This window comes from Bradyrhizobium sp. Rc2d, assembly GCF_900099855.1.
In the GTDB taxonomy this organism is placed as follows: domain Bacteria; phylum Pseudomonadota; class Alphaproteobacteria; order Rhizobiales; family Xanthobacteraceae; genus Bradyrhizobium.
Genome location: NZ_FNCU01000064.1, coordinates 1 through 45,823 on the forward strand (window position 1 = coordinate 1; position 45,823 = coordinate 45,823).

The 45,823-nt window shown below is 63.9% G+C and carries 41 protein-coding genes; 14 read left to right on the forward strand and 27 right to left on the reverse strand.

All coding sequences use genetic code 11. The features are described from left to right. The first annotated feature begins 505 nt into the window (after positions 1-505). Both BLV07_RS41170 and BLV07_RS41175 read left to right on the forward strand, forming a co-directional pair. Positions 506-679, forward strand: a complete 174-nt coding sequence (locus BLV07_RS41170) for a hypothetical protein (protein WP_164934497.1) — start codon at positions 506-508, stop codon at positions 677-679. Positions 680-796: 117 nt separating this feature from the next. Beyond that, the gene (locus BLV07_RS41175; protein ID WP_091897972.1) at positions 797-1,471 is read left to right on the forward strand and encodes a methyltransferase family protein; all 675 of its coding nucleotides are present in this window, start codon (positions 797-799) and stop codon (positions 1,469-1,471) included. Between the two features lie 28 nt (positions 1,472-1,499). Here BLV07_RS41175 and BLV07_RS41180 read toward each other — a convergent pair whose 3' ends face one another. The 10 genes from BLV07_RS41180 to flgB all read right to left on the reverse strand — a co-directional run bounded on the left by BLV07_RS41180 (position 1,500) and on the right by flgB (position 10,785). Continuing rightward, the gene (locus BLV07_RS41180) at positions 1,500-2,207 is read right to left on the reverse strand and encodes a glutathione S-transferase (protein WP_091897974.1); all 708 of its coding nucleotides are present in this window, start codon (positions 2,205-2,207) and stop codon (positions 1,500-1,502) included. Between the two features lie 238 nt (positions 2,208-2,445). Beyond that, a complete protein-coding gene (locus BLV07_RS41185) occupies positions 2,446-3,126 on the reverse strand; it encodes a lectin (protein ID WP_091897976.1) in 681 nt (226 codons plus the stop codon). A 152-nt stretch (positions 3,127-3,278) separates the two neighbouring features. After that, positions 3,279-4,268 (reverse strand): Tim44 domain-containing protein, encoded by a 990-nt coding sequence (locus tag BLV07_RS41190; protein ID WP_091897978.1) that lies wholly within the window; start codon positions 4,266-4,268, stop codon positions 3,279-3,281. A gap of 301 nt (positions 4,269-4,569) precedes the next feature. After that, positions 4,570-7,152, reverse strand: coding sequence for a cell cycle histidine kinase CckA (gene cckA, locus BLV07_RS41195; RefSeq protein ID WP_091897980.1), 2,583 nt, complete (start codon positions 7,150-7,152; stop codon positions 4,570-4,572). A gap of 154 nt (positions 7,153-7,306) precedes the next feature. Then, on the reverse strand, positions 7,307-8,386 hold the full coding sequence (gene flhB / locus BLV07_RS41200) for a flagellar biosynthesis protein FlhB (RefSeq protein WP_091897982.1): 1,080 nt from the start codon (positions 8,384-8,386) through the stop codon (positions 7,307-7,309). Between the two features lie 7 nt (positions 8,387-8,393). After that, the gene (gene fliR / locus BLV07_RS41205) at positions 8,394-9,164 is read right to left on the reverse strand and encodes a flagellar biosynthetic protein FliR (RefSeq protein ID WP_091897984.1); all 771 of its coding nucleotides are present in this window, start codon (positions 9,162-9,164) and stop codon (positions 8,394-8,396) included. Positions 9,165-9,181: 17 nt separating this feature from the next. Beyond that, positions 9,182-9,445: a flagellar biosynthesis protein FliQ gene (fliQ, locus tag BLV07_RS41210; protein ID WP_011088555.1), complete on the reverse strand. Its 264-nt coding sequence runs from the start codon at positions 9,443-9,445 to the stop codon at positions 9,182-9,184. A 166-nt stretch (positions 9,446-9,611) separates the two neighbouring features. Next, positions 9,612-9,920 (reverse strand): flagellar hook-basal body complex protein FliE, encoded by a 309-nt coding sequence (fliE, locus tag BLV07_RS41215; protein ID WP_091897986.1) that lies wholly within the window; start codon positions 9,918-9,920, stop codon positions 9,612-9,614. Between the two features lie 16 nt (positions 9,921-9,936). Continuing rightward, positions 9,937-10,362 carry a flagellar basal body rod protein FlgC gene (gene flgC / locus BLV07_RS41220; RefSeq protein ID WP_091897988.1) on the reverse strand — a complete coding sequence of 142 codons (426 nt, stop codon included), beginning with the start codon at positions 10,360-10,362 and terminating at the stop codon, positions 9,937-9,939. A gap of 18 nt (positions 10,363-10,380) precedes the next feature. After that, entirely contained in the window at positions 10,381-10,785 is a 405-nt protein-coding gene (gene flgB, locus BLV07_RS41225; protein ID WP_091897990.1) for a flagellar basal body rod protein FlgB, read from the reverse strand. Between the two features lie 352 nt (positions 10,786-11,137). Here flgB and BLV07_RS41230 point away from each other — a divergent pair, with 352 nt between their 5' ends. Both BLV07_RS41230 and fliP read left to right on the forward strand, forming a co-directional pair. Next, positions 11,138-12,106: a flagellar biosynthetic protein FliO gene (locus BLV07_RS41230; RefSeq protein ID WP_091897992.1), complete on the forward strand. Its 969-nt coding sequence runs from the start codon at positions 11,138-11,140 to the stop codon at positions 12,104-12,106. Continuing rightward, on the forward strand, positions 12,103-12,861 hold the full coding sequence (fliP, locus tag BLV07_RS41235) for a flagellar type III secretion system pore protein FliP (protein ID WP_091897994.1): 759 nt from the start codon (positions 12,103-12,105) through the stop codon (positions 12,859-12,861). The genes BLV07_RS41230 and fliP overlap by 4 nt, the downstream gene beginning before the upstream one ends. 253 nt (positions 12,862-13,114) lie before the next feature. Here the strand turns inward: fliP and BLV07_RS41240 are convergent, their stop codons facing one another. The 3 genes from BLV07_RS41240 to BLV07_RS41250 form a co-directional block, all read right to left on the reverse strand. Next, positions 13,115-16,849 carry a tetratricopeptide repeat protein gene (locus BLV07_RS41240; protein WP_176946102.1) on the reverse strand — a complete coding sequence of 1,245 codons (3,735 nt, stop codon included), beginning with the start codon at positions 16,847-16,849 and terminating at the stop codon, positions 13,115-13,117. A 225-nt stretch (positions 16,850-17,074) separates the two neighbouring features. Then, the gene (locus BLV07_RS41245; protein ID WP_091897998.1) at positions 17,075-17,938 is read right to left on the reverse strand and encodes a tetratricopeptide repeat protein; all 864 of its coding nucleotides are present in this window, start codon (positions 17,936-17,938) and stop codon (positions 17,075-17,077) included. A 108-nt stretch (positions 17,939-18,046) separates the two neighbouring features. Further along, positions 18,047-18,673 (reverse strand): FecR family protein, encoded by a 627-nt coding sequence (locus tag BLV07_RS41250; protein WP_349525623.1) that lies wholly within the window; start codon positions 18,671-18,673, stop codon positions 18,047-18,049. 404 nt (positions 18,674-19,077) lie between these two features. On the opposite strand from BLV07_RS41250, the gene BLV07_RS41255 reads away from it, so the two are divergent. Continuing rightward, the gene (locus tag BLV07_RS41255) at positions 19,078-23,214 is read left to right on the forward strand and encodes a VCBS domain-containing protein (protein ID WP_244551400.1); all 4,137 of its coding nucleotides are present in this window, start codon (positions 19,078-19,080) and stop codon (positions 23,212-23,214) included. A gap of 769 nt (positions 23,215-23,983) precedes the next feature. Here BLV07_RS41255 and BLV07_RS41265 read toward each other — a convergent pair. From BLV07_RS41265 to fliL, 4 genes are read right to left on the reverse strand one after another with little or no spacing between them, the layout of a single operon-like run. Beyond that, positions 23,984-24,745 (reverse strand): MotE family protein, encoded by a 762-nt coding sequence (locus BLV07_RS41265; RefSeq protein ID WP_091898004.1) that lies wholly within the window; start codon positions 24,743-24,745, stop codon positions 23,984-23,986. Positions 24,746-24,754: 9 nt separating this feature from the next. After that, entirely contained in the window at positions 24,755-25,201 is a 447-nt protein-coding gene (locus BLV07_RS41270) for a DUF6468 domain-containing protein (protein ID WP_091898006.1), read from the reverse strand. Continuing rightward, positions 25,198-26,400 (reverse strand): flagellar motor switch protein FliM, encoded by a 1,203-nt coding sequence (fliM, locus tag BLV07_RS41275; RefSeq protein WP_091898008.1) that lies wholly within the window; start codon positions 26,398-26,400, stop codon positions 25,198-25,200. The genes BLV07_RS41270 and fliM overlap by 4 nt, the downstream gene beginning before the upstream one ends. Before the next feature lie 18 nt (positions 26,401-26,418). Then, positions 26,419-26,919 (reverse strand): flagellar basal body-associated protein FliL, encoded by a 501-nt coding sequence (fliL, locus tag BLV07_RS41280; RefSeq protein ID WP_091898010.1) that lies wholly within the window; start codon positions 26,917-26,919, stop codon positions 26,419-26,421. A gap of 378 nt (positions 26,920-27,297) precedes the next feature. On the opposite strand from fliL, the gene flgF reads away from it, so the two are divergent. The 4 genes from flgF to flgH are packed head-to-tail and all read left to right on the forward strand — an operon-like array spanning position 27,298 to position 30,773. After that, positions 27,298-28,059, forward strand: a complete 762-nt coding sequence (gene flgF, locus BLV07_RS41285) for a flagellar basal-body rod protein FlgF (RefSeq protein WP_091898012.1) — start codon at positions 27,298-27,300, stop codon at positions 28,057-28,059. 16 nt (positions 28,060-28,075) lie between these two features. Next, positions 28,076-28,864: a flagellar basal-body rod protein FlgG gene (gene flgG, locus BLV07_RS41290; RefSeq protein WP_091898014.1), complete on the forward strand. Its 789-nt coding sequence runs from the start codon at positions 28,076-28,078 to the stop codon at positions 28,862-28,864. 10 nt (positions 28,865-28,874) lie between these two features. Beyond that, positions 28,875-30,005: a flagellar basal body P-ring formation chaperone FlgA gene (gene flgA, locus BLV07_RS41295; protein ID WP_176946103.1), complete on the forward strand. Its 1,131-nt coding sequence runs from the start codon at positions 28,875-28,877 to the stop codon at positions 30,003-30,005. Between the two features lie 3 nt (positions 30,006-30,008). Further along, a complete protein-coding gene (gene flgH / locus BLV07_RS41300; protein ID WP_091898018.1) occupies positions 30,009-30,773 on the forward strand; it encodes a flagellar basal body L-ring protein FlgH in 765 nt (254 codons plus the stop codon). Between the two features lie 159 nt (positions 30,774-30,932). Here flgH and BLV07_RS41305 read toward each other — a convergent pair whose 3' ends face one another. The 5 genes from BLV07_RS41305 to BLV07_RS41330 form a co-directional block, all read right to left on the reverse strand. After that, complete coding sequence (locus BLV07_RS41305) at positions 30,933-31,307, reverse strand: helix-turn-helix domain-containing protein (RefSeq protein WP_091898020.1); 375 nt, start codon at positions 31,305-31,307, stop codon at positions 30,933-30,935. Positions 31,308-31,331: 24 nt separating this feature from the next. Then, positions 31,332-31,676 (reverse strand): type II toxin-antitoxin system RelE/ParE family toxin, encoded by a 345-nt coding sequence (locus tag BLV07_RS41310; RefSeq protein WP_502690289.1) that lies wholly within the window; start codon positions 31,674-31,676, stop codon positions 31,332-31,334. Positions 31,677-32,606: 930 nt separating this feature from the next. After that, on the reverse strand, positions 32,607-33,386 hold the full coding sequence (locus BLV07_RS41320) for a 2-keto-4-pentenoate hydratase (protein ID WP_091898022.1): 780 nt from the start codon (positions 33,384-33,386) through the stop codon (positions 32,607-32,609). 464 nt (positions 33,387-33,850) lie between these two features. Beyond that, a complete protein-coding gene (gene dksA, locus BLV07_RS41325; RefSeq protein WP_085966600.1) occupies positions 33,851-34,216 on the reverse strand; it encodes an RNA polymerase-binding protein DksA in 366 nt (121 codons plus the stop codon). Positions 34,217-34,431: 215 nt separating this feature from the next. After that, positions 34,432-35,043 (reverse strand): NAD(P)-dependent oxidoreductase, encoded by a 612-nt coding sequence (locus BLV07_RS41330; RefSeq protein ID WP_091898024.1) that lies wholly within the window; start codon positions 35,041-35,043, stop codon positions 34,432-34,434. 150 nt (positions 35,044-35,193) lie between these two features. Between BLV07_RS41330 and BLV07_RS41335 the strand changes: the two genes are divergently transcribed. Then, positions 35,194-35,565 (forward strand): winged helix-turn-helix transcriptional regulator, encoded by a 372-nt coding sequence (locus BLV07_RS41335; protein ID WP_091898026.1) that lies wholly within the window; start codon positions 35,194-35,196, stop codon positions 35,563-35,565. A gap of 159 nt (positions 35,566-35,724) precedes the next feature. Here the strand turns inward: BLV07_RS41335 and BLV07_RS41340 are convergent, their stop codons facing one another. Then, positions 35,725-36,138 (reverse strand): flagellar assembly protein FliX, encoded by a 414-nt coding sequence (locus BLV07_RS41340; protein WP_091898028.1) that lies wholly within the window; start codon positions 36,136-36,138, stop codon positions 35,725-35,727. Between the two features lie 283 nt (positions 36,139-36,421). On the opposite strand from BLV07_RS41340, the gene BLV07_RS41345 reads away from it, so the two are divergent. The 4 genes from BLV07_RS41345 (at position 36,422) to BLV07_RS41360 (ending at position 38,942) form a co-directional block, all read left to right on the forward strand. Further along, positions 36,422-37,546, forward strand: a complete 1,125-nt coding sequence (locus BLV07_RS41345) for a flagellar basal body P-ring protein FlgI (protein WP_091898030.1) — start codon at positions 36,422-36,424, stop codon at positions 37,544-37,546. Beyond that, on the forward strand, positions 37,546-37,914 hold the full coding sequence (gene flgJ, locus BLV07_RS41350; RefSeq protein WP_164939106.1) for a flagellar assembly peptidoglycan hydrolase FlgJ: 369 nt from the start codon (positions 37,546-37,548) through the stop codon (positions 37,912-37,914). The genes BLV07_RS41345 and flgJ overlap by 1 nt, the downstream gene beginning before the upstream one ends. An 11-nt stretch (positions 37,915-37,925) precedes the next feature. Then, a complete protein-coding gene (locus BLV07_RS41355; RefSeq protein ID WP_091898034.1) occupies positions 37,926-38,423 on the forward strand; it encodes a hypothetical protein in 498 nt (165 codons plus the stop codon). Positions 38,424-38,582: 159 nt separating this feature from the next. Next, the gene (locus BLV07_RS41360) at positions 38,583-38,942 is read left to right on the forward strand and encodes a hypothetical protein (protein ID WP_091898036.1); all 360 of its coding nucleotides are present in this window, start codon (positions 38,583-38,585) and stop codon (positions 38,940-38,942) included. A gap of 88 nt (positions 38,943-39,030) precedes the next feature. Here BLV07_RS41360 and flaF read toward each other — a convergent pair whose 3' ends face one another. From flaF to BLV07_RS41380, 4 genes are all read right to left on the reverse strand, one after another. Continuing rightward, entirely contained in the window at positions 39,031-39,399 is a 369-nt protein-coding gene (flaF, locus tag BLV07_RS41365; RefSeq protein WP_091898038.1) for a flagellar biosynthesis regulator FlaF, read from the reverse strand. A 293-nt stretch (positions 39,400-39,692) separates the two neighbouring features. Next, positions 39,693-41,981: a DUF1522 domain-containing protein gene (locus BLV07_RS41370; protein WP_091898040.1), complete on the reverse strand. Its 2,289-nt coding sequence runs from the start codon at positions 41,979-41,981 to the stop codon at positions 39,693-39,695. Between the two features lie 229 nt (positions 41,982-42,210). Continuing rightward, positions 42,211-44,454: a DUF1522 domain-containing protein gene (locus BLV07_RS41375; RefSeq protein ID WP_091898042.1), complete on the reverse strand. Its 2,244-nt coding sequence runs from the start codon at positions 44,452-44,454 to the stop codon at positions 42,211-42,213. 326 nt (positions 44,455-44,780) lie between these two features. Beyond that, positions 44,781-45,823 (reverse strand): DUF1522 domain-containing protein (locus tag BLV07_RS41380; RefSeq protein WP_143035678.1); only part of this gene is annotated, 1,043 nt, incomplete at its 5' end.

Below are 45,823 nucleotides of genomic sequence, written 5' to 3' on the forward strand. Positions count from 1 at the left end.
ACCGCCCGGATCATCTGGGCCATGCTGGTCAAAGGAGAAACCTACCGAGACCGCGCGAGCGCGCCGGCTGCGGCCTAGTTGAGGGGCAACAGCCGCCGCGCTCGCGCTCCATGCCTATCGGAAGGGCACTAAAGGTGTGATGGCAAATGGTCTGGAAACCGGGATCGAAACACTCCGCATCGTCATCGCGCGTCACAGCGCGCCGCAATGATTGGAATTCGATCAGCGATCTCCATCAGGGCCCGCGGTCAATGGCCGCTTCTCGAGGCCGTATACATGACCGCTCCCCGATTCATTTGCTGAAGCACCAAAAGCCCTTGCCGAGAGGGGGCCGTCCATACATGACGGTGGAGAGAGCCGCGATTCTCTTAAGACTTGCACGCGCGGAAGCTAAAGGCAGCCCAATCCCGCCAAGCGAATTCCCTCGCATTTTAACGATTGCCTTGAAGGAAACTTCGCTCCTCGCGGGGCAGGCTCAGTTGTTTCCATGTGTGAGGTTTTGCGGATGAAGGTTTCCACCGTTGCGCCGCCGCCGATCGCGATCGTGGTTCCGAGCTACGACACGACCAAGCAGCAGGACGATCAGGCCAAGGTCAACGACGATGATCCGACCTACAAGCCGCAGCCGCCCGCGCCGCTGCCGCCGGGTCAGGGCACGCGGATCGATCAGCTCGCCTGATCAGGCTTGCCAAAGCTGAAGCGCCCGATCCGGTCGATCGGGCCTTTTGCGCATCCGGCCGCATCTTTGCCGGATAGCAGGACCACTATCATGCGCGCTCATCCTGGGACCCTGCGCATGATCGCACGCCTCCTGTTGCAGAACACGATCTTCGTCGTCGGCATGGGCGCGTTGCTGTTCGTATCCGCCGGAACGCTGCACTGGCCTTCGGCCTGGGTGCTCCTCGCCACCTCCGCCCTGCTCGGTCCGCTCTGCGGCTGGTGGCTCTACCGGATCGATCCGGCTCTGCTCGCCGAACGTCTGCGGCCGGTCCTGCAACGGGATCAGCCCGCCGCCGACAAAATGTTCATGACGGTCTTTGTCGTGGCGATGCTGGCCTGGCTGGTCGCGATGGGCCTCGACGGGCGCATTCAATCCTCCGAGATGCCGGTTGCGTTCCAGATCCTCGGCCTCGGGCTGTTCCTGGCCTCGACACTGTTCACGATGTGGGTCTTCCGCGAGAACTCGTTCGCCGCGCCCGTGGTGAAGCTGCAAACCGAGCGCGCGCAGCACGTGATCTCGACCGGTCCCTACGCCTATGTCCGCCATCCCATGTACAGCGGCATGGTCCTGTTCTTCACCGGCGTGCCGTTGTTGCTTGGGTCGTGGTGGGGACTTGCGATGATACCGCTCTTCATCGCCTTGTTCGCGATCCGCATCCCTATCGAGGAGCGCACCTTGCGCGAGGGCCTACCAGGCTATGCCGACTATGCGGCGCGGGTGCGCTATCGCCTGGTGCCGGGCGTTTGGTGAGGGCAGATCACTTTCCCATTCGGACCGGCTAACCATCCAGTTCGCGATAGCGGCGGAAGATGCCCTGCTCGTTGAAGGCAATGCGGCGGTCGCTGTCGAGATAGGCCTTGATGTTGGGCCGTGCGGCGATGCGGTCGCGCAGGCCGAGGAGGCGCGGGATATCTGTCTCGAACGCCTTCATGCGCTTGGGGAACGCATAGCGCAGCCCCGCGACGATTTGGAACAGCGAGAGATCGACATAAGTCAGTCTGCGTCCCGTGACATAGGTGCCGCCACTCTCAGTGAGAAGCTGCTCGAAATAACCGAGATATTTCGGCACGCGCTCGCTCCAGAAATCGGCGGTGCGCTTCTTCGCCGGCGGCTTCTGATCTTCGTAGTAGAGCGAGGGCCCGAGCGGATGATGGGTGTCGTGGATCTCGACGACGAGGTCGGTGATGGTGAGCTGAAGCTGGTGCACCCAGAGCCTGCCGCCTTCGGTCTTCGGCGCGAGGCCATGGCGGGCGCCGAGATAGAGCAGGATGTTGGCGGTCTGGCCGATGACGAGCTTGCCCACTTTCAGGAACGGTGGGGCAAAGGGCGGCGTGCCCCCATGCGCGTCCATCATCTTCATCATCGCAGCTGTCCCGCGCGGTCCGCGCGCGACATCGACGTAGGCGGCGCCCGCTTCCTCCAGCGCCAGCCGCACATATTCGCCGCGGCCCTGAATCTCGGGCCAATAATAGAGCTCGTATTTCATGGGAGGAGTCCGTGAGCGTTGCGGGCGACGGGATCAATGTAACACGTGCCCGAAAGTTCCGTCGGAGTGAGACGGAGCGGCGGTACCACACACTCCGTCATTGCGAGGAGCCCTTGCGACGAAGCAATCCAGACTGTCTCCGCGGAGGGATTCTGGATTGCTTCGTCGCTTCAGCGCAAAATTGCTTCGCAATTTTGTCGCTACGCTCCTCGCAATGACGGAAGAGACAGCTCACGCCTCAATTCGCCGCGAAACAATACAGCAGGCCGTCACCGCCGGTGCTCTTCAGATCCGCCTGCGAGCAGCCGCCGTCGGGACCGCGCGAGGGGTGAGAGCTGTTCCAAGATTTCGAGGGCTCGTCGTCGCGCAGACCACGTCGATCGAGATGGCCGACCATCGCGACGCCTTGCGTGCTCGATGTCCAGTTCTTGCAGGTGCGATCGTCCGGACCGGCAAAAGCGGTGCCGTCTGGTTGCGATCCCGTGAGCACGTCATGCCGGTTTGGCTGGTCGCCAACACCATTGATCCCCTCGCCCTTCTCGCTGAGCGCGGTCTGCTTGGTGAGGTTGTTGGCCGCGCCGTGCAGGTCGGCAACGTCCTTGGCGATCACCGCGCCCTTGGCGTTCTGCCACGGTCCCTTGCCGATGCGGTCCCGGGCGTTGACCGCCGGCTTGCCGTCGGCTGCCTGTGTCGAGAGATAGGCGCGCCAGGTCCTGGTGCCGGCGCCCGCGGCTTGTGCAAGCTTCTGACATTGCGCGTCGGCTCCCTCGAGGCCGCCGAGATCGGCACCCTTGCCGGGGCCGTTGGACGTCACGAAGAACGTCATGTCGGCCGATTGCGCCTGCGCCGATGGCGCCGCAAGCAAGGTCATTGCGAGCGCGAGGCCTGAAATCGTCACGGATCTCTCGGTGCGGATCATATTGTCCTCCGGTTGTACTTGTCGTTGGCCGCCTGATTTCAACCCGACGCACGCCCGCTTATTCCGATGCGGGGCGTCCAAAAGAAGAGGCGTCCAAAAGAAAAAGGCGCCGTGCGGGAGCACGACGCCTTGGTTCCTCGTGTCGCGAGCGATCAGTTGGTCTGCTGGATCGCCGACAATTCCCACCCGGTACTCGGCCGGCGGGCGAACGTCCAGATCTCGGTCGCCTCGCCCGGCTGCTCGCTACCGGCCACGACTGCGCCGGTATTGCGGTCGACCGTCTTGTCGATGAGCCCGAAGCGCAGCGCCACCGTGGCGTAGTCCGTCTCGCCTTCGCGCCAGGCTTCCGCGAGGTCGCCCTGCAACAGTTTGACGTTGGTCACCTTGTTGACGACGTTGCGCGCGCGGTTCTGGCCGAGATCCTGCTCGAAATAGGAGACCATCTCTGGCGTCGCGAGCGTGTGCAGCTTGGCCACGTCCTCGTTCGACCAGGCGGTCTGGATTTCGCCAAGCAGGCGCTCGAACGCCTCATAGTCGTCCGGCTTGATCTCGAGCGGCGCGCTGTTGGCGCCGAAGCCGAAGCCACCAAGACCGCTGCGATAGTTCGGCTGCGGTCCTTGGCCTGCGCCCGCATTAGCATTGGCATAGGCCGGCTGCGACGTGTGGCGGCGCTGCCACCAGGACATCGCCAGCCGCACCACGAGCACCACCAGCGCGATCTGGATGATCAGGCCCAGGATCGAGGACAGGCCGCCGAGGCCGCCAAAGAGGCCGCCGCCGAACAGCATGCCCAGCAGGCCGGCGCCGAGGAAGCCGGCCGCAAGGCCGCCCAGGAAGCCGCCGCCGCGGCCGAACAGGCCGCCGCGCGCCGGCGCGGTCGCGGCCGAATTCATGCCTGCGCCCGGCTGGGTGTAGGTGCGGTTGAACTGCGAGGTGGAGCCCGGCGCAGTCGTGGTCGACGGCGGCGCCGAATAGGTGCGCGAGCCGCGCGAACCCGACGAGAAGCCGCCGCCGACGCGGGCGTCAGCGGACGAGATCGCCAGTGCGGTCGGCAGCGCAAGCGCCAGCACGACAGCAATGGTCTTGAAGAGACTGCGGGAGCCTTGCGAGAAAGTCATGTGCGTTTCCCAAATCCCCGGCATGGGGACGTGCGCTTAAGATGGGCAGACTTCCCGAAAAGTGAAGCCGCTTTCGGAACCTATTGCTGCGGCCCTCAGTCGCGGGGATGTGGCAAAAACCCATATTTGGCGGGGGTTTGGCCGGGGCGTGGGAAGGAACTGCGGTCGCGGGTTACCGCCGCTACTGCGACGAAAGTTCCGCTTTCTCCCCCGTCATTGCGAGGAGCCCTTGCGACGAAGCAATCCAGACTGCCCACCGCGGAAAGACTCTGGATTGCTTCGCTGCGCTCGCAATGACGGAGAATGTGGAGAGGGCGTGCGCATCTCACCCAGCCTTCGTCATCGTTTCCTTCACCGCCGCCACGAGCTGGCTCAGCGTAAACGGTTTTGGCAGGAAGTCGAACTGCTGGCCCTCGGGGAGGCTCTTCTCGAACGCATCCTCGGCGTAGCCGGAAACGAAGATGAACTTGATGTCCGGGTTCTTCTCCCGCATCGCCTTCAGCAGCGTCGGGCCGTCCATCTCCGGCATCACCACGTCTGAGACGACGAGATCGATCGCGCCGCTCTCCTCCTCCAGCACCTCCATGGCCTCGACGCCGTTCTCGGCCTCGACCACGGTGTAGCCGCGCGAGCGCAGGCCCCGCGCGTTCAGGGCACGCAGGCCCTCTTCGTCTTCGACGAGAAGGATGGTGCCTTGGCCGGTGAGATCGGTGCGCGGCTTGGCCTCCGCCGCCGGTGCGGCTTCCTTCGCGGCGCCATTGGCCGCGCTGACAACTGCTGCGGGCTGCTCGACCTGCACCTCCGGCTCGGCATGATGGCGCGGCAGGAAGATATGGAACGAGGTGCCCTGCCCCGGCTCGGAATCGACGTAGATGAAACCGCCGGTCTGCTTGACGATGCCGTAGACGGTGGAAAGCCCGAGCCCGGTCCCCTTGCCGACCTCTTTCGTCGAAAAGAACGGCTCAAAAATCTTGTCGCGGATGTCGGCGGGGATGCCAGTGCCGGTGTCGGCGACCTCGATCCGGACATAGTCGGCGGCTGGCATGCCCTTGTAAGCGAGCTTGCCCGCGTCTTCGCTGCTGACGTTTGCGGTGCGGATGATCAGCTTGCCACCATCAGGCATGGCGTCGCGCGCGTTCACCGCGAGATTGACGATCACCTGCTCGAACTGGGAGACGTCGACCTTTACCGGCCAAAGATCGCGGCCGTGGACGAGGTCGAGCTTGACCTTCTCGCCGATCAGCCGGCGCAGCAGCATGGTGAGATCACTCAAGGCATCGCCGAGATCGAGCACCTGCGGCCGCAGCGTCTGCCGCCGCGAGAACGCCAGCAGCTGCCGCACCAGGGTCGCGGCGCGCGTCGCGTTCTGCTTGATCTGCATGATGTCCTGGAACGACGGATCGGTCGGCTTGTGCGCGTTCAGCAGGAAGTCGTTCGCCATCATGATGGCGGAGAGCACGTTGTTGAAGTCGTGGGCGATGCCGCCGGCGAGCTGGCCGACCGTCTCCATCTTCTGCGACTGGTTGATCTGGTTCTCGAGCGCGCGCCGCTCGGTGGTCTCGAGCATGTGCACGATGGCGGCTTCCGCCTCGTTCTCGGCCGCATCGACCGGCGTGACGAAGAACTGGCCCCAGCGTTCCTTGGTCCCTTCCAGCGCCACCTCGACCGGCGCGATGTCGGCCCGGCCTTCGGCGGCCTGGTTGATGGCCGCGATCAACAGGTGCCGGTCGCGGGAATTGACCGCGCGGAAGATCGACTTGGAGGCGCTGTCGAGCCCGAGCGCCTGTCCGAGCTTGGCATAGCGCGCATTCGCGCGCACGACGTTGCCGCCGCGATCCACGGTCGCGATCGCCATTGGCGTGTGGTCGAAGAAGCGCATGAAGCGCACCTCGGCGGCGCGGTCGGGATCGCTGCGCTCGTCGCGGGCGCGGCTGATCACGAGCGTGCGCGACGGCCCCGGCGCGCCGTCGGCACCGAAGGCGAGCTTGTGATAGAGCCGCACCGGCATGGTCTTGCCCGTGCGCATGCGCAGGTCGATGTCGAAGACCTCGGTCTTCACCTCGCCCGGCACCGCCACGATCGAGGTCAGCAGCGAGGCGCCGTCGCCGGAGACGATGTCGGTGAGCTTCAATCCACCCGAGCCGATCTCGGCGAGGTCGTAGTCCAGCCAGTTCGCCAGCGTCGCGTTGACATAGGCGAGCTCGCCGGCCGGATTGACCGAGAAGAAGCCGCAAGGCGCGTGATCGAGATATTCGATCGCGTGCTGGAGCTCCTGGAACACGTCTTCCTGGCGCTCGCGGTCGCGGGTGATGTCGGCGATCGACCACACCGCATATTTCGCCTCGCGCTTGCCGGTGCCGAGCGGGCGCACCCGCATGCGCAGCCAGCGGCCCTGATTGCCGTCCTGGCCGGAGATGCGCACCTCCTCCTGCTGCCGCTTGCCTTCGCGGGCGGCTTTGAGCAGGCGGAACACGGCTTCGGAGACGTCGGGGTTGCCGATGAAGACGCGCTCGACGGGACGCACGTCCTGGGGGCCGGTGGCGCCGGTCAGCGTCAGATAGGCCGCGTTGGAATAGACCACATGCCCGCGTGCATCGGTGACCGCGAGCCCGTCGAAGGCGTGATCGGAGATGCGGGCAATGATGGGATCGTCGAGATTACGGTCGGCGAAGCGGATGATGCCGGCGGCGAAGGCAAACAGGTTGAACAGGCCGACCATCGCCAGCACGGCGAGAATGCCGAGGATATAGGGCTGCGCCTGCGCGCGCCCGAGCGTCATCAGCCCGACGGCGACCGCGACGAGGCCGGCGGCCACCAGCAGCACCAGCGCGATGCTGCCCGAGCGCGGCGACGGCTCGTGCGCCGCAACGGGCTCGCGTGTGAGGTCGTGGTCGGTCTCAGCAGTCATCTCAAGCTGGCGCAGCCTGTCGGCAGAGAATCAACGCGCTCAGGGGCGCGCGGGGTCCTCCCTGCCTGAATCGGACCCAAAGGTGCAAGGGCAGCAGGAGCGAAAGGTACGCTGATTCCCAGATTACGGCCATTTCCGGTACTTTTCCGGCATTTTATCCCCGCCCCGCGCCGAATCCGCGCTTCAGCCGCATGACGTAGCCGATGACTTCGGCGACCGCATGGTAGTGCTCGGTCGGGATTTCCTGGTCGATGTCGACGGTGGCGTAGAGCGCACGGGCGAGCGGCACGTTCTCGACGATCGGGATGTCGTGCTCGCGCGCGATCTCCCGGATCTTGAAGGCGAGGTTGTCGACACCTTTGGCGACGCAGATCGGCGCCGACATGCCGCGCTCGTAGGACAGCGCCACCGAATAGTGGGTCGGGTTGGTGATGATCACGGAGGCCTTGGGAACCGCCGCCATCATGCGCTTCTTGGCGCGCTGCTGCCGGAGTTGCCTGATCTTGCCCTTGATGTGCGGATCGCCTTCGGACTGCTTGAACTCTTCCTTGATCTCCTGGAGTGACATCTTCTGCCGCTGGAACCAGCTGCGGTACTGGAAGAAATAGTCGGCGATGGCGACGATCGCGAGCGCCGCTACCACCGCGCCGAGCAGATGGATGGTCATGCTGGTGGTGGCGCCCAGCATCGCGGCCGGATCGAGCTTGACCATCGCCTCCATGCGATGCCGCTCCGGCCACAGGATCATAGTCATGACCACGCTGAGCGCGATCAGCTTGCCGAGGCCTTTCAGGAAGTTCGCCGCCGCCTGCTTGCCGAAGATGCGCTTGAAGCCGGCGCCGGGCGAGATCTTATTGAATTTGGGTTTTAGGGATTCGGCCGACCACACCAGACGGTGCTGGAGCATGTTGCCGGCAATTGCCGCCAGCACCAGCATCAAGAGGGGCACGCCGATTGCCGTGAGCACGGCGAACTCGATCTGCTGCATCAGCGCGAGCAGAGCCTTGCCATCGGTCTTGATCATCCAGGAATTGGCGAGCAAGTTGCGCATCGGCGTCAGCAGCCCGCTGCCGACCGAGCCCGAGAAGGTCGAGACCACGAGCGTGCCGCCCGCCATCATGAACCAGGTGTTGATCTCCTGGCTCTTGGCGACGTCGCCGCGTTCGAGCGCATCGTCGAGGCGCTTTTGCGTCGGGTCTTCTGTTTGACTCTCGGGATCGTTGTCTTCCGCCATCGATCACCTATTTGAGCGGCATCATCTGGTGCATGACACCGATGAAATAGTCGAGAAACGTACCCATCATCGCCGTGAGCACCACGGCGAGGACCAGAAAGCCCGCGAAGATCGAGAGCGGCACGCCGACGAAATAGACCTGCATCTGTGGCATCAGCCGCGCCAGCACACCTAACCCGATGTTGAAGACGAGGCCGAACACCAGAAACGGTCCGGAGAGCTGCAAGCCCAGGCGGAACGCGGCTGCAAAGGCCCGCGTTGCCAGCGAGGCGATGTCGCCGCTCGAGACGGTCTCGCCCGGCGAGAAGATCTTGTAACTGTCGTTCAGCGCCGCGATCACCAGATGGTGGCTGTCGGTGGCAAACAACAAGGTCACGCCCAGCATGGTCAGGAAATTGCCGACCAGCACGCCCTGCTGTCCCTGCGTCGGATCGACCGAGGTGACGAAGCCGAGCCCCATCTGCTGCGCGATCACGGAGCCGGCGACTTGCAGGGCCGAGAGCGTCACACGGGCGGTCGCGCCCAGCACGATTCCGATCGCGATCTCATGCAGCATCAGGACCAGGAGCGGCGCGAGCGAGCCCATGTCGACCTGATAGGCATTGCGGTGCAGGGGCAGGATGATCAGCGTGAGCAGCAGCGCGATCGACAGCTTGATCCGCGTCGGGATGTTGGTCTCACCCAGGCCCGGCAGCAGCATCACCATCGCACCGACCCGGGCGAAGGCGAGCATGAAGGAAGCGGCGAGCGCCGGCAGCAGCGAGACGTCGATGCGCATAGTTTACGCATCTTGCCTCAGCCGCCGATGATTCGCGACGAGATCCGCAGCATGTGGGCGTGGAGCGAGTCGGCCATGAACGGCAGCGCCAACAGCATCGTGGCGAAGATGGCCAGGATCTTCGGCACGTAGATCAGCGTCTGCTCCTGAATCTGAGTCAGCGCCTGGAACAGCGACACGATGACGCCGACCACGAGGCCGACCACCATCAGCGGCGACGACACGATCACGATGGTCCAGATCGCATCGCGCGCGACGTCAAGGGTTTCGGGTCCGGTCATTGCAAACTTCCTTTATTCCTTCATCCCAGCCAGCCCGGCGAGGAACAAGCGCCCACTCCCCCGTCATTGCGAGCGCAGCGAAGCAATCCAGACTGGCGCCTGCGGAAAGACTCTGGATTGCTTCGCTACGCTCGCAATGACGATTGGGGCGAGCGCCATTCCCTCATCAGATCGGCATCTTCATGATGTCTTCATAGGCCGCGATCACGCGATCGCGGACCGAGACCAGCGTGGACACCGCAACGTCGGTGTCGGCGACCGCCGTCACCACGTCCATCACGTTGGCCTTGCCGGCGGCCATCGCCACCGTCTGCGCGTCGGACTTGCGGCCGGACTCCATGACGCTGCCGACAGCGTCTTTCAGCAGCGAAGCGAAGGACTGTCCGCTGGGCTCGCCGCCCTTGCCGGCGCCGCCGTTCTCCAGCACGCGGGCGAGACTGGCATAAGCATTGGCGGCGATTGACGGTGATGCCATGGCTCAGATGTCCTGTTCAGCTCTTGAGGATGTCGAGGGTGCGCTGGATCATCCGGCGCGTCGCACTGATGATGTTGAGATTGGCCTCGTAGGACCGCTGCGCGTCGCGCATGTCGGTCATCTCGACCACCGAATTCACGTTGGGATATTTGACGTTGCCGCTCGCATCCGCGGCCGGATTGTTCGGCTCGTATTTGACGCGGAAGCTCGACTGGTCGGGCTTGATCCTGCCGAGCGTGACGACTTGCGCGTCGAGCGTGCGATCGAGCGCGGAAGAAAAGGTCGGCACCTTGCGCCGATAGGGATCGCCGCCGGATGTCTGCGAGGTCGAATCCGCGTTCGCGATGTTCTCCGAGATCACCCGCATGCGCCCGGCCTGGGCCCGCAGGCCGGAGGTCGCGATCGCCATCGAGCGGGCAAAATCGCTGCTGTCATTCGCCATGATCCGCTTCCTCTAGCTCTAGCCCTTGCCGATCGCGGTCTTGAGCAGGTGCAGGCTCTTCGAATAGAGCGAGGTCGCCGCCGCGTAGTCCATCTGGTTGCTGGCGGCCTTCATCATCTCCTCTTCGAGATTGACGGCGTTGCCCGCAGGACGGGTCTCAAAACCCGCATTCTTGTTCTGGTCGAATGCGGAGGCCGCGCCTGACGGCGTCATATGAGAGGCGCTGGTGCGGGCAAGGGCCAGAGGCCCCATCGAGCCCGTGACGGCGCCGGTCTTGTCGAGCTTCGGCTCGACCAGGTCGCGCGGCCGGAATTTGGGGGTGTCGGAGTTGGAGACGTTCTCGGACAGGACACGCTGGCGCTCCTGGTGCCACTGCATCTTGGTCCGAAGCGCCGACAGCACCGGGAGGTCGTTGATGGACATCGTTGCGGCTCCTTCCGCCCCTTCCGGACCTTGAGGTCCGTAGCTAGGCAGAATTTGCCGCCTGTATGGTTAACAGCTGGTTAAAGATGTCACGGGCATCTGTTCCCCGATGGCACACGAAATGCGCGCTTCGTGATTCGACGCTCCCAAAAGTGGCATTAACCCAACCGTTTGGCGGCGCGTATGCAGGCCAAGAAGTCGTTTTGGATCGAGCGATTCATAGGTTATTAAGAGTTGGGGACGGCAAAACTTGCCGTGGAACATTAAGAGATCGCAGTTTGGGGCATCGTAGGCCGGTGGTTGGCACGTTTGACCACGGGCACGAGAACAGCGCCATTTGTCGGGGACAAGTATGCAAGGCAGCCCTATCACCTTCATCGTCGCGTTCATCGTCGTTCTGGCGTTGATCGGCGTCGCTGCATGGCTGGTTCGCCGATTCGCCGGCAGCCGGCTGGGCGCCAACACCCAGCGCGGCAGGATGCCTCGGCTCGCCGTGATCGATGCCGCCGCCGTCGACGGCCGGCGGCGCCTGGTCCTGGTCCGGCGTGACAATGTCGAGCATCTCCTCATGATCGGCGGCCCGACGGACATCGTCGTCGAGCCCAACATCGTTCGCGCCGCGTCCGGCCGCGACCAGCTTCCGCAGCGTCCCAGCGCCACGGAACCGCCGCGCCTCGCCCCCATGCCCGATTCCGGCGGGTGGGCCGACGAAGCGCCGCGACCCGAACTGCTCGATCATCCCGAGCCGCAAATGCCCGAGCCGCCGCCGCGGCCCGCGCGCCCATCCTTCGCCGACGAAGTGCGCCGGCCCGCTCCCGTGCTGGGCGAACGCCGCAGCGAGCCGCTGGCCGGCTTCACGCCCGAGCCGGTCCCGCCGCGTCCCGAGCGCGAGCCACGGCCCGAGCCGCTGCCGCCGCGCATCGCCCGCGGCGAGCCGCCGCTGATGCCGCGTCCGCCGCGCCAGAGCGAGCCGCCGAAGATGCCGCCGGTGCGTGCCGAGCGCGCAGCAGCGCCGCCGCCTCCGCCCATTCCGCAGGCGCCGCCGGTTCCGCCACCGGCCCCCGCCGCTATCCCTTCGAGCGCCGAGCAGAATCTCGCCGAAATGGCCCAGCGGCTCGAAGCTGCGCTGCGCCGCCCGGCCGGCGAAACGGTCGCGCCTCCGGTTGCGCCGGAGCCGCCGGCCGCTCCCCCGCGCGCGGGGCGCAGCGAGCCGCCGGCACCACCATCCCCGCCCGCAAAGCCCGCCGCGGAAAAGACCAGCTTTGAAAATCTCGAAGACGAGATGGCCTCGCTGCTCGGCCGTCCGAAGCCGTCTTCGTGAGGTTGCCGGCCCTCCCGCGTAGAGTTCTTTTCCTTTCTGTCCTGGTCGGCGCGGCCTCGCTCGCGAGCCTTGCGCATGCGCAGGACATCAGCATCAACCTCGGCGGCGGCGCTGGCGGTGGCGGCGTCACCGAGCGCGCGATCCAGCTCATCGCCCTGCTCACGATCCTGTCGATCGCGCCGTCGATCCTGATCATGATGACGTCGTTCACGCGCATCGTGGTCGTGCTGTCGCTGCTGCGCACCGCGATGGGCACGGCGACCGCGCCGCCGAACTCGGTGATCATTGCGCTCGCGATGTTCCTCACCTTCTTCGTGATGGGGCCGGTCCTGCAGAAATCCTACGACGAGGGCATCCGCCCGCTCGTCGCCAACCAGGTCAGTGTCGAGGACGCACTTCAGCGCGCCTCGGTGCCCTTGCGCGGCTTCATGCAGAAGAACGTGCGCGAGAAGGATCTCAAGCTGTTCCTGGATCTCTCCGGCGAACAGCCGCCGGCCACGCCCGACGATCTCGCACTGCGCATCCTCGTCCCCGCCTTCATGATCTCCGAGCTGAAGCGCGCCTTCGAGATCGGCTTCCTGTTGTTCCTCCCCTTCCTGATCATCGACCTCGTCGTCGCTTCGGTGCTGATGTCGATGGGCATGATGATGCTGCCCCCGGCAACCATCTCGCTGCCGTTCAAGCTGATCTTCTTCGTCCTGGTCGACGGCTGGTCGCTGGTGGCGGGGAGCCTGGTGCAGAGCTACGGGGGATGAGGCCGATGCATCCGCAGTCATGCCCGCGAAGGGGCATCCTCTCCGCCCCCAGCGATAGCCTCCCGCCCCTCCCCGTCATTGCGAGGAGCCCTTGCGACGAAGCAATCCAGGCTGCCTCCGCGGAAAGATCCTGGATTGCTTCGCTGCGCTCGCAATGACGAGAATGGGGTGGCGACCTTCCGACACAACAGCGCTCGCGATGACGTAGACTGCGGCGCTGTCCCGGGCCGCACTTCGCGCGGCAGCAGGGATCCTACCGCGTCATCTTGATCTGCCGCACGACCGGGATCGTGGGCAGCGAGCCGGTGTGGTCGGACTCGTCGTTGGCCTGCGGTGCGCTAGGGGCGCGGGCGGTGGCGTCGGGGAAGCGCTGCTTCATCTCGCGCAGGAAGCCGTCGAGCGTATCGACGCTGGCAGCCAGCTTGGCGATCTCGGCGAATTCAGCGCTGGAGGCCGCCGCCGGCTTGCTTGCGATGTCGAAGGCGAGACGGTCGGCGCTCTCGCTCATCAGCGGCGCATATTTCTCGCGGAAGCGTGACAGGCCGATCGAATCGTCGGCGAGCGCGTAGCCGACTGCGGCGCGGATGATGTCGCTCTTCTCGACCGCATTGAGCGGCTTGAAGTCGCGGAAGCGCTCGCCGTAGTAGAGCTCGATCTGCTCGGCGGATTCGCGCCAGCGCCGCGCCGCCCAGAAGATGTCGGAGCGCAGGCGGAGCACTTCGCGCCCGGCGACGTTGGAAACGATATCGAGCGCGAGATCGTGACGGCCGACGTCGCTCTGCGCCCGCCCTTCCAGGAGCAGGCGCTGCTGCCTGAGCTCCCCGGAGAGGTCGCTGATGCGGCTCGCGCGCAGCGCGGTGATCGCCATATCGGGCTTGCGGTTGGCGAGATAGATCATGGCAAGGCGCGCGGCGACCTGGGCGCGGGCGGCGCCTTCGAGGCGGTGATCGACCTGGTATTGCAGGAGCTCGGCGGCCTGGTCGAGCAGATCGATCGAGGCGAGACGGTCGGCGAGACGGCGGATCAGTTCGTCGCCGCGGCGGCCGATCGGCGTGAGTTCGCGGAACTCGTAGAACATCCCGAGCGCCTCGACCGGCGGCAGCTCGTCGCCCTTGGGCCCTAAGAAGATCTGCGTGAACAGATCGGAGGCGAGATCCTGCGCCTGGCGCGAGGCTTCTGCGTTCGGCTGCAGCTTCGTCGCGGTGCGCGCCGCCGTGAGCGCGTCCCGGTAGCGCCCGTTCTCGGCATAGAGCTGCGACAGCATCTGGAGCGTCTTGACCTCGATCGCATCGCCGCGCCAGGTCATCGACAGCGTCTCGAGCTCGCGTAGCGCTTCTTCCTTGCCGATCTCGTCGCGCTTCTGACGTAGCGCGACCTCGAACTGCTTGGCCTCGGCCGCAGCCGGCCGGTCGTTCGAGGCGACCGCGAATTTGTAGTCGTCGAGCGCATCCTTGTCGTGGCCGAGCGCCTCGGCGAGCCGGCCGCGCAGCACGGCGAAGCCGGGCGCAGCCTCGGGCGAGACGCCGACGACCTCGAGCTCGCTGCGGCGCTTGGAGGCGCCGGCATAGTCCTTCACCTCGAGGGAAGCGCGCATCGCGTCCATCGTCACGATGCGCTGGATGTCGAGCGGCAGCGAGGCGATGGCGAACTCGACGTTCTTGAATTTCTCGCGCGCGTCCGCCCATTTGCCCTGGCGCGCATAGGCGAGCGCCTTCCAGAGCTGGGAATCGTGGCTGTTGCCGATCACGGGATTGGCGAGGTCCTTCAAGCCCTGCGCCGGCCGGCCGATCAGGATGTTCGCGATCGCATGCATGATCCGCGCGCCGCTCTCCTCCTTGTTGAGGGGATCGCTCAGCATCACGTCCGTCACGGCCTTGGCTTCGTGATACATGGCGCGCGACATGTAGAACTGCGCGAGGTCGAGCCGCGGCAGCGAACGCAGCGCGGGGTCGACGGCCGAGATCGCTGTCATCAGATCGCTCTGGCGCGTCCAGAAATTCTCCGACTGGCCCTTGCGCCAGCCTTCGGGGCTGAAGACCGGGCGCACCGCGGTCGGGGCGCGCTCGGCCGAGATGTCGACCGGCGACAGCGTCAGCCCGCCCTTCTTGCCGAGAATGACCTTGTCGGCGCCGACTTCGACGCCGACCTCGTCGGAGTTCGGCCGGATCGCGATGCCGTGCGCGGATTCCAGCAGCGAGAGATCGACGAGGTCCTGCCGCTTGATGAAGCCGCGCACCGGCCGCTGCGCGGTGACGACATAGAGCGTGTCGCCGGCATCGGGATCGGTGAGCTTGTGCAGAACGCCCGGATTGGCGAAGGGGATCGCGATGTTGGCGAGCGCAGGATCGGTGATGTTGCGCGACATCATCAGCGGCAGCGGCGTCGCCTGGATCTTGTCGGCGAGCGTCAGCAGCCAGTTGGTCTCCTTGCCGACCTCCTCGCTCGTCAGCGAGTAGACCAGCGGACGGGTGAGGCGGATGCGAACCGCCTGCCCCTTGTCGAGCGGCACGCGACCGACCTCGCCGATCATCGCGCCGCCCTTGGTGCGGATCGCCTCGACATCGATCGGCTTCGGTGTATCGAACACCAGCCAGACCGTGTCGCCGCGGCGGAACGCCGCCGCAGGCGTTGCGACCTGAAGCGGGAACGTCACGCGCAGGCCGTCGCTGTCGCGGCGCGCATCGACGCTGGCAATACCGGACTGCACCGCCGCCGGCGCCGACGCAGGAGCAGTCTTGGAAGCTTCCTTGGCAGCTTCCTTGACCGGCTCTTTCGCAGCTTCCTTCACGGCCTCTTGCGGTGCTTCGGCGGGCGCGGGCCTGGCAGGGGCGGCTTCGGCAACGGGCGGCGCCGGCTTGGAGGCTTCCATGGGCGCTGCTGGCGCCTGCGCAGCCTCAGTCGCGGGCGCCGGCTTCGGCGCTTCGACGGTCGGCATCGCGCCGGGCGCTTCCGGCTTCACCTCTGGCTTCACCTCTATTCTGGCTTCGCGCGCAATCGTCTCGGATGTCGGCGGCGCGATCTCGCGATGCGCGTCCTTCGGACTTTCGGCCGCCGGCTTTTCAGGCGCAGGCGCAGGCCCGTGACCTGCGGGCTTGAGCTGCGCGATCGCTGCCTCGGGCGTCGCCGCCGCCCTGCCCCTGTCCGGCTGGAAGGCGATGTCGACGACGTAGTTCTTCTCGTCGCGGAACGAATGCACGTCGGAATCGCCGATCAGCGCGATCTCGACACTGGTCTGGTCGATGTCGGCCTTCTGCTTGATCGAGGCGACGTTCGGCGGCGCGGCGACGACCGCGTCCGCCAGATCGAAATTGAGGTTGGCGTTGAACGCGAGCGTGAGCTTCTGCTCATTGAGCACGGAGGACACACCGACGCCGTCGGGCATCTCGAACACGAAGCGGACGAAGGTCGGCTGCACCGAGGCGCGCACGCGGATCTGCGGACGCTTCTTGGCCTCGGCTGCGGCGCGCTGCGCGCGCAGCGCGCGCTCGGCGACCCGGGCGCGCTCGGCCAGTTCCTTGACTACTTCCATCGGCAGGCTCGGCGGCGGCCCCTTCCACCCCTCGGGCAAGAGGTCGATGAAGGTGCGCTCGCCGGCATTCATGGTGTTGACGGTGACCCGGCGCGCCAGCGATAGGCGGATGGCGCCGCCATCGGGATCGCGCCGGGCGGAATTGACATAGTCGGGCGCGCCTTCCGGAACGCGGTCGACGGGTACGTCGACGGGCCGGTCGAAACGGATGACGAGAATGGAGCCGGCCGTGGTCACCTCGGAGGGAACGTCCTCGCCGAGCTTGATCACGAGACGGGCAAAACCGCCGCCGGCAGAAAAACTCGCCTCGCCCCTGACGGGATCGGCCGCCCGGGCAGGCCCCGCGAAGCCGATCAGCAGGCAGGCCGCGAGCACGGGCACCTTGCGGACATGACGCGACAATTGCCGCGCCAGGGCGCGGGCTCGCGTCAACAATCCAGCGGCAGCCTCTCGCGCCATTGGCGGCATTTCTTCCGGTCCGACAATCCATGCCGGCAATGGCGCCGGCCGGTGCCGTCGACTGTAGGTCTCGCCAATTAAGGACTTGTTAATGCTATATCTTGATTTGCTCTGGGGGCAGCACGCGGTGCCGGATCGAGCGTGGGCAGGTCCGCCAGCTTTGGATTTGAGAGGCAGGCGGTTAAGGAGTTGTTAACACCTGCACAACAGCGCCGCCGCGATTGGTCAATCGTTCGACGGCACTCCATAGCGGGCAAAGTCCTCGCGGATTCCAGCGTCGATCCGTCTTGCCGCCGAAATATCGCTATCGCCGCCGGCTCTGTCGCCGAGCTTGAGCCTGGCAACCCCGCGGCCGTAGAGCGCGCTCGCAAGCTTGGGCGCGAACCGCAGCGCTGAGTTGTAGTCATCGATAGCCGCGGAGAGTTGCCCCATCTTTAGATTTATCAGAGCTCGCGAATCGTATGTTGCGGCGTTGTTTGCTTCCGATCGAAGCGCCCTGTCGCAGTCGTCCAGCGCAGCCTGCAAAGCGCCGAGGACGGCTCGGGCCCAACAGCGTCCGCTCCACACCGCCTCCAGATTCGGATCGAGGCGAATTGCCTCGTCATAGTCCTGCGCTGCGCGCTCGTACGCATTCCTCTTCAGATGGGCTGCCGCACGGTTGGCAAAAGCAGCCCCATAGTTTGGGTTGAGCTTGAGCGCCTCCTGAAAAGCGCCCAGGGCCAGGTCGTGCGCGCCCTTCCTCAGATAGGCCACGCCGAGGTTGTTGAAGGCTTTCGCATAATTTGGATTGAGTCTGGTCGCTTCGACGAAGTCCTTGATCGCGCGTTCGTAGTCGGTTTTGGCGCTATAGGCATTGCCCCTGTTGTTGTGGGCGATAGCGAAGCCGTTCGCAGTCCCTTCGCCCGCATCGATAAACGCCGTGCAGCCATCGATCCGAGCTTCGGGCGACACGCGATCTGAGCCGTTACACAGTTCAACATTCTTGAGGGAGCTGCCCTTCTCCGGCTTCTGCGCCAAGGCCGACGAGCTGGACAGCACGACGATGAGAATGAGCATCACGGCCTTGATGACACTGGTTCTCGCGGTCATTTTCACAGCAGGCGTCCAACTCCGAGAGCGAACGAAGCGCTAATCCCAGTCTTCTCTGCCCGGCTGCGTTGCAGCCGGCATCACGGCGGCTTCAGGCCAACAAAGTTTTCAGCATCCCCGACAGATGTTGAGCCTGCGGTTGCTGCTTCGATCGGACTCGGGCTGCGCCGACGACGGCGACTTCTTCACGAGCTTACTTTTGCTGCCCTCTTCGATCAGGGTCGAAAACTTGACCGACCCATCATCCGAAATCTCGATATGCGGCGTCGTGCCTCGAATCCCTAGCGTGGCGACCGGAGTCTCGACCTTCATGTCGCCGGTCTTTGCGACACTGCCAGCGACAAAAGTGAACGTCCCCTTGGCGAGATTGAACAGGGTCGCATTGGACTTGCCGTCCGGCTCATACACATAGTGATCCAACACCATGCGGGCGTTGCTCGATAGATTGAACGAGGTGCCGTCGGTAAAGTTGATGCCGACTCGGCCGTCGGCTCCGGTCCGCACCACGTCACCGAGATATACGGGATCACCCGCGTTGGCCCGACCGGGCTCACCCGACACATTCGCCTGAACGATCACTGCGCCCGCATGTTCAATCGTGACCGAGCCTGTGGCCGCCACCACCTTGCCAATGGGTTTGGATGACGAGTCAGCGACGGCGGGCTTGGCGGAATCGATTTGCGCTCGAGCCGCACTCGGCAAGAAACTGGCAAGCGCCAAAACGAAGCTGGTCACCAATGCGGCTGTCGTAGGTCTGCACATGATCCCCCCTTTCTGAGAAGGATCTGTCGCTATCGTTGGCCCATTTTTGAACCGCGAAGCGCAGCTGCAATAAATATAATTGTTGTTTAATTTGCTCGACCGGCCTAATTTATCCTCAACGTTAAGTAAACGCCACATATTAAATACGCCTCGTTTGTCAATTTAATCACATTGGCGGGAGGGGACACGGCGGGAATGGCGGTACGCATCGCTGTACCCCGCGCAATGCGTCTCTCTCTAAAGCAGACTTGATTGTTTCGGCGGGCAAGCCTTCGGGCTGCCAGCGCCCAGGATATTTTGTCCATTGGCGAGGGCGCCCCGAGCAAGACCCTGGCAGCACGCCGAGCCTGAATCGATCACCCAGGCGAGGTCGAACCATGTCAGTTGCGTCCGACATCCAGGTTGGTAACGGGGCCGCCACGTCCCTGCCCGTCCAGATCATCGGCCACATTCATACGATGATCGGTTGCGGTACGCTCACGCGAGCGAGCGGCGTCGCCACACAGGCCGTAGCTGGTGCGCCTGTCTACCGGGCTGACGTGATCGAAACCGATGCCGACGGACAGATCACACTTCGCTTCATCGACGGTACTCTTTTCAACATCTCCGGCGGCACTCGCGTCGCGCTGAACGACTTCGTCTTCGAAGTCGAAGGCATGTCACATACAGCGTTGTTCGACGTGACCCGAGGGAGCTTCAGTTTCGTACTGGGCCGGCTGGCAGAAGCCGGGTCTCTCCGGCTGAATACGCCGATTGCAGGCATTCGCACCCGAGGCCATGCGGGCGGTTTCGGGATGCTGACGCTTGCAGCACTGACTTTCTCGGCTGCGCAAAATGCCGAGGCCGCGGATCCGGATGTCATAGTCCTGGATGACGACTCCATCACCTACAAGGATCTTGCGCACGGCGCATTTGAGCTCGTGACCAAGGAACCGATCCCACGACACATCATCGTCGAAGATCCTGGTGAGACGATCATCCTCAAAAAAGTAGGATCCAGCATCAGTGTCAACCAGGTCACGAACACTGCCGCTCGGATGGACGAGTTGCGTGCCGAGCAACAGGACGTGCTCGCCAATCTAGCACAAGGGCAAGGGCCGCATGGCTCGAGCACGCCCCCCTTCGTCAAATCCCAGCTGCTGCAGCCGATCAACTTCGTTCCGCCTGACGCGCCGGAGCTGCAGACGTTGCCGACTGTGTTGCCATTCGCCATTATCGAGCCTCTGGGACGTCTACCGCCGACGCTCAACACCGGAGCCGGGCCCGCTGAACTCGACACGGTGGTGTTTGACACCTTCACTGCGACGACAGGGACTTTCAGTGCCAGTAGCACCAACGGCAGCGGCCAGCTGATCTTCGGCGTTATCGGGGCGAGCGCCGGCAATACGCTCCTGAATGGAGTGACCTACGATCTGTCGAAGACAAGCCCCTACGGGACACTCTACGTCAACAGCACGAGCGGCGCCTATACGTTCGTGCCTGATGACGCCGCTATCAACGCGCTGAAGGCGCCCACGACCGACGGTTTTGTTATCACGGTCTCCGATGGAGACACCACCGTCAATCAGACCTTCACGATCACCGTCAACGGTGTCAACGACGCCGCAATCATCTCCGGCACCACGACCGGATCGACGATCGAGGCTGGCGGCATCGCCAATGGAACGCCAGGCACGCCAATTGCGACCGGCACCCTCACCGACACCGACGTCGACGATCCGCCTAATACGTTCACGACGGTGAGCTCGCCAACAACGAGCGCCGGTGGCTATGGCACCTTCACGATGACGGCGGCCGGCGTGTGGACCTACACCTTGGACAACGGCAACGCCGCTGTGCAGGCGCTCAATGCCGGCGACACACTCATCGACAGCTTTACGGTGACCACGATCGGAGGCACCGCCCAGGTGGTGACGATCACCATCCACGGAGCCAGTGATGCGGCGGTCATCTCCGGCGCGACGACCGGCGCAGTGATCGAGGCTGGCGGCATCGCCAATGCAAACCCCGGCACGCCCACCGCGACCGGCACGCTCACCGACACCGATGTCGACACGACCGCAAATGCTTTCACGGCGGTCGGCTCGCCAACGGCAAGCGCCGCCGGCTACGGCACCTTCACCATGACGGCAGCGGGCGTGTGGACCTACACGCTCGACAACGCCAACGCCGCAGTGCAGGCGCTCAATGCCGGCCAGACACTGACCGACACGTTCACAGTGACCACGCTCGACGGAACCGCCCAAGTGGTGACGGTCACCATCCATGGCAGCAACGATGCTGCCGTCATTTCCGGGACCACGGCCGGCTCGGTGACCGAGGCCGGAGGCGTTGCCAACGCGACACCAGGCGCACCGAGCGCAACGGGCACGCTGGTTGCCGCCGACGTCGACAATGCGTCCAACACCTTCACAACCGTGAGTTCACCCAAGGCAAGCACGAGTGGCTATGGCACCTTTACAATAACCGCCGCCGGCGTGTGGGCCTACACGCTCGACAACGCCAACGGCGCGGTGCAGGCGCTCAATGTCGGCGGCACGCTCACTGACAGTTTCACTGTCACAACTCTCGACGGCACGCCGCAGGTGGTGACGGTCATCATCAATGGCACCAACGACGCGGCCATCATTTCAGGCACGACAACCGGCTCAGTGATCGAGGCAGGAACTTCCTCGCCCGGCGCTCCCGTCGCGACCGGCACGCTCACCGATACAGACGTCGATAACGCGCCGAACACTTTCACCGCGGTCTCTTCGCCTGTTGCGAGCGACGACGGATACGGCACCTTCACCATGACGGCAGCCGGCGTATGGACTTACACGCTCGACAACAACAATAGCGTGGTTCAGGCGCTCGATGTCGGCGACACGTTGACCGACACTTTCACGGTAACTTCCATCGATGGCACCACCCAGGCGGTGACCATCGCCATCCATGGCGCCAGTGACGCAGACCCCAACGATTTTGATAATCTGGCGACCGGATCCGTCGTGATCTCCGATCCCCCCAACGTGTATGGAACGCCGGGGAGCGAAACCATCGCGGGCGGCGGCGACACAGGTCAGATCATCTATGCGGGAGCCAGCAGTGATACCGTCAATGGCACCGGCAAAGCGGACGTTCTCTACGGCGGCTCCGGCAATGACACGATCAAAGGCAACGACGGCGATGACGTCATCTACGGGGGCTCGGGCAACGATACGATCAACGGCAACAACGGCAGCGACACCATAATCGGTGGATTTGGTGCGGACCAACTCACCGGCAGCAATGGCAACGACCGCTTCACTTATTTGTTCGTAGCCGATTCCAACGCAAGCCAGTTCGACACGATCACCGACTTCGCCTCGGGGGCCGACAAGATCGACTTGACCGCTCTTGGCGCGCTTGGGTTCGTCATCTTGGCCTTGAGCTCAACCAACACGGCCGTGCCGGCACATACCATCGCCTGGCTCTATGACAGCGCGGCGAATGAAACCATCGTGTACGTCAATGCAACGGACCAGACCTTGCACATCGGCGATTCCGGTCTGCTCGAAGTCCATTTGCAGGGGATTGCAACCATCGACGCGTCGGACTTCATCCTGGCGCCGGCTGCGGCGCCTGTGATGGCGGCTGCCAGCGAACTGCTCGACCTCACCGCAACCGCGCAGAGTGATGCGACCGCCGTGACGACGACCGCCTCCGAGGTCTCCTCCGATTCCGGGAGCGGCGACGGCACGATCTCCGCCGATGGGAGTTCCACAATCCAGTCAAGCGAGGCGACCTCCAGCCTGAATTGGAGCTGGGACCAGACCGAAGGGACCGAATATTCCAGCCTCTCCAGTTCAGCCGACGAGCAAACATACGCGATCGAAACTGCGGTAGCTCCCTCAGCCAGCGGACCGTCTACCATCTCGCAGCACATGGCCGCACCGACGGAGGTCAGCTTTGTCTTCAGCCACTTGGCGGCACCCGACACGACGGCCGGCAAAGATGGCGCGATTTCCGGAAGCGGCCAGATGCCTGACATCGCCATCGCCGCGCTGAATTTTGCCCACAACGCCGCCGAACTGCACGCCGGGCACGGGCTTGCGCTGGGGAGCAGCGATGCTGGGAATCATGGCGTCTCGCCCCCCGGAAACGCCGCCCAGGCGGCTGGTCATCCCAGCGATGACACGGCAAAGACGACGCTCAACCCCGGGCTTCTGAAGTCATCGACGGCTGGTGCCAACCATTCGCCCTCAAGCGAGGCGGCCGAGCAGCACGACCCGCCCCATGGAGCGTCCGGGCTAAAGCCCGCCAATCCGCAGCAGCTCGGCGACTCGTTCCAGTTCAAGGATGACGCTTCGCAGGGTTCACAGCACAGCGCGGGGCTGGATCATCTCTCAGACCTCGCCGGTCATCACGACCACGCTGGGACATTCCACGGGTCCGAGCCGGCATCCGTGCCTGAAACATCCCCACCTGATGTTGATCCAGCTTACGGTGCAGGTACAGTTCAGGGCCATGTGCTACACGATCTGATCGTGTGACGCCCGCAAGCCGGTGGCGTCTTCAGTGTCGATTGCTTCAGTGTCGATTGCCGGCTCCATCCAGCGCGGAGGAGCTCTCTTGACCGAGAGAAGATTCATCATCGTTGCTGTCGTCGCCCTCGGGCGGCGCTGCATGCTGATGGCTTAGCGCGGATGTCCAGGCGGACGTCATCGCCGCTAGGAGGAGCCGGCTGACGGCCTCGATTACGCGCTCTGCTGCGGACGAGCAGTTCATGGCCTCCTCCTCCTGCGCTGCTGATTGCGAATGGCCGAAGCCTACGACGGCGCCTTGAGCGCCACTGTCCGCCACTTCACACCTGCGCGCGTCAAGTCACCGCAGTCTCAGAAGATGCCGCCTGCCGCAGCTGCACCCGCAACGGGAGCTTGATGTGCTGCCTTGATGAGTTGCTGAGCATGCGCACTCACAACCTTCGAGGCGTTGCGCTTCGCACGCGACTCTGAATCAGATGTGATCTCGGCGATACGAATCGATTGGTTAGCTTTGGGGGTAATCAATGAGCGGAGAAGCCGGTTGCATTGTGTGTAGCAGGGCAAGAGCGGTCGTAGCGATCGTTCCGATCGCCAGAGGATATGCCCTGAAAGTATATGAATGCTCCTGTTGCCATAGCACGCTGCAGCTCGTGACTCGCGTCACAAAGGCCGCGCTGATCAAGCAGCAGCTCAAAACTCTTCCTCGCGTTGAGAAGCAGTTGCGCCCGCCTGTTCGCAGGGCGCAACAGGCGTTCGCGAACTAGACACGCAAGGCGTCTCAATTCGGCTTTTGCGTCGGCTTGCCGTCGATCTTGGGCAGATCGCCGGCCAAGGCGGACTGATCCCCGCCGCCATTGGCCCGGCGGGCCATCTCGACCGTGAGCCGCTCGGCGGCCTCGGGCGACATCAGCCCGAGGATGTCCGCCATCTTCCGCGGCGCGATGGCCGAGGCGATCTCGATCAGCACGCCCATCTCGAGCCGGTCGAATACCCGTGCGGCATCCTTCGGCTTCATGCCCTCATACATGATGACGAGGCCCTTCATGCGCTGGGCTTCGGCCGCCTTCTGCTCGGCCTGGGTCGCGGAGATGCGGGTTTCCACCGCCTTCATCTCCTCGACCTTGTTCTCGATGCGCTTCTCGGCCGATTTCAGCAGGCTCTCGCGGATGTCGATCTCGCGCTGGCGGGCCTCGATCTCCTGGCGGCGTGCCTGCAACCGCTCGAGGATCGCGCGCTCGGAGGCCGAGACCTGCGGCTGGGCCTCGTCCATCTTGACCACGGTGCCTTCGGGCTTGGTCTCGGGAGCAGCCGGTTTCGGCGCCTCCTTCGGCGCGCCATGGGTCGATCCGGTGATGTCGGGGTCCTCGCGACCGGTCGGGAAGTTCAGATTCTCCTGCGCCCAGGATTTCTTGGCCTGGTTCGGCTTGTAGTCGAACACGTAGCCGCCATTGATCACGAGGCCCGCCACCTTCAGCGTGGCGAGACCTGCGACGGCAACCAGGACGACCGGGATGACGCGGATGTTACGAAAGGACTTCATACCCTGACTTCATGCGGCAAGGCCGTTGGATCGTCGGCGCTCGGAGAAAGCTTCGGCCGCCGCCGCCACCGCCTTCGCCGACGAAGGCTTGGCCGCGGGCGCAGCAACCATTTCCGGATTGGTCACGGGGCGCGCGGCGATCGCGATCTTGGACAGGCGCCGCACCACGTTGTCGGCTTCGCCGAGCTGCTTGTAGAGCTGGTCGGACATCTGGGTCGCCGCCGCAAGCTGGCTGCCGAGGTTCTCGTTGACGTCGCGCACGGCGAGCTTCAGCCCGCCGATCGCGCGCTCGGCGATCTCGGTCGCGGTGATCAGCTCGCCGATCACCGCCTTCAGCGAATGCTCGTCCGCCTTCAACCGCGTCAGGCGCTTGTTGAGCATGACGCAGTAGACGATCGTCAGCATCAGCAAGATAGCCACCAACGACTCGATCGCCATTCCCAGGGAGTGGTTCATGGGGCCTCCATCATCTTGTTCTGCTCGTCCACCTTCTCGAACATCGCAAGTGTCGTACTTGGCTTGCGCAGGGGTTTCGTCACGCGGATCGCGACGCGGTCGCCGACCCGACCCATCCGTCCTTCGGTCAGCGTGACGCTGCCGCAGCGCACCGACACGTTGGCATCCGCGCGCATCTCGAGCGGCAGCGTGTCGCCGACCTTGAGCCGCATCAGCTGCTTGAGCGGAATGTCGGCCTCGTAGAGCACGGCATCGACGGCGATCTCGGCCTGCACGATCTCGGTGGCGAAATGCCCCTCCCAGACCGGGTCGCGGCCGAACTTTTCGCCCATGAACATCTGGAGCAGGACGCCCCGGATCGGCTCGATGGTCGCATAAGGCAGCAGCAGCTCGATGTTGCCGCCGCGATCCTCCATGTCGATGCGCAGGCGCACCAGGATCGCGGCGTTGGCGGGACGACTGATCGCGGCGAAACGCGGATTGGTCTCGAGCCGGTCGATCGTGAAGGTCACCGGGGACAGCGGCCGGAACGCCTGCTCGGCGTCGGCCAGCACCACCTCGACCAGCCGCTTGACCAGTTCGGTCTCGATCGTGGTGTAGGGCCGCCCCTCGATGCGGAGCTGGCTGGTGCCGCGGCGACCGCCGAGCAGCACGTCGATCATCGAGTAGATCAGGTTGGAATCGACCGTTGCCATGCCGAAGTTTTCCCACTCCTCGGCCTTGAACACCGAGAGCACGGCCGGCAGCGGGATCGAGTTCATGTAGTCGCCGAAGCGCACCGAGGTGATGCGGTCGAGCGAGACTTCGACGTTGTCGGAGGTGAAATTGCGCAAGCTCGTCGTCAACAGCCGCACCAGGCGGTCGAAGACGATTTCGAGCATCGGCAGACGCTCGTAGGAGACCATCGCCGAATCGATGATCGCGCGAATGCCGGAATGGTCGTCGAGCGTGACGTCGCCGACGGTGAAGCCGAGGAGATTGTCGATCTCCTCCTGCGATAGCACCCGCTCGCCGGAGTTCTTGCCGGTGCCGAGGTCGCGGCTGCCGTCCTCGACCATGGCCGCCCATTGCAGGGCCATGGTCTCGGATAATTCGTTCTCGGCGGCAGCCTTCGCGGCCTCCGCAGGATCCTCGGAGTCGAGCGAGGCCTCCCATTGGGCGGCAATCGCATCCTGGTCCATCTGCTCGTTGCCGGCCATGGTGCTAGCTCATTACCCTCACTGCACCACGACTTCCTTGAACAGCACCGCGCTGACCTGGATCGGGGCAACCGCCGCGTTGACGCGCTTGGTCAGCTCCTCCTTGAGACGGAAGATGCCGGCGGAACCGTTGAGGTCAGAGGGGCGCAGTTCCCGCACATAGGTCTGGAAGATGTCGGTGACGCGCGGCATGGTCGGCTTGATCGCCTCGATCTGCTTCTCTTCCTTCAACTCCAGCACGATCTTCAGCCGCAGATATTGCACCCGCTCGCCGGGCGCGCCGGCGAGGTTGACCATCATATCGGGGACGTCGACGAAAGCCGGCGGCTTTGGCGGCGGCGCCGCCTCGGCATGGTGCTCGTCATCGCCGTGACGGACGAAGAAGAACCAGGTCGCAGCACCGCCGCCGAGGACGGCGAGCAGGCCGATGGCCATGATGATGAGCTTGAGCTTGTTCTTCGGCGGAGCGGCTTCCGCGCCCTCGGCGGCTGCACCGCCTTCCGCTTCGTTCTCTGCCATGGTCGCCGCGCCCGGATCTCTCAAAGGGGTCGATAGAGCGAAGCCTCAGACAGTGACGCGATACAAATGCCCCCGGCGCAATGCGCTCCTCTTCATGGCAAACGCTACGGTAATAATGGTTAACGGAATCTTTCGATTGGGCCTTCGCTAGGAAAAATCTGCCGGGCAAACATGGCTAACAGAACCTTTCTGCCGCCCTCCCGCGCCCCTCTAAACCAATCAACGGATTGAAATTACACAATTTTTCGAGTTGGCACGGCTTTCGCTGAGAAAGGGCCGAGACCTGACGGTTTGGGAGAACCAGACGGTCTCGTTCACGGGGTCCGCCAAGGCGCTTGGGAGAGCGAGGTGGCAGATCTCACTCAGGGGAGATTTCCGATGCAGAACGCGCTTCTGATCGGCTTGTCACGGCAGATGACGTTGGAACGGCAGATGGATGTCATCGCCAACAACGTCGCCAATGCCAATACCAACGGCTTCAAGGCCGACCATTCGTTGTTCGAGGAGTTCCTCAACTCGAACGCGCGTGAGGACAATTTCATCGGCTCCGACCGCCGGGTCTCCTATGTGCAGGACCGCGGCACCTTCCGCGACGTCGGCCAGGGGCCGATGGAGCCGACCAACAACCCACTCGACATGGCGATCGACGGCAACGCCTATTTCGCGGTGCAGGCCAATGGCGGCGAGCGTTACACCCGCGACGGCAAATTCTCGCTCAACAGCACCGGCCAGCTCGTCACCTCCGACGGCAACCTCGTGCTCGGCACCAGCGGCCCGATCACCTTCCAGCCAACCGACCACGACATCAACGTCGCACCCGACGGCACCATCACGGTGCTCGAGGGCACGGCGAAGACCGACTCGATCCGCGGCAAGATCCGCATGGCCGCGTTCGACGATCCGACCAAGCTGACCAAGCTCGGCGCCAACCTCTATGACGTGGGCTCCGCCGTCCCGCAGGCCGACACCAAGTCCAGCGTGCGCCAGGGCTACGTCGAGAAATCGAACGTCAATGCGGTCGGCGAGATGAGCCGCATGGTCGAAATCATGCGCAGCTACACCGCCATCGCCAACCTGCTCCAGCAGCAGAGCGACCTCCACAAATCGGCGATCGAGAAGCTCGCCGACGTTCCGGCCTGATTGAGGGAGAACTGACATGCAGGCGCTTCACACCGCAGCGACCGGAATGGCGGCACAGGAACTCAACGTTCAGGTGATCTCCAACAACATCGCCAACCTGCGCACCACCGGCTTCAAGAAGCAGACCGCGGCGTTCCAGGACCTGATCTACGAGCACGTCCGCCGCGTCGGCGCACAGTCGTCCGACCAGGGCACCATCCTGCCGGTGGGCGTCGACATCGGCGGCGGCGTCAAGACCGTCGGCACGCCGCGCAGCATGACGCAGGGCACGCTGTCGCAGACCGGCAACGATCTCGACCTCGCGGTCTCGGGCGAAGGCTTCTTCAAGATCCTGATGCCCGACGGCACCTACCAGTACACCCGCGACGGCACCTTCCAGATGGACAATCAGGGCCGCATCGTCACCGCGCAGGGCAATCCGGTGCAGCCGACGATCACGATCCCGAACAACGCCTCGGGCCTGACCGTCAACGTCCAGGGCCAGGTCTCGGTGACGCTGCCGGGCTCGTCGACCTCGACCATCCTCGGCCAGATCGGCCTGACCCGCTTCATCAACAAGGCGGGCCTCCAGCCCGTCGGCAGCAATCAGTTCACCGAGACGCCCTCCTCCGGCCCGCCCCAGGACGGCACCGCGACGGCCGAAGGTTACGGCAACATCACGCAAGGAAGCCTCGAGCAGGCCAATGTCGACGTCGTCTCGGAGATGAGCGACCTGATCGCGGCCCAGCGCGCCTACGAGATGAACGCCAAGGTGATCAGCGCCGCCGACCAGATGATGCAATCGACCACGGCGCTGTTCCGCTGAGGTGATGACGATGATCCGGACCACCCTCGCCACGATCTCCGCTCTTCTCGCGCTGGCGCTGCCGGCAGCGGCAGCCGACGATTTCATCGCAGCGCCGACGCTGCGCGCGAGCGTCAGCGTGACCTCGGACGTGGTGCGGGTCGGCGATCTCATCGACAACGCAGGGTCGGCCGCGCTGATCCCGGTCTACCGCTCGCCCGATCTCGGCACCACCGGCACGCTGACGGTCGCGCAAGTGCTGTCGGTGCTCCGCGCCAAACAGGTGATCGGCGTGATGACCGGCGACATCAAGGAGGTCCAGGTCACCCGCCTCGCCCGCACGCTCGCCAGCAAGGACCTCGAAGCCGCGGTCGCCTCGACGCTCGAGCGCCGCTTCGGCCTTGGCGACGCCGCCAACATCACGGTCACGTTCGACCGCGGCATCTCCGACATGCGGCTGGACGCCTCCAACACTGGTGCGCTCCAACCGGTCTCAACCCGCTACGACGCCCGCAGCGGCCGTTTCGACGTCGCCTTCGAGATCAACAACGACAACAATCCGGCGCCGACCAAGCTCCGCTTCACCGGCACCGCGATCGAGACGGTGGAAGTGGCCGTGCTGACGCGCGACATCGACCGCACCGAGCTCCTGAAATCCTCCGACGTCTCGCTGGAGCGGCGGCCGAAGGCCGAGGTCACCGGCGAGCCCGCTTTGCGCGATCGTACCGTCGGCATGCAGCTGCGCCGGCCGATGCGCGCGGGCATGCCGATCCGTGTCGCCGACATCGTCAAGCCTGACTTCGTGGTGCGCGATCAGACCGTCACCATCATCTACCAGGTGCCCGGCCTCTATCTCACCACGCGCGGCAAGGCGATCGAGAGCGGCGCCGAGGGCGACACCGTCAGCGTGCTCAATCCGCAATCCAAGCGCACGCTGACCGGCGTCGTCACCGGCCGCGGCCAGGTCACGGTCCAGGGCGCAAGCCAGTCCGCACCGATGGCGCCCGCGGTCGAGCAGACCTCGTCGATCAAGCGTGACGATGTGTCGGCGGCCGCAGCCCTCGCCCAAAGCCTGGTCCAGGCGCCCGTGTCTACGGCCCAAATCGCACAAGCCCAAATTCCGCAAGTTCGCGTCTCGCAAGCTCCAGCCAAGTCAGAGTAAGTCATGTCTCCGTTCAGTTCGGCTTCCCGTCTTCGTCGCATCGCGATCTCTGCCCTGCTGCTGGCGACTTGCGCGCTGGCAACCGGCTGCTCCTCGATCGACCGCCTGTCGCAGATCGGCGAGCAACCGAAATTGTCGGCGATCGACAATCCGACGACGCAGCCCGGCTACAAGCCGGTGCAGATGCCGATGCCGAAGCCGGAAGTCGCCTCCTACAATCCGAACTCGCTGTGGCGTAACGGCAGCCGCGCCTTCTTCAAGGACCAGCGCGCCCGCCAGGTCGGCGACCTCCTGACCGTGACCGTGAACATCACGGACAAGGCCAACCTCTCCAACGAGACCCAGCGCAGCCGGACCAGCAAGGAAGACTCAGGGATTACGGACTTCATCGGCAGCCAGACAGTCACGCAGCCGCTCAAGGTTCTCCCCGGACGTCTCCTCACTACTGACTCGACGTCCTCAGCCGACGGCAAGGGCTCGGTCAACCGCCAGGAAGCGTTACAGACCAACGTCGCCGCGGTTGTAACGCAGGTGCTGCCGAACGGCAACCTCGTGGTCGAGGGTAAGCAGGAGATCCGTGTCAACTACGAGATCCGCGAGCTCGTGGTCGCCGGCATCGTCCGCCCCGAAGACATCCAGAGCGACAACACCATCGATTCAAGCAAGATCGCGCAGGCCCGCATCGCCTATGGCGGCCGCGGCCAGATCATGGACGTGCAACAGCCGCGCTACGGCCAGCAGGTCATGGACGTGCTGCTGCCCTTCTAAGCCTCTTTAAGAGCTCCCACATCGTGTTCGCGAACCTAGGCGCGAACGACGATGTACGACGCGGCCCTCGCTAGCTCCCCTGGCGAGGGCCGCATGTATTTGCGAAAGGCGGCTGCGAGCTCATGGCTTTACGGCCAGTTGGTGCACTCAAGCTCGGCCTCAGCCTCGGTCATTGCGAAGCAATCGAGACTGTCGCCGCGGAAAGACTCTCAGTTGCTCAATAGCTTGCCGCGACGAGCCGCGCCGCGGCTTCTGACGCACGACCAAATCGACCTTGTAGTCCAGCCGATCCAGGCAGCGCACCAGACGTTCGATCGAGAACTTGCCGACACGCCCGGTGACAAGGCTGGAAACGTCGGGCTGCTTCAGACCCAACAAAGTTGCGGCCTTTGCCTGAGTGAATTTCCGACGCTTGAGGATATCGCGAATTTCACGAACGAGCTTGGCCTTGAGCAGTTCCTCCTCGGGATTGGCAAAGCCGAGATCAGCAAACACATTATCGCTGCCGACCGTGATGTTCTTGTCATCGCTCATTTGCGGACTTCCTTGACGTAATTCTCATGGTAGTGAGCCTCGGCGAGCTTCAAACGCGCCCTGATGAGGTCGATGATGCTTGGGCGTTTCGCTTCCCCTCTTCGACTTCTTCTGAAAAGCATGAAGAACATAGATCCTGCCGGCAAAGCGAACCGTGTAGACCGCCCTGAAGGTGTCGCCGTCGAAGTCATCGACCACTTCAAGCACGCTCCTCCCACCAAATCCTTTCAACGCCTTGACGCGCGGATGCTCCGAACCGTTCTGCGCATCGTCGATCGCAAATCCCATGACGCGGCGAACCTCGTCCGGAAATGCCCGCAGATCGTGCAGGGAAGAGCCAATCCAAATTGTCGGCTTACGGCCGGTCATTTCCCGCTCCGTGACTTATAGCAGTTTTGCTATCAAAGCTCAAATCGCCCCTCCGCAATTTCGGATTTTTAAAAATTCCTGTTGACTCGCTCCTGCCACTCCATTCCACAAGAGGGGCGTATCGCGATCGTCACGGAACGCGGGATGGAATGCGGTGGCCGCGACGGCGTCGGCGCGCAATGTTGGTTGCAGGGCGGGAATTCCGTGAGCAGCCGCGTGCGCGATACGACACGACGCTGACAGCGTTTTCGCGCAGGTCTCGATGGTGAGCGCAACGCCAGCCATCGAGGGTCCGGCGAGGATGTGCGCGGACGGAGAAGTCGTGTGGTCCTGACGCCCGGGGTCTGTGCGTCAAGCCGTGCGGTGATGCGAACTGCCCGACCGGGCGCGCGCATCAGCCATCCGCAAGGCGACGGGGGCAATAGTGCATCGCTCCCCGAGGAGAGCACGAAGGACACCGTTAAAACCATTCGCGCAGGGAAGGCCGGGATGTCCCGGCGTCACCTGTGATCCACCCGTGCGCGTATCCTTCGCACACGGGATTGCGGGTGCCAGCCGGCGCCCGGCCTTCCCTGCGCCTTCTTCAGGAGGGCGAGACGATTGCAAGACTCGGGCGGAAGATGCCGCGAGGATGAGAAGGCGCGTCCGTGATTGTGGTCTCAATGGAATGAACGAAGTCGTGCTCCCATACTCCGTCATTGCGAGCGAAGCGAAGCAATCCAGACTGCCTCCGCGGAAAGACTCTGGATTGCTTCGTCGCAAGAGCTCCTCGCAAGACGAGCTTGGCCGAGCGCAGTCAGCCCTCTCAACTGTCATCGCCCGCGAAGGCGGGCGATCCAGTATTCCGAGACATCAGTGATGAACCGAAAGGCCTTGGCCTACGGGATTCCCGCCTTCGCGGGGAACGACCGCGGAGGGTACCGCAACGCCTCACGTAAACTCCGCCTCCACCGTTCCGAGCCCGTCCAGCTCCATCCGCACCTTGTCGCCGGCCTTCAGCCAGAGCGTCTTCACCAGGCTGCCGGTGAGCACGAGTTGCCCCGCGTGCAGGCTCTTGCCTTCGGCGGCGAGGTGGTTGGCGAGCCAGGCGAGCGCGTTGTGGGGGTGACCGAGCACGTCGGCGCCGGTGCCTTGGCTCACCTCCTCGTCGTTGACGATGGCGCGGCCTTTCACCGCCATCAGATCCGGCACGGACGAGCGCGGAACCAGGGGTCCCAGCACGCAACCGGCGGCGAAGAAATCGTCTGCGATCAGGGTCGGCGCGCCCGTCGTCTCCCACTTCACGTAGCGATCGTCGACGATCTCGATCGCGGGATGGTAGGCTTCGACGGCCTCGCCGACCCATTCGGCCGTGAACGGCGCCTCGCCGGCGGCAAGGTCGCGCTTCAGCCGGACCGCGATCTCGCATTCGACGCCGACGCGGACATAGTTGGAAGCGGCGAGCTTCGCGCCGCTCTCGTGGACGCCGTTCTGGAACACGCCGCCGCCGCAGGGATGCGGGATTCCGATGTAGTCCTGCATCACCTGGCTGGTGCAACCGATCTTGTAGCCGACGAGCGGCCCGACATGGGGCAGCAGGAGATCGTGCAGGGCGCGCTGGACCTGATAGCCCTCGGCTTCATCGACCGGGGGACGCTTCAGCGGCGCGAGCGGCGCGTGGTTGCGGCGCGCCAGCGCGATCGCCTTTGCGGCTTCGAGAATCCTGTCCATCGGCGCCGCCTCCCACGCTACGCATTCGAGGGCGACACTTCAGCATCCCCGCTCCGGCCTGACAAGCGCGGGTGGCGGGCAGACTACGGCCCCTCGCCCGCGTTTAAAGAAATATTGAATTGGTCTTGGGCCTTATGGGGCGCGCGCCATGCGGTCCCGCGACCGGCGCTCGAAGCGTGATTACAGCGATGCTTGATGCTGCTGGATCAACGCCTCAACATCCGAGTCGATCTCGTTGATGCGACTCGCAAAACCTCCCGCACCTGAGGTGAAGGCTGTTTCTCATCCGAACTTCACGTGAGCCCGGAGGAATCGAGTCTAGAGCGTTGATCGCGATTCACTTTTCGCGATTGCGCCCGCGCATTGAAGCGCGCGGCTTTCATGCGACAGGCAAAACGCCGACCCCGACGCCCAAAGGCGCCTTGCCTCCAAAAACAAAGAGCCGCAACTCTGCGGCTCGGGCTCTATTCGTCGCGATAGACCTTCTCGCGCTTCTCGTGGCGCTCCTGCGCTTCCACCGAGAGCGTCGCGATGGGCCGGGCCTCGAGCCGCTTCAACGAGATCGGCTCGCCGGTTTCCTCGCAATAGCCATAGGTGTTGTCCTCGATTCGCTGAAGCGCGGCGTCGATCTTGGCGATCAACTTGCGCTGGCGGTCGCGGGCGCGGAGTTCGATGGCACGGTCGGTTTCGGACGAAGCCCGATCGGCGAGATCGGGGTGGTTCACGTTCTCCTCCTGCAGGGCTTGCAGGGTGAGCTTGGACTCTTTGAGGATCTCATCCTTCCAGGCAAGGAGCTTCAGACGGAAGTACTCCTTCTGCCGGTCGTTCATGAAAGGCTCTTTGTCGGTCGGTCGGTAGTTTTTCAACTTTTCCAAGGGCGGCCTATCTGTCTAAGCAACGACTCGCAAACGGAACGAGGTCCGTTGAGCGGGGCCTTATATAGCGGCCTCCTATGACAGACAATATTTCCCTGATCGCTCGGGGGCCACTCCCAAGTCCTTGCACAAGAACGTTTATCCGCAAAGACCCGGGGATGGCTGCCGGCTCAGTAACCGACCGTGAAACGCTGCCTCAGATGGGCCGGCCGCTCGATCTCGTCGGCGAGCGCAATGGCGTAGTCGGCGAAGGTGATCCAGCTCTTGCCGTTCGCATCTGCGAGAAGCTGGTCGGTCCCGATCCGGAACTTGCCCGTCCGCTCGCCCTCGACGAACAGCGCCGACGGGGAAATGAAGGTCCAGTTCAGGTCCTTTTCCTGTCGCAACAGGTCCAGGAAGGCGGAACCCTTCTCGGCCTCGGCCTTGTACTGGGCGGGAAATCCGGGAGTCGTCACCAGCTTCACGCCCGGTGCGACCTCGAGGCTGCCAGCGCCACCGACGACGAGGTAACGGCTCACCTTGGAGTCTTTCGCCGCGCCGATCAGCTTGAGCGGATCGCTGGCCAGGAAGTGCACGGAACTCACGGCGACGTCGTGCCCGGCCCACAGCTTGGCGAGGCCCGCCTGATCGAGCACGTCGCCCTTGGTGGGCGTGACGTTCGGCAGGGCCGCGATCTTTTCCGGGTTGCGGGCAATGGCGGTGACGCTATGGCCGCGACGGGATAGTTCCTTGGTGATTTCCGACCCGGCCCGGCCCGAGGCGCCGGCGACTGCAATTTTCATGGAAGGCTCCTTTGCTTCTATAGTAACTAACGGTTACTAGATATCGCAAAGAATGCTGGTGTTAAGAGAGCACTTTGTGCTTACCTGATAACGCTGGAGTAACCGACATGCCTATTCGCAAATGACCAGAACGGAATCCGAGGACCGACGATGAAACCCGACGTCTATGCAGCGAACTGTCCGACGCGCCAGATCCTCGATCGCGTCGGCGACAAATGGGCGGTGCTGATTCTCTTGCTGCTGCGCGAGGAGCCGATGCGCTTCAATCAATTGCGCCGCACGATCGAGGGCATTTCACAGAAGATGCTGAGTCAGGTTCTCAAATCGCTCGAACGCGACGGCCTGATCAGGCGCCGCGCCATCGCGACCGTGCCTGTCACGGTGGAATATTCGATCACGCAGCTCGGGCTGACTCTGGCGGCGGCGGTCGATCCCCTGCGCGATTGGGCCGAGCAGAATTTGAAGGACGTGCTCGCCGCCCAGCGCCGCTACGACGCACAGCAGAAGGAGGAAGCGGCGTAGGAGCTCTCGCAGGAGCGCATTCCGCGCCCCCAAAACTCCGCTGTCATGCCCCGCTTGACCGAGGCATCCAGTACGCCACGGCCTCTCGATTCAACAAGGACTGTCTCTGGAATACTGGATCGCCCGCCTTCGCGGGCGATGACAGCGCGCGATGCCTGACTACCCCTGCCCGGCCTTGGCGAGCTCCACCTCGACGCGCAACTCGATCTCTGAGAGCACGGAATCAAGTCCGGGATCGCCCGACGACGATTTGAGGTTCGCCGCAGCGTCGCGCAGCCGCATCACGGTCGACGCGTCGAGATTGCCGGACAGGAGCCCCATCTTGAGATCGTCGAGCACGTCGAGCGCGGTCCTGCCGCGGGCGACCGAGCGCTTGCGGCGCGCGACCGGATCCTCCTCGACGCCTTGCAGTGCAAGCAGCGCATCGATGTTGGCGGCGGCTTTCGGCGCGGCAGCACTCCGCGTCTCCTGCGCCGACGAGGTGTCGGGCAGGACGAAGGTGCCGGAGCCCGTCCGCCTGGCCTGGCTGGCCGGCGCTCCAAGCGTGGTGCCGTTCGGTCCGTAGATGCGCATCGCAGCAATCCGGGTGATCGATGCCTCACCTTCGCCGTTTTATGGTTAACGGCGCGTAAACGGCTCGGCAAAATCTGCCGACAGGCGGCAGTTTCGCTCCTCAGGGCGAACGTCGGCTGACACCGATCGAAACAGATTTATTCAACCTATTCAGCCACCTACCCTCGCTGCTCCGGGTTGGCACGGCACTCGCAAGGAAAGCGCCGGACCAGCTCGTCATGGGAGTGTCGCAGCCGGTCCTTCGATTTGAGGAGCCTTTTTTAGGAGCCTTGGGGAGCAGAGGATGCCAGGCGTTCGTTGGGTGAGGATTGTTGGGGTGGCCTGTGCCGCGCTGTCAGCGCTGGCGCTCTCGGTCACGCCTGCAAGCGCGACATCGCGCATCAAGGACCTCGCCAACATCGAGGGCGTGCGGCAGAACCAGCTCATCGGCTACGGCCTCGTCGTCGGCCTCAACGGCACCGGCGACACGCTCAACAACATCCCGTTCACCAAGCAGTCGCTGCAAGCGATGCTCGAGCGCATGGGCGTCAACATCCGCGGCGCTACCATCCGCACCGGCAACGTCGCCGCCGTGATGGTGACGGGCAATCTGCCGGCGTTTGCCACACAGGGTACGCGCATGGACGTCACCGTCTCAGCGCTCGGCGATGCCAAGAACCTGCAGGGCGGGACCCTGCTCGTGACGCCCCTGTTAGGTGCCGACGGCAACGTCTATGCAGTCGCACAAGGCTCGCTCGCGATCTCCGGCTTCCAGGCCGAGGGCGAAGCGGCAAAAATCGTGCGCGGCGTGCCGACCGTGGGGCGCATTGCCAACGGCGCCATCATCGAGCGCGAGATCGAGTTCGCGCTCAATCGCCTGCCAAACGTGCGCCTGGCGCTGCGCAATGCCGACTTCACCACCGCCAAGCGCATTGCGGCCGCCGTTAACGACTATCTCGGCGTCAAGACCGCCGAGCCGATCGACCCCTCGACGGTGCAGCTGTCGATCCCGCCGGAGTTCAAGGGCAACGTCGTCGCCTTTCTCACCGAGATCGAGCAGCTCCAGGTCGATCCCGATCTCGCCGCCAAGATCATCATCGACGAGCGGAGCGGCATCATCGTGATGGGCCGTGACGTCCGCGTCGCCACCGTCGCGGTCGCGCAAGGCAACCTCACCGTCACGATCTCCGAGAGCCCGCAGGTGAGCCAGCCCAACCCGTTGTCGCGGGGACGGACCGTGGTCGCGCCACGCAGCGCCGTCACTGTCACCGAGGACGGCAAGAAGCTGGCCGTGGTTAAGGACGGCGTGTCGCTCCAGCAGCTCGTCGACGGCCTCAACGGCCTCGGCATCGGTCCCCGCGACATGATCAGCATCCTCCAGGCGATCAAGGCCGCCGGTGCGATCGAAGCCGACATCGAGGTGATGTGATGCAGACCGGTACGATCAACACCCCGCGCGTCGCCACCTCTTCGGCCTTCTCGGTCGAGAGCCGCAACGGCCGGCCGGACTTCGAGCTCGCGAGCGCCCTGCAAAAGGTCTCGCCGCAACAGCAGGCCAAGGCGCAGAAGACCGCCACCGATTTCGAGGCGATGTTCCTCAACAGCATGTTCTCGCAGATGACCTCCGGCCTGAAGGGCGAAGGCCCGTTCGGCGACACGCCCGGCACCGGGGTGTGGCGCTCGATGCTGACGGAGCAATATTCCAAGAACTTCGCCAAGGCCGGCGGCGTCGGCATCGCCAACGAAGTCTACCGCACCCTGATCATGCAGCAGGCGAAAACGATCCGCACGGCATAAGGTCAAACGAGATGAACCATTTCAACGCCTCACGTCAGCCGATGCAAGCGCAGCGTCCGAATATTGCGCCCGGCAGCGCCGAGGCCCGCAAGCTCGCGGAGAACCTGATGGATGCGATGAGCGCCCTGCTCGGACTGATCGAGCGCGAGACCGAGCTCGTGCGCGCCGGCAAGGTCCACGAGGCGATGACGCTCGAGGGCAAGAAGCAGGAGCTGTCGCGAAACTATGTCGGCGCCGTCAGCCAGCTGAAGGCGAACCAGGTCCAGCTCGCGAAATCCGCGCCCGAGCTGCTCTCGACGCTGCATCGCCACCACGATGCGTTCCGCGCGATGCTTCAGGTCAACCTCACCGTGCTCGCCACCGCACACGCCGTGTCCGAGAGTGTCGTGCGCGGCGTCAATGCCGAGATCCAAAAGCGCAACGTGCCGAACACCTATACCGCCGCCGGTCGTCGCGCGGCCCCCGGCCCGCGCCACATCACGCCGCTCGCGGTCAGCCGCTCGCTCTGAGCGCCCGCAATAACAAGAGACAATTTTATAAAAAACCGCACGGCGATGTCGTCGCGCGGTTAGGCACGTTTCCTTACCGGGTCTTCAGGCCTGGTGTTCCATGCTTGCGCGATTAGAGGGGTTGGGATTTGACTCAAGTAAGGCAACCAGGAGGCTGCCATGAGTACAGATTTCAGCATCCGGCCGGTGGGGATCCCGGCCCCCGTGCAGATCGTAACGACGTCGAACGCGGCGGCGAACGAGGCTGTGCAAACTGATTTGCCGGTGAGCCAGACGGTCGCCGCGAGCGATACGGGCGCGCCCGTGCGCAATGATTTGCCGAACCACGAGAACGTCTCGCGTCAGGTCGTGTTCGACCAGGCAGCCGCATCCTTCGTCTTCCAGGTCGTCAACGAGAGGACCGACGCGGTGGTCAACCAGTTCCCTGATGAAGCGATGCTGCGCCGGCGGGCCTATTTCCATGCGCTGGATCTGAAGTCCGAACCCTCGCGCCCGCTCAGCACCGACCGCAGCGCCTGACGATCAGCCGTTAAGCGGCGTTACGGCAGTATCGAGATAGATCAGCAGCCGCTGATGTTGAGAGGCATCGCTGCGCTGAGAGCTTCCGTCACGGCCGCCCGGACAGACCAGCAGCGATGTTCCGGTTGATCTCGATCAGCGGACGGAAGTGATCGAACTGCGGGCTCATCTGCAGCGCGGCGGTCTGGCTCAGCACGAACACGCTGATGTTCGCGATCTTCTGCCGGACGTCGATCGGCTGCGGATTGTTGTCGCGCATCGCCTCGCTCAAGAAGATGGTCCAGAGCTTGCGGTTGAACATCAGGGCCTGCATGGTCTGCTCGCTGAACGGATCGGCGTTGTTCACTGCATCCTGGAGCTTGTTCGCGGCCTTGAGCAGGGTCTGCGCTTCGATGTCGCGAGGAGATGCTGTGGTCGTTGCAACACGCGCGTAGGCCGAGGCAGCGGAATTCGACATCAATCACACCCTGGAGGTTACCTAGCGCGTTGAACGCGCTTAAGGATTTCTTTCCCAACCCTAGGCAGCACCGCTTAAGATTTGCTTACGTGTGTGCTTGGAAGCACTCCGGAGAATTACGGGTCACAGAGCTCTTCGTCAGCGCAACGTTAGATGCACGCACACACGGTGTAAACTCGCTCCGCGTGACGCGTGTCGATCTGAGCTAATCTTGTCTTAGCGATCTCCCTCACATGAACGGCGGAGCATCAGCCCCGCCGCGAAATCTCGAATGGCGATCCTGCATCGCGAAATTAGCGGAGCAGCTGGAGCACGCTCTGCTGCGACTGGTTGGCCAGCGATAGCGCGGAGACCGCGATCGACTGTCTGGTCGATAGCGCCTGGCTGTTGGCCGCCTCCTCGTTGGTGTCGGCGAGCGTCAGGTTGGACGAACCGGTCTGCAGCACGTTGATCAGGTTCTTGGAGAAGTCCTGACGCACCTGCACGATCGAGAGGTTCGAACCGAGCGCGGAGCCTTCCGACCGCAGCGTGCTCGAGGCTGCGTTGAGGCTCGCCAGCACCCTGTTGGTGGCGCCATTGTCGATGAAGTCGACGCCGTTGACGAGGTTGCTGAGGCCGAGGCCCGCCGCATTGAACACCACGCCGTTGATGCCGAGCGTGGAGCTTCCGGTCTCGTTGAAGACGAGCTTCAGCGTATCGCCGTTTAGCAGGTTGACACCGTTGAACGAGGAGTCCTGCGACGTCGTATCGATCTGCGCCAGGATGTTGTTGAACTGGTTGACCAGATTGGAGCGCGCCGTCTGCGCGACGGGATCCTGGACCGGCGGTTGAGCGGTGGTGAAGGCCAGTACGCCGGTGATCGTACCGCCGACCGCGCCACCGGCGGTCGTCGAACCGAGGGTCGAAGAGGCGTATTCGTTGACGGTGGTAACGGTGAGCACGCCGTTGGCATCGATCGTCGCCGTCAGGTGATTCGCCTGAAGCTGCGCGTTGAGCTGGTCCAGCGTCTTGACGGTCCCGTTGGTGCCGTCACCGAAGGTGACGTTGACCGGCGTGCCGCCGTTGAAGGAAGTGAAGGTCAGCGTCTTGCCGCTGATGCCGCCGACGCCCGAGGTGCGCGCTGCGCTGAAAGCGGTCGCCGTTCCCGTGTTGCCGCTGAGGCCAAACGCACTGAGCGCGTTGCCGGTGCCGGTGATCGAAAGGTCGGCGTTGATGCCGGTCGAGAGCGCCAACTGGCCGCTGGTGTTCACCGACGACGGGATCTGGCCCGCGGTGGTCGAGAGAGACGCCGCACCGTTGAAGATGCTGGCGGTCTTCACGCCGGTGGCAAGGTCAATTGAATTGAGCAGGTCGGTCAGCGTCGCGCTCTGGAGATAGACCGTCGAGTTTCCGTTGCCGTCGGTGACGATGTTGCCATTGACGCCGCCGGAGGTCACGCCCGCCGCCGATTGCGGCGTCTGCGCGTTCTTGAAAGTGATGATGTGGCCGTCCACGTTCAGCGTCGAGCCATCCTGGACCAAGGTCCCGAGCGAGCCGGCGGTGGTCTGCCGGTTCGCGCTCACACTGGCGTTACCCGCGCCGGTCGCCAAGGTCAGGCCGAGAGCGTTGAGGAAGTCGGCCTTGCCTGTCACATTCAGATCGGCGCCGGTCGAGCTCTTCAGCGTGACTACGCCCGCCGCGATAGACGATGCCGTCTGAAGAGTGCCGACTGGGCCGGCCGAACCGCTGACAGAGATGGTCGCAGCGCCTGCGCTGATCGCCGCGCTCTTGACGCCGCTGGCGAGGTCGATCGCGCTCAAGAGGTCATTGACCGTGCCGGTCGGCGCAGCGGTCGTGCCCATGTAAACGATGGAGTTGCCATTGCCGTCGGTGGCGATATGGCCGCTGGCATCGAGACCCCAGCCGGTCGGCTCCGTCGTCGGAGCGCCGCCGGTGCGGAAGGTAATGGTCTTGCCGTTGACGGTGATCGAGTCGCCGTCCGCCGGCGACGCACCGAATGTCGTGGATGCGGTGGCGCCGATCAGCGTGTTGGTACCACCGAGCGCGGTGGTGCCGTCGGCGGCTTTGGCGGCGGAGCCGGTCAATGTGCCCGCGCTCGAACCGAGTGATGCGCCGAGTGCAGCGCCCGACGTTACCGGCGTCACGCCGCCGGGCGCGCCGGTGTAGAGCACGTTGCTGTTGGCGGTCGCGCTCGCATAGGAGGTCGTGCCGCGCAGGTCGGCCGGCGTCGCGCCGGGAATCGTGGTCGAGACGTTGGATTTAGTGGAGTAGCCGACGGTGGTCTGGAGCGCCTGATTGGCAATCGACTTCGCAGAGTCGATCAGCTTCTGCAGCGAGGTGATGCCGGTGTTAGCCGCCTGCAGAACCTGCACGCCGTTGTTGATGCCGTCGAGCAGGTTGCTGATGTCGCTCGCCCGGTTGTCCAACCCCTGCGCGGTGAAGAAGTTGGTCGGATTGTCGAGAGCGGTATTGACCTTCTTGCCCGTCGCCAGCCGCTGCTGCGTCGTGGCCAGCAGGTCGGCCGTCGACTGCAGCGACAACAGGTTCTGGCGAACTGACGCCGAGAGAACGATGTTGGACATTGGCGAGTCTTCCTCTTGAACCGGATACGAATCGGCCGCGCCGATCTGGAAGCGGGCTTTTGTCCAGTTTTAGGGGCTGTCCTTTAAAGTATGGTTAACGGCCACTTAAGAGGTAAGGTTAATACCCGGTTAGCGTGCTCTTCCCTGGCTCTGCACCATTTGCGCGCAACAAAGAGCGGCGGAGCCGAAGCCCCGCCGCCGCAATTTTCCTCGTGATTTCCGTCGGTTACTACCGGAGAAGCTGAAGCACGCTCTGCTGGGACGTGTTGGCCAGTGACAGCGCGGAGACAGCGATCGACTGGCGGGTCGACAGCGCCTGGCTGTTGGCCGCCTCGACGTTGGTGTCGGCCAGGGTCAGGTTGGACGAGCCGGTCTGCAGCACGTTGATCAGGTTCTTGTTGAAGTCCTGACGGATCTGCACGACCGAGAGGTTCGAACCGAGAGCCGAGGCTTCCGAGCGCAGCGTGCTCGACGCAGCGTTCAGGTTGGTCAGCACCCTGTTGGTCGCGGCGTTGTCGATGAAGTCGACGCCGACGGTCAGCGAGGCGAGACCCAGACCCTTGGAGTTGTAGGTCACGCCCGTGATGTTCAGGCTTGACTTGCCGGTCTCGTCGAACACCAGCTTGAGCTGGTCGCCGTTCAAGAGATTGACACCGTTGAACGAGGAGTCGACCGAGGTGGTGTCGATCTGGTTCAGGATGTTGTTGTACTGCGACACCAGATTTGCGCGGGTCGACTGAGCCACCACGTCCTGGACCGGTGTGGAAGCGGTCGTGAACGTCAACGTGCTGGTGATCGTACCGCCGATAGCGCCGCCAGCCGTCGCCGAGCCGATCGTCGAAGACGCGTAGTCGTTGGAGGCGGTAATGGTGAGTTGACCATTGGCGTCGATCGTCGCGGCCAGGTTGTTGGCCTGGAGCTGCGAGTTGAGCTGATCGAGCGTCTTGACCGTGCCATTGGTGCCGTCGCCGAATGTGACGTTGACCGCCGTGCCACCATTGAAGGCTGTGAAGGTCAGCGTCTTGCCGGCGATGCCGCCGATACCGGAAGTACGAGCAGCAGTGAACGCGGAGGCCGTCCCGGTGTTACCGGCGAGACCGAACACCGACAGGGCATTGCCGGTACCGGTGATCGACAGATCGGCATTGACGCCGGTCGAGATCTTGAGTTGGCCGGAGGTGTTGATCGACGAAGCGGTCTGCCCCGCCGCGGTCGCGAGCGTACCGCTGCCGCTGCCGTTCAGCGTGAAAGTCTGCACACCCGTGGCGAAGTCGATCGCTTTCAGCACGTCGGCGATCGTGCCGCTCTGCAGATAGACCGTCGAGTTGCCGTCGCCGTCGGTGACGACGTTGCCCGACACACCCAGGGTGGCACCGAGCGAAGCCGCCGAAGGCGTCGGTGCGTCCTTGAAGGTGATGACATGGCCATCGACGTTCAGGGTCGAACCCGATGTGACCAGCGAGGACACCGTCGCCGAGCTGGTGGTGCGGGCCGCCGTGGCGGAGACGTTGCCGGCGCCGGTCGCGGTGGTCAGGCCAAGTTTGTTCAGGATGTCGGCCTTGCCCGTCACGGTCAGATCCGAGCCGTTCGTGCTCTTAAGCACGAGCGCACCGCTGCCGTTGACCGACGAGATGGTCTGGCTGCTGTTGACCGTCAGGGTGCCGGCAACGTTGCTCTGCACGCCGCTGGCGAGGTCGATCGCAGTCAGGACATCACCCACCGCAGCCTTGGTGGCCGAGCCGAGATAGACCGTCACGTTGCCGCTGGTGTCGGTGTAGACGTTGCCAGTCGTGATACCGGTCGCAGCAACACGGGTCAGACCGGTCGGAGTCGTCGTGGGCACGTCACCGGCAGCGAAAGTGACGGTCTTGCCGTTGACGGTCAGCGTGTCGCCCGCGGCAACGCCGGCGTTGGCGTCGCCAGCGGTCGCCGTGCCGTTCAGCAGGCTCGCACCGGTCGTCGCAGCGTTGATGACGGTGCCCGTATCCGTGCCCTGGATGCCGCCCAGCGTTGCGCCGGAAGTCGCGGCGGTCACGCCGCCCGCTGCACCGCTGTAGAGCACGTTGCTGTTCGCAACTGCGCTGGCGAAGCTGGTCGTACCGCGCAGGTCGGCGGCCGTCGCACCGGCGATCGTGGTCGAGACGCTGGACTTCGAGGAATAGCCGACAGTGGTCTGAAGCGCCTGGTTGGCGATCGACTTCGCGGAGTCGATCAGCTTCTGGAGTGACGTCAAGCCGGTGTTAGCAGCCTGCAGCACCTGCACGCCGTTGGCGATGCCATCGAGCAGATTGTTGATGTCGCTGGCGCGGTTGTCGAGCGACTGGGCCGTGAAGAAGTTGGTGGGATTGTCCAGGGCCGAGTTGACGCTCTTGCCGGTCGACAGACGGTTCTGTGTGGTGGCGAGGAGGTCGGCGGTGGACTGGAGAGAGAGCAGGTTCTGGCGAACCGACGCAGAGAGAACAATACCGGACATAACTCTTACCCTTCTGGTTTACGCGTCTTCGTTCGATCGCTTCGGATCGAGTGACGCGCACAGCCTGCGCGGACACGGCTAACAAAGGGTGAAACGGGTCTAACCTGCACAAGCGTCAGTTCAGCATAAACCGGCGGACAACATTGGCGCGGGCCGACAATCAACTTGAAAACATTGGCGATTTTCTACGCTTACGCTCCATTAACCATAACCGGTGGTTACTTTTTCGAAGACTGAGCGAGGATCAAATCCCTCGCGGCAAGCAAAAAGAAAGCGGCGGAGCCGAAGCTCCGCCGCCCTATCCTGCTTGCGATGTCTTCCGCTGATTAGCGGAGGAGCTGCAGCACGCTCTGCTGCGACTGGTTGGCCAGCGACAGCGCGGAGACCGCGATCGACTGGCGGGTCGACAGCGCCTGGCTGTTGGCCGCTTCGACGTTGGTGTCGGCCAGCGTCAGGTTGGACGAACCGGTCTGCAGCACGTTGATCAGGTTCTTGTTGAAGTCCTGACGCACCTGCACGATGGTCAGGTTCGAACCGAGTGCCGAAGCTTCCGAACGCAGCGTGCTCGACGCAGTGTTCAGGTTGGTCAGCACCTTGTTGGTCGCGGCGTTGTCGATGAAGTCGACACCGCTGGTCAGCGCAGCAAGGCCCAGACCCTTGGAGTTGTAGGTCACGCCCGTGATGTTCAGGCTCGACTTGCCGGTCTCGTCGAACACCAGCTTGAGCTGGTCGCCGTTCAACAGGTTGACGCCGTTGAACGAGGAGTCCTGCGAAGTCGAATCGATCTGGTTCAGGATGTTGTTGTACTGGTTGACCAGATTGGCACGCGCCGTCTGGGCAACGCTGTCCGCGACCGGGCTCGAAGCGGTCGAGAACGTCAGCGCGGTCGTCAACGTGCCCCCGATCGCACCACCCGCCGTCGACGAACCAAGCGTCGAGGACGCGTAGTCGTTGGTCGCGGTGATGGTGAGCAGACCGTTGGCGTCGATCGTGGCAGACAGGTTGTTGGCCTGGAGCTGCGTGTTAAGCTGATCGAGCGTCTTGACCGTGCCGTTGGCGCCGTCGCCGAACGTGACGTTGACCGCCGTGCCGCCGTTGAAGGAGGTGAAGGTCAAAGTCTTGCCGTTGATGCCGCCGGTGCCGGAGGTACGGGCCGCGGTGAACGCCGAGGACGTACCAGTGTTGCCGGCGAGACCGAGCGCGGACAGCGCGTTACCGGTGCCGGTGATCGACAGATCGGCGTTGACGCCGGTCGAGATCTTGAGCTGGCCGGAGGCGTTGATCGACGAGTTGGTCTGGCCTGAAGCGGTCGCAAGCGTACCGCCGCCGCTGCCGTTGAGTGTGAAGGTCTGTACGCCCGTGGCGAAGT

Excerpts from the sequence above, each read along its gene's own strand:
- BLV07_RS41170 (WP_164934497.1), top strand. The coding sequence starts at position 506 with ATGAAGGTTTCCACCGTTGCGCCGCCGCCGATCGCGATCGTGGTTCCG.
- BLV07_RS41175 (WP_091897972.1), top strand. The coding sequence starts at position 797 with ATGATCGCACGCCTCCTGTTGCAGAACACGATCTTCGTCGTCGGCATG.
- BLV07_RS41180 (WP_091897974.1), bottom strand. The coding sequence starts at position 2,207 with ATGAAATACGAGCTCTATTATTGGCCCGAGATTCAGGGCCGCGGCGAA.
- BLV07_RS41185 (WP_091897976.1), bottom strand. The coding sequence starts at position 3,126 with ATGATCCGCACCGAGAGATCCGTGACGATTTCAGGCCTCGCGCTCGCA.
- BLV07_RS41190 (WP_091897978.1), bottom strand. The coding sequence starts at position 4,268 with ATGCCGGGGATTTGGGAAACGCACATGACTTTCTCGCAAGGCTCCCGC.
- cckA (WP_091897980.1), bottom strand. The coding sequence starts at position 7,152 with ATGACTGCTGAGACCGACCACGACCTCACACGCGAGCCCGTTGCGGCG.
- flhB (WP_091897982.1), bottom strand. The coding sequence starts at position 8,386 with ATGGCGGAAGACAACGATCCCGAGAGTCAAACAGAAGACCCGACGCAA.
- fliR (WP_091897984.1), bottom strand. The coding sequence starts at position 9,164 with ATGCGCATCGACGTCTCGCTGCTGCCGGCGCTCGCCGCTTCCTTCATG.
- fliQ (WP_011088555.1), bottom strand. The coding sequence starts at position 9,445 with ATGACCGGACCCGAAACCCTTGACGTCGCGCGCGATGCGATCTGGACC.
- fliE (WP_091897986.1), bottom strand. The coding sequence starts at position 9,920 with ATGGCATCACCGTCAATCGCCGCCAATGCTTATGCCAGTCTCGCCCGC.
- flgC (WP_091897988.1), bottom strand. The coding sequence starts at position 10,362 with ATGGCGAATGACAGCAGCGATTTTGCCCGCTCGATGGCGATCGCGACC.
- flgB (WP_091897990.1), bottom strand. The coding sequence starts at position 10,785 with ATGTCCATCAACGACCTCCCGGTGCTGTCGGCGCTTCGGACCAAGATG.
- BLV07_RS41230 (WP_091897992.1), top strand. The coding sequence starts at position 11,138 with ATGCAAGGCAGCCCTATCACCTTCATCGTCGCGTTCATCGTCGTTCTG.
- BLV07_RS41240 (WP_176946102.1), bottom strand. The coding sequence starts at position 16,849 with ATGGCGCGAGAGGCTGCCGCTGGATTGTTGACGCGAGCCCGCGCCCTG.
- BLV07_RS41245 (WP_091897998.1), bottom strand. The coding sequence starts at position 17,938 with ATGACCGCGAGAACCAGTGTCATCAAGGCCGTGATGCTCATTCTCATC.
- BLV07_RS41255 (WP_244551400.1), top strand. The coding sequence starts at position 19,078 with ATGTCAGTTGCGTCCGACATCCAGGTTGGTAACGGGGCCGCCACGTCC.
- BLV07_RS41265 (WP_091898004.1), bottom strand. The coding sequence starts at position 24,745 with ATGAAGTCCTTTCGTAACATCCGCGTCATCCCGGTCGTCCTGGTTGCC.
- BLV07_RS41270 (WP_091898006.1), bottom strand. The coding sequence starts at position 25,201 with ATGAACCACTCCCTGGGAATGGCGATCGAGTCGTTGGTGGCTATCTTG.
- fliM (WP_091898008.1), bottom strand. The coding sequence starts at position 26,400 with ATGGCCGGCAACGAGCAGATGGACCAGGATGCGATTGCCGCCCAATGG.
- fliL (WP_091898010.1), bottom strand. The coding sequence starts at position 26,919 with ATGGCAGAGAACGAAGCGGAAGGCGGTGCAGCCGCCGAGGGCGCGGAA.
- flgF (WP_091898012.1), top strand. The coding sequence starts at position 27,298 with ATGCAGAACGCGCTTCTGATCGGCTTGTCACGGCAGATGACGTTGGAA.
- flgG (WP_091898014.1), top strand. The coding sequence starts at position 28,076 with ATGCAGGCGCTTCACACCGCAGCGACCGGAATGGCGGCACAGGAACTC.
- flgA (WP_176946103.1), top strand. The coding sequence starts at position 28,875 with ATGATCCGGACCACCCTCGCCACGATCTCCGCTCTTCTCGCGCTGGCG.
- flgH (WP_091898018.1), top strand. The coding sequence starts at position 30,009 with ATGTCTCCGTTCAGTTCGGCTTCCCGTCTTCGTCGCATCGCGATCTCT.
- BLV07_RS41305 (WP_091898020.1), bottom strand. The coding sequence starts at position 31,307 with ATGAGCGATGACAAGAACATCACGGTCGGCAGCGATAATGTGTTTGCT.
- BLV07_RS41310 (WP_502690289.1), bottom strand. The coding sequence starts at position 31,676 with ATGACCGGCCGTAAGCCGACAATTTGGATTGGCTCTTCCCTGCACGAT.
- BLV07_RS41320 (WP_091898022.1), bottom strand. The coding sequence starts at position 33,386 with ATGGACAGGATTCTCGAAGCCGCAAAGGCGATCGCGCTGGCGCGCCGC.
- dksA (WP_085966600.1), bottom strand. The coding sequence starts at position 34,216 with ATGAACGACCGGCAGAAGGAGTACTTCCGTCTGAAGCTCCTTGCCTGG.
- BLV07_RS41330 (WP_091898024.1), bottom strand. The coding sequence starts at position 35,043 with ATGAAAATTGCAGTCGCCGGCGCCTCGGGCCGGGCCGGGTCGGAAATC.
- BLV07_RS41335 (WP_091898026.1), top strand. The coding sequence starts at position 35,194 with ATGAAACCCGACGTCTATGCAGCGAACTGTCCGACGCGCCAGATCCTC.
- BLV07_RS41340 (WP_091898028.1), bottom strand. The coding sequence starts at position 36,138 with ATGCGCATCTACGGACCGAACGGCACCACGCTTGGAGCGCCGGCCAGC.
- BLV07_RS41345 (WP_091898030.1), top strand. The coding sequence starts at position 36,422 with ATGCCAGGCGTTCGTTGGGTGAGGATTGTTGGGGTGGCCTGTGCCGCG.
- flgJ (WP_164939106.1), top strand. The coding sequence starts at position 37,546 with ATGCAGACCGGTACGATCAACACCCCGCGCGTCGCCACCTCTTCGGCC.
- BLV07_RS41355 (WP_091898034.1), top strand. The coding sequence starts at position 37,926 with ATGAACCATTTCAACGCCTCACGTCAGCCGATGCAAGCGCAGCGTCCG.
- BLV07_RS41360 (WP_091898036.1), top strand. The coding sequence starts at position 38,583 with ATGAGTACAGATTTCAGCATCCGGCCGGTGGGGATCCCGGCCCCCGTG.
- flaF (WP_091898038.1), bottom strand. The coding sequence starts at position 39,399 with ATGTCGAATTCCGCTGCCTCGGCCTACGCGCGTGTTGCAACGACCACA.
- BLV07_RS41370 (WP_091898040.1), bottom strand. The coding sequence starts at position 41,981 with ATGTCCAACATCGTTCTCTCGGCGTCAGTTCGCCAGAACCTGTTGTCG.
- BLV07_RS41375 (WP_091898042.1), bottom strand. The coding sequence starts at position 44,454 with ATGTCCGGTATTGTTCTCTCTGCGTCGGTTCGCCAGAACCTGCTCTCT.